At 56.6% G+C, this 52,931-nt stretch carries 36 protein-coding genes and 4 tRNA genes; 18 read left to right on the top strand and 22 right to left on the bottom strand.

Annotated elements, in window-relative coordinates; translation table 11 throughout:
- The first annotated feature begins 11 nt into the window (after positions 1-11).
- A complete protein-coding gene (locus tag K325_RS0109850; protein WP_211218146.1) occupies positions 12-8,498 on the top strand; it encodes a DUF5801 repeats-in-toxin domain-containing protein in 8,487 nt (2,828 codons plus the stop codon).
- 41 nt (positions 8,499-8,539) lie between these two features.
- Here K325_RS0109850 and K325_RS0109845 read toward each other — a convergent pair whose 3' ends face one another.
- The 7 genes from K325_RS0109845 to K325_RS0109815 form a co-directional block, all read right to left on the bottom strand.
- Positions 8,540-9,982, bottom strand: coding sequence for an HlyD family type I secretion periplasmic adaptor subunit (locus tag K325_RS0109845; RefSeq protein ID WP_029654095.1), 1,443 nt, complete (start codon positions 9,980-9,982; stop codon positions 8,540-8,542).
- Positions 9,979-12,084 (bottom strand): type I secretion system permease/ATPase, encoded by a 2,106-nt coding sequence (locus K325_RS0109840; protein ID WP_029654094.1) that lies wholly within the window; start codon positions 12,082-12,084, stop codon positions 9,979-9,981. The genes K325_RS0109845 and K325_RS0109840 overlap by 4 nt, the downstream gene beginning before the upstream one ends.
- 15 nt (positions 12,085-12,099) lie before the next feature.
- Positions 12,100-13,503 (bottom strand): TolC family outer membrane protein, encoded by a 1,404-nt coding sequence (locus K325_RS0109835; RefSeq protein WP_051146607.1) that lies wholly within the window; start codon positions 13,501-13,503, stop codon positions 12,100-12,102.
- Between the two features lie 118 nt (positions 13,504-13,621).
- Positions 13,622-15,625, bottom strand: coding sequence for an ATP-binding protein (locus K325_RS0109830; RefSeq protein WP_029654092.1), 2,004 nt, complete (start codon positions 15,623-15,625; stop codon positions 13,622-13,624).
- A gap of 20 nt (positions 15,626-15,645) precedes the next feature.
- Positions 15,646-16,443 carry a response regulator transcription factor gene (locus K325_RS0109825; RefSeq protein WP_029654091.1) on the bottom strand — a complete coding sequence of 266 codons (798 nt, stop codon included), beginning with the start codon at positions 16,441-16,443 and terminating at the stop codon, positions 15,646-15,648.
- A 363-nt stretch (positions 16,444-16,806) separates the two neighbouring features.
- Positions 16,807-16,883, bottom strand: a tRNA-Pro gene (locus tag K325_RS0109820).
- A gap of 110 nt (positions 16,884-16,993) precedes the next feature.
- Positions 16,994-18,637: an FMN-binding glutamate synthase family protein gene (locus K325_RS0109815; RefSeq protein ID WP_029654090.1), complete on the bottom strand. Its 1,644-nt coding sequence runs from the start codon at positions 18,635-18,637 to the stop codon at positions 16,994-16,996.
- Between the two features lie 276 nt (positions 18,638-18,913).
- Between K325_RS0109815 and K325_RS0109810 the strand changes: the two genes are divergently transcribed.
- Positions 18,914-20,506 (top strand): BCCT family transporter, encoded by a 1,593-nt coding sequence (locus tag K325_RS0109810; protein ID WP_029654089.1) that lies wholly within the window; start codon positions 18,914-18,916, stop codon positions 20,504-20,506.
- 76 nt (positions 20,507-20,582) lie between these two features.
- On the opposite strand, the gene K325_RS0109805 is transcribed toward K325_RS0109810, so the two are convergent.
- The 4 genes from K325_RS0109805 to K325_RS0109790 form a co-directional block, all read right to left on the bottom strand.
- Entirely contained in the window at positions 20,583-21,530 is a 948-nt protein-coding gene (locus tag K325_RS0109805; protein WP_029654088.1) for an alpha-L-glutamate ligase-like protein, read from the bottom strand.
- Position 21,531: 1 nt separating this feature from the next.
- A complete protein-coding gene (locus K325_RS0109800) occupies positions 21,532-23,049 on the bottom strand; it encodes an inactive transglutaminase family protein (RefSeq protein ID WP_029654087.1) in 1,518 nt (505 codons plus the stop codon).
- Positions 23,046-23,756: an ATP-dependent zinc protease family protein gene (locus tag K325_RS0109795; protein WP_228128426.1), complete on the bottom strand. Its 711-nt coding sequence runs from the start codon at positions 23,754-23,756 to the stop codon at positions 23,046-23,048. The genes K325_RS0109800 and K325_RS0109795 overlap by 4 nt, the downstream gene beginning before the upstream one ends.
- Positions 23,757-23,984: 228 nt before the next feature.
- Positions 23,985-24,368 (bottom strand): hypothetical protein, encoded by a 384-nt coding sequence (locus K325_RS0109790; RefSeq protein ID WP_029654085.1) that lies wholly within the window; start codon positions 24,366-24,368, stop codon positions 23,985-23,987.
- Between the two features lie 231 nt (positions 24,369-24,599).
- On the opposite strand from K325_RS0109790, the gene K325_RS0109785 reads away from it, so the two are divergent.
- Positions 24,600-26,249: a DNA recombination protein RmuC gene (locus K325_RS0109785; RefSeq protein ID WP_029654084.1), complete on the top strand. Its 1,650-nt coding sequence runs from the start codon at positions 24,600-24,602 to the stop codon at positions 26,247-26,249.
- A gap of 4 nt (positions 26,250-26,253) precedes the next feature.
- Positions 26,254-27,135: a hypothetical protein gene (locus K325_RS0109780; protein WP_029654083.1), complete on the top strand. Its 882-nt coding sequence runs from the start codon at positions 26,254-26,256 to the stop codon at positions 27,133-27,135.
- A gap of 3 nt (positions 27,136-27,138) precedes the next feature.
- Here the strand turns inward: K325_RS0109780 and K325_RS0109775 are convergent, their stop codons facing one another.
- Entirely contained in the window at positions 27,139-28,155 is a 1,017-nt protein-coding gene (locus K325_RS0109775) for an AraC family transcriptional regulator (RefSeq protein ID WP_029654082.1), read from the bottom strand.
- A gap of 186 nt (positions 28,156-28,341) precedes the next feature.
- On the opposite strand from K325_RS0109775, the gene K325_RS0109770 reads away from it, so the two are divergent.
- On the top strand, positions 28,342-29,403 hold the full coding sequence (locus K325_RS0109770) for a CaiB/BaiF CoA transferase family protein (RefSeq protein ID WP_029654081.1): 1,062 nt from the start codon (positions 28,342-28,344) through the stop codon (positions 29,401-29,403).
- 97 nt (positions 29,404-29,500) lie between these two features.
- On the opposite strand, the gene K325_RS0109765 is transcribed toward K325_RS0109770, so the two are convergent.
- Both K325_RS0109765 and K325_RS0109760 read right to left on the bottom strand, forming a co-directional pair.
- Positions 29,501-32,203: a hypothetical protein gene (locus K325_RS0109765; protein ID WP_029654080.1), complete on the bottom strand. Its 2,703-nt coding sequence runs from the start codon at positions 32,201-32,203 to the stop codon at positions 29,501-29,503.
- A gap of 287 nt (positions 32,204-32,490) precedes the next feature.
- Entirely contained in the window at positions 32,491-33,264 is a 774-nt protein-coding gene (locus K325_RS0109760) for an enoyl-CoA hydratase (protein ID WP_029654079.1), read from the bottom strand.
- A 174-nt stretch (positions 33,265-33,438) separates the two neighbouring features.
- Here K325_RS0109760 and K325_RS0109755 point away from each other — a divergent pair, with 174 nt between their 5' ends.
- Entirely contained in the window at positions 33,439-34,953 is a 1,515-nt protein-coding gene (locus tag K325_RS0109755; RefSeq protein ID WP_029654078.1) for a fumarate hydratase, read from the top strand.
- 52 nt (positions 34,954-35,005) lie between these two features.
- On the opposite strand, the gene K325_RS0109750 is transcribed toward K325_RS0109755, so the two are convergent.
- Together K325_RS0109750 and K325_RS0109745 are read right to left on the bottom strand one after the other, a co-directional pair.
- Entirely contained in the window at positions 35,006-35,329 is a 324-nt protein-coding gene (locus tag K325_RS0109750; protein WP_029654077.1) for an MGMT family protein, read from the bottom strand.
- Between the two features lie 23 nt (positions 35,330-35,352).
- The gene (locus K325_RS0109745; RefSeq protein WP_029654076.1) at positions 35,353-36,114 is read right to left on the bottom strand and encodes an SDR family oxidoreductase; all 762 of its coding nucleotides are present in this window, start codon (positions 36,112-36,114) and stop codon (positions 35,353-35,355) included.
- 72 nt (positions 36,115-36,186) lie between these two features.
- Here K325_RS0109745 and K325_RS0109740 point away from each other — a divergent pair, with 72 nt between their 5' ends.
- The 6 genes from K325_RS0109740 (at position 36,187) to gspD (ending at position 42,756) form a co-directional block, all read left to right on the top strand.
- Positions 36,187-36,744, top strand: a complete 558-nt coding sequence (locus K325_RS0109740) for an FxsA family protein (RefSeq protein WP_029654075.1) — start codon at positions 36,187-36,189, stop codon at positions 36,742-36,744.
- Positions 36,745-36,939: 195 nt separating this feature from the next.
- Positions 36,940-37,227, top strand: a complete 288-nt coding sequence (groES, locus tag K325_RS0109735; protein WP_029654074.1) for a co-chaperone GroES — start codon at positions 36,940-36,942, stop codon at positions 37,225-37,227.
- Positions 37,228-37,303: 76 nt separating this feature from the next.
- Entirely contained in the window at positions 37,304-38,956 is a 1,653-nt protein-coding gene (gene groL / locus K325_RS0109730; RefSeq protein ID WP_029654073.1) for a chaperonin GroEL, read from the top strand.
- A gap of 171 nt (positions 38,957-39,127) precedes the next feature.
- The gene (gene gspN / locus K325_RS0109725) at positions 39,128-39,919 is read left to right on the top strand and encodes a type II secretion system protein N (RefSeq protein WP_029654072.1); all 792 of its coding nucleotides are present in this window, start codon (positions 39,128-39,130) and stop codon (positions 39,917-39,919) included.
- Between the two features lies 1 nt (position 39,920).
- The gene (locus K325_RS0109720) at positions 39,921-40,769 is read left to right on the top strand and encodes a type II secretion system protein N (RefSeq protein WP_029654071.1); all 849 of its coding nucleotides are present in this window, start codon (positions 39,921-39,923) and stop codon (positions 40,767-40,769) included.
- A gap of 34 nt (positions 40,770-40,803) precedes the next feature.
- Positions 40,804-42,756 carry a type II secretion system secretin GspD gene (gene gspD / locus K325_RS0109715; RefSeq protein WP_029654070.1) on the top strand — a complete coding sequence of 651 codons (1,953 nt, stop codon included), beginning with the start codon at positions 40,804-40,806 and terminating at the stop codon, positions 42,754-42,756.
- A gap of 47 nt (positions 42,757-42,803) precedes the next feature.
- On the opposite strand, the gene K325_RS0109710 is transcribed toward gspD, so the two are convergent.
- From K325_RS0109710 to purE, 6 genes are all read right to left on the bottom strand, one after another.
- Positions 42,804-44,786 (bottom strand): M48 family metallopeptidase, encoded by a 1,983-nt coding sequence (locus K325_RS0109710; protein ID WP_029654069.1) that lies wholly within the window; start codon positions 44,784-44,786, stop codon positions 42,804-42,806.
- A gap of 10 nt (positions 44,787-44,796) precedes the next feature.
- The gene (locus tag K325_RS0109705; protein WP_029654068.1) at positions 44,797-45,384 is read right to left on the bottom strand and encodes a LemA family protein; all 588 of its coding nucleotides are present in this window, start codon (positions 45,382-45,384) and stop codon (positions 44,797-44,799) included.
- A 23-nt stretch (positions 45,385-45,407) separates the two neighbouring features.
- Positions 45,408-47,486, bottom strand: coding sequence for a putative bifunctional diguanylate cyclase/phosphodiesterase (locus K325_RS0109700; protein WP_211218145.1), 2,079 nt, complete (start codon positions 47,484-47,486; stop codon positions 45,408-45,410).
- 237 nt (positions 47,487-47,723) lie between these two features.
- The gene (gene sodB / locus K325_RS0109695) at positions 47,724-48,302 is read right to left on the bottom strand and encodes a superoxide dismutase [Fe] (RefSeq protein WP_029654066.1); all 579 of its coding nucleotides are present in this window, start codon (positions 48,300-48,302) and stop codon (positions 47,724-47,726) included.
- 73 nt (positions 48,303-48,375) lie between these two features.
- The gene (locus tag K325_RS0109690) at positions 48,376-49,494 is read right to left on the bottom strand and encodes a 5-(carboxyamino)imidazole ribonucleotide synthase (protein ID WP_029654065.1); all 1,119 of its coding nucleotides are present in this window, start codon (positions 49,492-49,494) and stop codon (positions 48,376-48,378) included.
- A 46-nt stretch (positions 49,495-49,540) separates the two neighbouring features.
- Entirely contained in the window at positions 49,541-50,032 is a 492-nt protein-coding gene (gene purE / locus K325_RS0109685; RefSeq protein ID WP_029654064.1) for a 5-(carboxyamino)imidazole ribonucleotide mutase, read from the bottom strand.
- A 186-nt stretch (positions 50,033-50,218) separates the two neighbouring features.
- On the opposite strand from purE, the gene K325_RS0109680 reads away from it, so the two are divergent.
- The 6 genes from K325_RS0109680 (at position 50,219) to K325_RS0109655 (ending at position 52,931) form a co-directional block, all read left to right on the top strand.
- Positions 50,219-51,172 carry a hypothetical protein gene (locus K325_RS0109680; protein WP_029654063.1) on the top strand — a complete coding sequence of 318 codons (954 nt, stop codon included), beginning with the start codon at positions 50,219-50,221 and terminating at the stop codon, positions 51,170-51,172.
- A 112-nt stretch (positions 51,173-51,284) separates the two neighbouring features.
- The gene (locus K325_RS0109675; protein ID WP_029654062.1) at positions 51,285-52,142 is read left to right on the top strand and encodes a DUF2846 domain-containing protein; all 858 of its coding nucleotides are present in this window, start codon (positions 51,285-51,287) and stop codon (positions 52,140-52,142) included.
- A complete protein-coding gene (locus K325_RS0109670) occupies positions 52,130-52,477 on the top strand; it encodes a hypothetical protein (protein ID WP_228128425.1) in 348 nt (115 codons plus the stop codon). Before K325_RS0109675 ends, K325_RS0109670 begins: the two co-directional genes overlap by 13 nt.
- Before the next feature lie 177 nt (positions 52,478-52,654).
- Positions 52,655-52,730, top strand: a tRNA-Val gene (locus K325_RS0109665).
- Positions 52,731-52,771: 41 nt separating this feature from the next.
- A tRNA-Asp gene (locus K325_RS0109660) sits at positions 52,772-52,848 on the top strand.
- Between the two features lie 7 nt (positions 52,849-52,855).
- A tRNA-Val gene (locus tag K325_RS0109655) sits at positions 52,856-52,931 on the top strand.

The raw sequence follows: 52,931 nt of genomic DNA, 5'->3' as shown, positions 1-52,931 counted from the left end.
TCACCGTGACCGTGACCGGGACCAACGAAGCCCCGAAAACCTCGGGCTCGATTCCGAATCAGGCCGACGTTGATGACGTGACCATCACCGACCTGGACGTCTCCGGGTACTTCACCGACGGCGACACCAGTGACACCCTGACCTACACCGCCAGCGGGCTGCCCGATGGCCTGACTCTGGATTCGGCTACCGGTCGGATCACCGGCACGCCGGCCCCTTCGGCGAGCCAGGGCGGTACCAACGGGGTGCATCAGGTCACGATCACAGCCACAGACAGCCAGGGCGCAACCGTCGACCAGACCTTCACATGGACGGTGACCAATCCGGCCCCGGTGGCGGCCGACGATGCGGGGAATGTCAGCGGCAACGACCCGCTGGTGAAAGGCGTGGTGGATGGACTGTTATCAAACGATCACGACCCGGATGGGGATGCGCTATCGGTGACGGGGGTTGCCAGTAACAACAGCCCTGGTAATACAGCGTCAGACGATGGATCGGGAACGTTAACGATTGTTGGCGAGTACGGTTCACTGGAGGTTAGACCGGACGGCAGCTATACCTATCAACGCTCACCGGGCTCTCCGGGCGGCGTGCAGGACGTTTTCACCTACACCATCGACGATGGGGAGGGTGGAACCGATACCGCGACCCTGACCATCGGACTTCCGGACGGCGTCCCCTCTGCTGAGATTCCTTCATCGGGTGGAGCTTCCACCACCGTGTACGAGTCGGGTCTGTCGGGTGGAACGGAAAGCGGCTCTGGCAAGGAAACTGCTTCGGGCACGATTCGCTTCACCTCGCCGGACGGCGTCGCTTCGATCAGTCTTGGTGGGCATAGCCTGACTGACGTGGACCAGTCATTTTCGGATGGTTTGACGGCTCGTTACAGCTACGACCCGGCGACCGGCGAAGGGATCGTGCATTACAGCTACACCCTGAGTGGCCCTACCACTGGTGACAACAATCAGGTCCGGTTTGATCTGGAAATTGAGGATCAGGACGGAGATGTGTTGCCGTCAGGCCAGCTGGTGATTGATATTGTGGACGACGCCCCTCAGGCCGTTAATGACACCGCCAGCGTGACAGAAGGCGACACCCTGAACGTGGGTCCCAGCACTGGCGTGCTCGCCAACGATCTGGCCGGAGCCGATGGCTGGGCTGGCGCCGGCAGCGTAGTGGGTGTGGCGTCCGGGGATACCGGAACCGCCAGCACCGGCGGCGTTGGAACGGTCATTACCGGCGCTTACGGTACCCTGACGCTCCAGCCGGATGGCAGCTACACCTACCAGGCGCATCCGGACAGCATCACGGCCGATGCCCAAGACGTCTTTACTTACACCGTCCGGGATGCTGATGGCGATGAAACCACGGCGACCCTGACCATCAACGTGGCGGACGTGACCGTCGACAGCGACGAGACCACCGGCGTGGTTTACGAAGCGGGCCTGTCGACCGGCACCGCCTCGGGGGACGGCACGGACACGATCTCCAGAGCGCCGCTGGAACTCCAGAACGGCTGGACCGTGGTCAGTGAGACCAGCGGGCCGGGTGAGAATGGCTTCGGACAGTTCACCATCCACGCGGACGGTACGTTCAGCTACACCCTGAACGGAGCCACCACCGACGTGGCCGGTGCGGACGAAACAGACCGCTTCACATACACCGTGACCGACGCCTACGGCAACACGGTGGAGAACACCGTGGTTGTCCAGATCGTGGATGATCGGCCCGTAATTACGGTGGATAACGGCCAGCTGGGTGCGCTGGAGGTGGATGAGTCTGGCCTGGACACCGGCCCGGTCTCTGCCAACGATCCTAACTTTGTTACCGGTGTCTTCGGTGTGAACTATGGTGCAGACGGTGACGCAGGGACAACGTATCTGTTGAAAGCGGGTAGCGAGGGTATCGACAGTGGGTTGGTCGACACCGCAACGGGGCAGTCGATTTACCTGTACACAGAAAACGGTGTGGTTGTGGGCCGCATTGGGGCTTCCGGCAGTGCAGACCCTGCTGGCACGAAGGCCCTCGATATCGCGATCAACGCGGTTACAGGTGAAGTTGAGCTGACGCAGCACCGGCCGGTTTCCCACCCGGTCGCCGGAGACACAGCCTCCGCACACGATGACTCAGTTCGGCTGACCAACGATTCGGTCAAGCTGGTCGCCAACGCCACCGACGGTGATGGTGACACCACCGCCAGTGATGAAGTGAGCGTTGGAGGGCAGTTCCAGTTCCGGGATGATGGCCCGGAAGTGAATGGAGAGCCCTCAGCGGCCACGGTTGCTGAGGAAGGCTTGCCGACGGGTAGTGTTGCGGACGGTAGCGGCCTGGTGGCAACAGGAACCTTGCCTGCAAGCTTCGGAGAGGATGGCGAAGGCTCTCTGGTATTTACCCAGAATCAAGGCTCGTTGCGTTCCTGGCTGGATGCGACCGGGAACAGCGACCTAACCATTACTGTTGTGGATGGGGTGCTGACGGCGTCGAGAGGTGCTGACGAGATTTTTGTCGTGACACTGGACCCGGCGGGGCCGTCCTATCATTTTGAGCTGAAAGGGGCGATGAATCACCCGGATTCTGCCCAGGATCATCAGCTGAGATTCGAGTATGAAGCTCAGGATGGTGATGGCGACACCGCCGAAGGGTATTTCCAGGTTAATGTGGTCGACGATACCCCGAGAACCGAGTACGAAATTGTAACGCCAGAAGATACGGCGTTTGGCCCGTTCACAACCTCGGCCGATGCCAGCCTGGATAAAATTGAAATTCAGGATGCCAGCGGTGCAACGGTGACCGGCACGGACAATGGCGATGGCACCAAAACCTTCGACGTTGGCCACGGCACACTGACGGTGGATCAGGACGGGAAGATCACCTATACGCCGGACCAAAACTACAGCAACCGTGGCAGTTCCGACGGCTTCAAAGTGGTGGTGGTCGATGACAGTGGAAACTCGACGACCACCGACGTATCGGTCACGGTCATCCCGGTGGCTGATGCGCCAACGGTTGTGGTCGATAGCCCGGATGTGCCGACGCTGGAAGATGAGCCTGCCACGCTAGGGCTTAAGGCTCCTGAGGTGACCGACAACAGCGATCAGAATACCGGTCTCGGGGATTCCCCGGAGCGGCTGGGAGAGATTACCCTGAGCGGCTTCCCGGAGGGGGCCCAGTTGTTGGCCAGTGACGGAACAACCGTGCTCCATACCTTTGGCCCGGGTGGCAGTGTAACGGTGGTACTTACGGACGGTAGTCATGTCACCGGGGCCGCCGGTGACCTGTCCATGACCCAGGCGGACTTTGAAGGCCTGCAGGTGTTGCCGCCGGAACATCGCCACGAAAACTTCGAGATTACTGTGTCGGCCACCAGTTATGAGGTGGATGAAAACGGTGATCGGCTGTATGAACTGGATGGGGGTGGCAACTCTACAGGGACGTTGATCCCGGGGGCATCTTCCTCCGCGAGCGTCAATGTCCAGGTTCAGGCTGTGACCGATGACGCCGCTCTGGTTTTTGATACCTCGAAGGATACCAGCGCTGTCACGGGCGTCGACGACATTGTCTACGGCGGTGCGAATGGCAATACCAAGGCAACCATAACGGTTGAGGAAGACAGCAGCTTTAACGTGAAGCAGGTGCTGGAAACCAGCTTCCAGGATCTTGATGGCTCGGAAGCGCGTTCCATCACCATTGAAAATACCACCGGTTCCAGCATTCTGGTGGACGGCACGGAACTGGCGCCTGGTGCCAGCACGACCATTCAGGCCACTGGCCAGACGGGAGGCATTGACAGCTTCCCCGACATCGAAATCGGCCCTGCTGCGGATTTCAGTGGTGACCTTGATGGAATTACCGTAACCATTAATGCTCAGGACAAAGATGGCGATGGTTTTGACGGAGGCGTGCCAGGCAGTGACGGGGTGGCTGAGGCCGATCTGACCAACAACAGCGTTGTGATTGACCTCAAGGTTAACCCCAAAGGCGGGGATGTGGCGGTCACCGATGTGGAAACACCGGAAGATACTGCGGTGGCGTTTCTGAGCGGCGTCCGTGTCACAGACACCGGCACCGGTGCGGAAGTGATCAACAGCATAGAGTTTGTTGTGCCTGCGGGATGGGAGGTGGTTGCACCGCCCGCTTCCGGCGGGTGGTCAGTTACCGGTGATGGCTCAGGGGGCAGCACCTACAGAATCGAGTTTGATGACAACCCCGGAACCGCGCTGTCAGAAGCTGATCGTGAGGCGATCCTTGATGGTTTCATGATTACACCGCCCCCTCACAGCAGTCTGGACGAAACCATCGACCTGAGCATCACGACCACAGATACCCAGACGGTGAATGGTGTAGCAGAAAAGTCGGACCCTGAGACAGTCTCACTCCCCGTGAAGGTGGTTGTTACCCCGGTGGCAGAGATCGTGGACTCCGGCGCTGCGGGTGATACGGATGGAGACGGTAATCCTGACCTCACCATGACGCCGGGCCATGACTACACAACCCCGGGAGAGGAAGACGTTCCCTTTAACCTCGGCCTTGAGAACGGCTTCAGTCTTGAGGCCGGCTGGGCGAATCAGGACGGTGATGAGGCCGTCTTTGCCCGGGTTACCCCAAAACTGATCGATGAAAACGGCCATGAAACGGATGGCTTGGGGTCCCGTTTCGAGTACACGGACGGAAGTGGTAAGACGGTGTCTCTGACGTTCACCGGTGATCCTCTGGATATCCCGGTGGAGTCTCTGGATTCCCTGACGTTCCTGGCACCGCCCAACGTTTCAGGCATGTTCAGAATACAGGTGGAAGCGGTTACTCAGGATACCGATCCCGATACTGGTGAGGTTGTGGAAGCGGTTTCCGGCGACGCGTTACTGACCAACGTGTTGATCAAGCCCAGTGCAGATACCGTCACCACCACGCTGACGGCCCGTGTGACGGGTAACGAAGATGAAGCGATGGATCTGTCGATCCGGCCAAAAAGCTCAGATCCGTCTGAAACGTTCAACGTTACCATCAGTGGGGTACCAGAGGGCGCGACGTTGACGTATGACGGGCAGGAGCTGTTCCCGGGATCAACCGGACTGCCTTCAGGTATTGTCATTGTGGACAACGGCGACGGTACCTGGCGCGCAGAGATTGAGGACTTCGATCCGAAGCTTGGCGAGGCGATGAAAGTGCAGCCGCCTGAGCATTCCAACGATCCGTTTACCCTGAACGTGAGCACCGTGTCGGTCGACTCGGTGACCTTGCCGGATGGATCGGTTGAGACCGATGTCTCGGATCCGTTTGATCTGACCATCGAGGTCACCCCCAAAGGGGTCGCGGATTCTGCTGACATTCAGGTTAAACCCGTGAGTGAACAGGCCTTTACCGAGGCAGGTGTTGAGTCTGCAGGCGGTGTTTTCCTTCGGGATTTGCTGAACAAGGCGGAACTGGTGGACCAGGATGGCTCCGAAGTTCTGAGCTTCCGGATCGGCAATCTCAACCCGGACTTCGGGATCGAGGGTGACGGGGTTGTTTATCTGGGAAATGGGGAATGGAGCTTCAGCAAGGCAGCCCTGGATAATCTGGGGCCCGACGGAATCCGGATAACGACACCGCCGAATTTCAGCGGCAGTACGGACTTCACCCTGTACAGTGTCACAACTGAGGATGATGGCGATTCTCTGACCGAAGAACACGCGGTGAAGGTAGAAATTGCGCCGTCTCCGGAAGCCGGGATGAACCTGTCGACCTCGGCGGCGGAGGACACGGCGACGCTTGTGGACTTCGGGATTCAGCACCAGAACGGTGACACAGATGAAGTCCTGGCCTCTGTGTGGATCAGCGCTGCAGATGTTGATAGCGCACTGAACTACTCACTGACCATCGATGGCCAATCCCTGGCTGACGCAGCGGCGGATGCGGGGATGCCGGGCATTATCCTTGAGGATGGCTGGTACAAGCTGGATGACAGCCTGCTGGGGAACGTTCATCTGCAGGGCGCGCCCAACTGGCACGGTACCGCCGACTTCGGAGTGCGGTACGAGGTGAAGGACCCGAGTACCGATGGCTCTGTCGCCGCGACGGTTGAGGAGTCACCGGATTACCGCTATGAGATTGAGGTTGTCCCGGTGACCGACCAGCCGGTTCTGGCGGTGGATGGCAGCAGTGATCTGACCATGACCGCCCCTGGCCTGCTCTCGTTTGACCTTGATATCGGCAACAAGGGTGGGGATTACGATGGCAGTGAACACCTGATTCGGGTGCTCCTTGATAACGTCCCACCGGGTGTGATGGTGGAAAACGCAGACTTTATTGGTAACGGCCAGTGGCTGCTTATTACCGATGCCAGCGTTGGCAGTAACGCCAGCCACACCGTCACGTTGCGAGTGCCTGGCGAAGCCGGAGGACTGGTGGATGCGCCGATTGGTGTGACCATCACCACCGAGGATGCCGGAAACGGTCAGCCGTTGACTGCCAGCACCAGTGTTACCCTGACCACGGATTTCACTGGTACTGGCGAGCCTGATCTGCCTGCGGAAATTCTGAACTGGGAGCAGACTAGCTTCAGCCCCACGGAAGACACGGAGTTTTCACTGCAGGACCTGATGAACGGCCAGATTGCCGATGGTGTACCGGGGAATGAATTTAATATTACCCTCAGTGGTTTGCCTGCAGGCACAGAAGTGACCGGGATGACCTCGACGGTGATTAACGGCCAGACCGTCTGGACCGTGTCGGGCCAGAGTAATAATGCGGACCTTCAGGATCTGCTCAATCAGATCCGGATAACGCCGCCGGAGCACTGGAACTCCAATAAAGGCGATTTCCGTTTTGACGCGAAACTGACCACCTACATTCCGGATGGTTACAGTCGTGAGGAAGAAACGCCCGTCATCAGCCAGGTCACTCCGGTGAGTGATCCGGTGGACATCACCATTAACGCGCCAGATGTTACGGAAGGCTCTGACCTGGAGTTCCGCATCCAGTTGGATAATGCCGCGGATAACCCGGATTGGGCTCTGGTAGATGGAAAGCTCTACCTGCAGCTGGATGAAGGGGGGATGCCCGCAACGGGTACGCTGACCGACGCGAATGGAAATCCGTTGGTGAAAACGACGGTATCCGGAGTGGCGGGCGTGCCGGATGGCGAGTACTACGTGATCGAGGGCGTGGATCCGAGTACCGGAGCGGTGATCCGTTATTCGCCCTCCGGCCCCTACGTCAGTGGGTCTGTGGACTTGTCTGCCTGGGCTCAGGGTCAGGAAAACGGGGCTGCCAACGTCGCGACCGGCAGTGTTACTGAAACCGGTCATGTGGTTCCTGTGAACAATGGCTACGATGTGCAGGTTGGTGATGTGTCCGGTCAGGAAAACCCGGATCAGCAAGCGGCGCCCGACAAGTCCAACGTGATTGCGTTGAACATTGGGGGAAGCGGATTGCAGGACACCGATGGCTCGGAGGACATTGGTACCGTACTCCTGAGGAATCTGCCAAAAGGTTTCCTGGTGTTTGTGGGGGACAGTGCGGCCGATGCGAGCCTGGCTGAGCTGTCGAATAACGCCGGTGGAGACGGTGTAACCAACACCTGGCTGCTTGGTGACGGTTCAGTGCCGGGTTATGTGGGGATCATGCCACCGAAAAACTGGAGCGGTACGTTGTCTGACCTGATTGTCCAGGTCCTGTCTGGCGAAGTCAGCCTGGATAACCAACTGGTCAGCGAGGACCGCTTTGATCTGGTGGTAACGCCCGTGGCGGATGGTGTCACCATTAACCCAACGCCGAGTTTTGGGGATGAGGGCGACATCATAGGGCTCAACCTCAACCATGAGCTGGTCGACCCTGTGTCGGTTGGAGCGACAGACCAGTCCACGGAAACCCTGACGCTGGAGTTGCGTGGTTTAGGGGAGCACGCAGCGTTCTATCTGGGCAATACGTTGCTGAACGATCCGGCCGCCGTGGCGTACGATGCAGCCACAGACACCTATACCATCCGTGGACTGACCAGCAAACAGGCGGAAGAGCTTGGGTTTGTGCAGGCGAAGAGCGACATGGGCAACCTTGAAGTTCGGGCTCAAACTGAGGAGTCGGCCAACGGTGCGACCTCAGACTGGACAAACTGGGAATCGGTTGTCACCGATATTACCAGCCAGTTTGGTACCACCGGCAATGACCAGTTGTTGTTCACCGGTGCCCTGGTGGATGGCCGGTCTGGCGATGACGTGGTGGCTCTGCGGTTGGGAGAAGACGTGGACGGTGCAACACTGGCGGGTACCCTGAAGAACATCGAGACCCTGGATCTGGGGATTGATGGTGCCAATGAGGTGAGTGCCCTGCGTCTGGAGGATGTCATCGCCATAACCGACGAGGACAATACGCTTAGTATCCTGGGTGATGCCGACGACTCGGTCACTCTGTCCGGCGGATGGACTAAAGGAACCACGACCGATGGTCTCGTGACTTACACCATGGCCGGCGAGAGTGCTGAGCTGAAGATCATGGAGTCGGTTTCGGTGATCATCGAGTAGGCCTTGGGCCGGGGGTCTCTCTTGTGAGGGGCGCCCGGCGCCTAGCGTTCGCTGAGCGCCTGGCTGGTTGCCCGGATCACTGGTTTCAGAAGGTATTCGAGAACCGTTTTCTGGCCGGTGGTAATGTCCACCTGGGCTGTCATGCCTGGAATAATGGCCAGTTTTTCGGTGTCAAAGCCTGATGAGAGGGTTTTCAGGCGAACAAGATAGTAGGTGTTGTCGCGGTCATCCGTCAGGGTGTCAGCACTGATGTGCTCGACGTGGGCTTTAAGCCCCCCGAAGACCGCGAAGTCGTAGGCGGTGAACTTGATCATGGCTTCCTGCCCGGGATGGATAAAGGCAATGTCCTGGGGAGGAATGCGGGCCTCGACGATGAGCTGGTCGTCCAGCGGGATAATCTCAACCACCTCTTTACCTGGGGTGACCACGCCGCCCACGGTGTTGGTAAGCAGGCGCTGGATGGTGCCGCGGACCGGTGCCCGAATTTCGGTCTGCTGAACCCGGTCCGCCAGTCCGCTTTCGGCTTCAATCAATGCGGTAAGCTGAGCGCTGGACTCCGCCAGTTGGCTGCGCCATCGGTTCAGCATTCGCACTTCCACTTCATCCATTTTGGCCTTTGCTTCCTCAATGGCCGCTGCAGACCGGGCAATGGCTGCCCGTGCCCTTTCCACCTCGCCCCGGGCATTGGAAACATCCCGCTCAAGCCGGATCACATCAACCTGTGACACCGCCCCCGAATCCAGAAGGGGACGAGTGACGGCCAGTTCACGGCTGCTGAGTTTCAGTACGTCGGTGTATTGCGACAGCGTCGCCTGGGCTTCTTCAAGATCTTGATGGCGCTGTTCCAGCTGACGCTGATGAATGGCGATCTGGCCCTCCAGCTCGTCCTGACTGGTTCGGAAGAGGGTGGTTTCCCGTTGGACCAGTTCCGGCGATTCGGCGAGCACATCTTTCCCGAAAACAAGGGCGCTTCCCTGGGTGAGCGCCTCCAGTCGGCTGACTTCAGCACTGACGGCCAGATACTTGGCCCGGCTTTCCCGGAAGCTGGATACAAACCGGGTTGAATCCAGACTGACCAGTAACTGCCCGGGCTCCACCACCTGGCCTTCCCGGACAGCAATGGTTTTCACAATGCCCCCGTCGATGGACTGTATCACCTGTAATTGCTGCGACGGGATCACCTTGCCATCGCCCCTCGCTACCTCATTGAGTGGGGCGTGTGCAGCCCAGATCAGCAGCAGGGCAATGGTGATGACAATGGCATAGAGCAGGCCCCTTGCCTGGGTGGGTTCTTGCTGAATCCGTGCCCACTCAGCATCCGTCACCCAGTCTTTCTGGTTGGGTGGGGACAGCCAGCGCCCGAACAGGCGGTCCAGCAGTGGGGCGCCTAACCGGCCCAACTGGCTTAGCCGGCCAACCTGCTCAAACTGTTTTTGTTCCGTGGTTTTGGGGATCTGCTCTGCCGGCCTGGAAGGGTCCGTCATCGGGCGGCTCCTATCTGGCCTTTCTGCAACGCCTGAACTACGGCGGATTTTTCCCCGTCGGCCACCACTTTGCCCTGGTCCATGACGATAATCCGGTCGACCAGGTCCAGCAGGGCACTGCGGTGAGTAACAAGAATCAGAGTCTTGTCTTGAGAGTAGCGGGTCAGGTTTTCCTTGATGATGGCTTCGCTATTCTGGTCCAGAGAGCCGGTGGGTTCATCAAGCAACAGCATTGCCCGTTCGCCAAGAACGCCCCGGGCCACGGCAACGGCCTGACGTTGCCCGCCTGACAACTGTTGCCCTCCTTCGCCAACCGGAAGGTTGAACCCCTCTGGGTGCTGGCTTACCAGAGGCTCGAGGGCGGCAATACGAGCGGCTTCGATGATCTGGGCATCGCTGGCTTGCGGGTTGCCCAATACGATGTTTTCTTTCAGGCTGCCAAAGAACAGATGAATGTCTTGCGGAACGTAGCCAATCTGCCGCCGCAGCTCGGCGGGGTCATACTGGCCAATGTCTACGCCATCAATGGACACTGTGCCCGCCTGTGGGGCAAACAGGCCCAGCATGAGCTTTTCCAGCGTGGACTTGCCTGAACCGTTGCGCCCGAGGATGGCGACACGCTCACCGGCGCGAATCCGAAAGCTGACGTCCCGGAGCGATTGCTGGTCACTGCCGGGATAGCTGAAGCTGACCCCTCTGAATTCAATGTCTCCCCTCAAAGGCGGATGGGTGATGCACGGCGCGTCGTCAGGTCGTTCGCCAGGCAGTGCCATGATGTCGTTTAGCGATGTCATGGCGGTGGCGGCGCTGTGGTACTGCCCCAACAGGCTCGCTGCCTGGCTGATCGGAGCCATGGCCCGCGACGACAGCATGTAAGCGGCGATGAGCCCGCCCTGGCTCAGATCGCCGGCGATCACCTGGTACACGCCAATCAGAATGATCAGAACCCCGACGGTATGCTGCACCCAGCCGGCCCCAGAACTGATGGATGACGCCAGCAGGCGGGTCTGGGCAGCCGTCCGCGTCAGGAAAATCGTCGTTTTTTCCCACACCAGCTGAATCCGGCTTTCGGACCCGAAACTCTTGACGGTTTCAAGGTTGCTCAGGCTTTCGACAAGTATGGCGTTCCGCATTGAGCCGGCTTGCATGGAGCGCTCTGACAATGAGTGCAGCTTGTGCTGGATCGCCAGCGCATAGAGCACGAGCAATAATCCTCCGGCCAGGATGGGGAGCACCAGTGGCCAGGCAATCAGAGTGATAATTCCGGTAAACAGAAGTACAAAGGGCAGGTCGACCAGTGCGACCACGGTAAGTGAACCCATAAAGGAGCGGACGGCTTCAAACGATTGAACGTTGTTCGCAAAAGAGCCGACCGACGTGGGACGATCCTTGAGGCCGAGCGACAGAAGGTGCTCCATGATCCGGGCTGAGAGCTGGATGTCAGCCCGGCTGGCTGCGAGATCTACAAACCAGCTGCGCATCAGGCGCAGAACGAGATCAGCGCAGAGAACGATGAGTACACCCGCGGCCAGAACCCAGAGTGTTTCAACGGCGTGGTTTGGAACCACCCGGTCGTACACGTTCATGACAAACAGCGGCATCGCCAGGGCAAAGACGTTGATTGCCAGAGCGGCCACCGCAACGTCGCGATACAGCCTTCGGTTTTCTTTGATGATGCTCCAGAACCAGTGCCCGGGCCGACGGGTTTTCACTTCAGGCGTACGCTGATCGAAACGGAACTCCGGTCGGGCATAGATCACGTAACCGGTATAGAGTTCGGCAAGTTCATCCAGCCCGAGCGTTTGTTCGCTGTCGGGGAGTTCTGGCCAGATAACGTTTGCTGTTTCGCCATTCGCATCCAGACTGGTGATGATGCAGGCGCGATCATCCTTCAGCAAAAGAATGGCGGGCAGAAGGTGGGGGTTAAGTGATTGGAGAGCAACCCGGGCAATGCGCGAACTCATGCCCGCCCGTTTTGCGGCGCGAGGGAACACTGAGGGGGTGAGTTTTCCCTGGTTCAGTGGCAGACCATCCATGGCTGCAGCAGGGTTCAGCGGCCGGTTGTGAAACCGGCACAGAACCCGAAGGCATTCCAGTAACATCAGCGACAACTCGCCTTAATCGGCGCGGGTCAGCACGATCTCGCTTGTCGGGCAGGCCGTATTCGGGTCTACCGCAATGGCGTCTGCGCCAAGCTCGGAGAGTGACGGCAGGTCATCACGCATGATGCCAAGAGTCTGGAGCAGGGTGCCCATAGCGTTTTGTGTGCGGGCCGTTGCCAGAGCATAATCCAGCTCTGCCTGAACCAGCGCCCGGCTGGCCTGGAAATACTCGTTCTCGGCATCCAGAACGTCGAGCAGTGAGCGACGGCCAATCAGGAACTGGTCCTTATACGCCTGCCGGACCCGGTTTGAGGCTTGTTTGTGTTGCTCTAGAACAGGAATCTGATCTTTGTAGGTGACGGTGTCCTGGTAGGCCACCTGAAGATTCTGTCGCACGGAGGTGCAGGCGCTGTCTCGTTGCGCCTTACTCTGATTGACCCGGTTGTAAGCGCTCTTGATGGCGGCTTTGTCCCGGCCCCCGTTATACAGGTTGTAGTGCAGCTCAATGGCAATCCGGCCGTCGGTACGGCTATTGTCCAGGCCGCGATCGTCATAATCCTGAGAGCCATAGCGCGCGGTCAGGTTGACTCTGGGGTGGTATCCGGACTTGCTGGCGTCAACGTCTGCCTCTGAAGCTTTGATGCGATACAGGCTGGAGAGAAACTGTGGGTTATCTCTGAGCGCCCTGGCGAAGGCCTGGCCGGCGGTATACGGTACAGGGCTTTCCTGTGGGGTGGAAAGCTCTGCCGGCGGCATGGCCCCGACAACCCGCATATAACGGCTTTCAATGGCGTTCAGATCCGACCGGGAGGTAATCAGGTTAGCATGTGCAAGAGACAGGCGGCCGGTTATCTGATCCAGATCGGCGTTATTCCCCACACCGGCATTACTGCTCATCTGAATCTGGCGAAAGACTTTCCGGTGCTCTTTCAGGTTCTGTTCAGCCAGCTCAACCAGTTGCCTGCCGCGGACCACGTCCAGGTGCGCAGCATAGGCATCCAGGGCAGTATTCTGGGTTTGCTGAACCAGTTGGAAATAGTTGGCAATCCGGCTTTGCTCAGCCGATGCCACGGAGCCGCTGGTCTGGAAGCCGTCATACAGCATCTGGACCAGAGACACTTCTGCGCGGCCGCCGTTAAAAGGGCTCTTGGTGCCGGCGCTCCAGCCAGAGCCGCTGCGGATTTCCCGGCCGTAATTGGCGTTCAGGTCAATCGTTGGTCTGTATCCGGCTCTTGCAGAGTCGAGATCATATTCTGAACCCTGGAAACGGTACCAGGTGTCCTGGACCTCCGGATTGTATTCAATAGCCTGTTTGGCCGTCTCAGACACAGTCTGGCTCGCCGCAAGCGGCAATGCGATGGACGCGCTTAGTACAAATGCGCTGAACGCAATGGTCTTGGATAGCAAAGTACGATGCATAATACAGCCTTACGTAAATCCCGGGAATGCAGGTTCGGGCGCCATGCTAGCACGGTGCCCGGAACCTCAGCGGCGAAGCTGTAAAATTATGCTGGCGAGCAAAAGAGATGGCGGGAAATCAAAGCTGTTCGCGGATTTCACCCAGGTCGCAAGGCAGAGTACAAGTGGCTGTTGTGCCTTCTCCGGGCTGGCTGTCGAGTTCAAGTTGACCGCCAAGACTTTTGGCCAGCTCAAAGGCAATGGGGAGACCCAGGCCTGCGCCTGGGTTGCTGTCGGATGTCATAAAAAACGGTACGTAGATCTTCTTCAGATCTTCCTCGGAAATACCGCAGCCGGTATCAATCACCCTGAACACCATGGACGGCGTATTGCCGGGGGTGACATTCATCGCGACCGAAAGAACGATGGAGCCGTTCTGGGTGTATTTCGCCGCGTTCTCAATCAGGTTCAGAAGAATGCGCTGAAGTTGCGTACTGTTGCTGCGAATCAGCGTTGGGATTTCAGTCTCTATGTCCAGCTGAAATGTGTTCTGGTTGCGATTGGCCAGAATGTGGCCCTGGTAAACCAGGTTGTCGATCAGCGTGGTCAGGTAAATGTCTCTGACCTCATCCTGGCTGGGTGCGATGTCTCTGGCGTAGTTAACAAGCCCGTCAATCAGGGTCAGCATGTAGGTGGCCCGGTCCTCTATGACTTGGTCGGCCATTGGCACGGCATCGGGTGTGGATTTTCTCAGGCGGGTGTAGCCGATGATGGTGGACAGCGGGGCCCGGAGGTCATGGGTGATCTGGGCCAGAAAATCGACCTTTGCCCGGTTTTCCTTCTTTGCGGTGTTCAGGGCGCGGTCGAGGGAGCGGGTGCGGTCTTTGACGGACATTTCCAGACGTTGCCGTTGGCTTTTGACGGCCTGCTGTGCCTCGGCGACCTGATGCTTCTGTTGCCAGGTGTAGGTGGCAATAAGGGCCAGGGCTATGGCGCTTTCGGCGTAAATTCGTGCCGCTGCAAACGCCGATGTGTAGTAGAAGTTAAAAGTGTAGCCCGCCAGCAGAAAGGCTGAGACGGCCCAGTAAGTGGCCAGCAGCGAAAGAACCACCTTCTGACCTTTTTGTGGGTTTGACAGTGCCTTGGGTACCAGCAACAGCCAGCTGATGGCAAAGCCTGCAGTCATGATCACGCCGAGATTCCGGATCTGGGCGCCATCGAGTACAAACGTGAGTAAGCTCATTAGGGCCGTAGCGCTTCCAGCCAGGATCAGATACCCCCGCCATGCCCGTGAAAGCGGGAGTTTCAGCAGTAAAACGGATGTGACAAGGAAAAGGTATTCGGTAAAGAACCAGGCGGATACCCGGAGGTTGGCGGAGTAGTCGCTGAGGCCGGGTAGCAGGAAGGTGCTGAAGAAGCCGTCTTTTTCTGACTCGAAAATAAACGCGACCAGGAGCCAGACGCCGGTGATGAGCAACGTTTTGTTGAGCTGAAGTGCGAGCACGAACAGGAGAATGGTAATTCCTGCCAGAAAAGCGATGTGCCGGCTCTCGTTAGCATCCAGTTGTCGGGTGTAGGCAACCGGGTTCTGATTTCTGATGCTCAGGAAAGGTAAGCTGTCGCTGTATACCCGGATCAGAAGACGTTGTTGCTCCCCCGGGGCCATTGCAACGGGGATAGCTGTCTTTCCATTATCGACGGATCGTTCCTGCTGGGGGATTTCAAGCCCTGTACTGTCTTTCCAGATGAGCTCGCCGCGTTCAGAAAACACATAGGCATCAAGGCGATTCAGTCGCCAGGGTTCAAAAACCAGCCATTGGGTCAATGCTCTCTGGCTGCTGTTCTGAAAGGTAGCCCGCAACCAGTAAACGCTGTGTTGGCGTGGCGCCTTCAAGGCGTTTGACGTTGCTTTTTGCCAGGGCTTGCCATTAAGTCCCTCTTCCAGGTTTTCTCCCGTGTGTGTCGCCTTGCGAACCTCCATGTAGGACAGCAGTTCCTGGCCATTTGCCAGCATAGCCAGATCAACGACCTGTGTGCCCCATGGTTGCTGGGGCGCGGTTTGGCCGGGCAGGGACGCCAGCAAGCCTATCAAGAGCATAAGAAAGGCCGCAGTGCGCTGCCCCGGGAAAGATCTGAGGTTCATGGTGTAAGTTCTGTATACGGTTAGTTGTTGGTGTTGCCTTGTTGCCTGCGAAGTTCACGAGGCGAGACACCGAATCGCTCCCGAAAGGCGGTGGCGAAGTTGGCTCCGCTGGAGAAGCCCGTCTGGTCGGCGATTTCCTGAATGGGCAGGCTCGTTTGCTGAAGTAGGACTCGAGCCTCTTTCATGCGCTCTTCCCGCAGATATTCGTATACCGTTGTTCCGGCACAAAGTTTGAAGGCCCGGTTCAGGTGCTTGCTGTTGGTTCCGGTCAGTTTTTCAAGTTCAGCCATGGGGGGGGGGGAGGCCAGGGATCGAAGCAGATGGATCCGGGCGGAGTGGAACAGGATGTTCTGGAGCGTGCTGGGGGCGTCAGCGCCTGAATCCAGTGATGGTGCTTTGGCCTGGATCGAGGGTGCGGAATCGGAAATGACGGGTTTTCTTCCTCTCAGATGTATGGCTAACCGCAGTTTGACTTCATTGAAGTCGTAAGGCTTGTCTATGTAGTCAACGGCACCGGCAAGCAATCCCCGGATGCGCTGCTCTGGCCAGTTAAGGGCCGACAGGAAAATAACAGGAATATCCCGGGTTTCCGGGTCGCTGACAATGACCTTGCACGCATCAAAACCATTACAGACGGGCATCTGAGCATCCAGCAGAATGAGATCGGGTCGGATTGCCCGGGCCTTGTTGACCCCGTCAAGGCCATTTTCGGCGTGGTACAGAATGCAATGGTGTTGTTTCAGGTAGGCCGCAAGCAGGGCGCGCTCGGCTTCTTCATCGTCAACAATTAAAATCCGTTTGTTACTCAGGTCGTCCATTGGTGGCCAGTTATCTGATTGGATCTGTAAGGATTAAGCGGTGTTATTCGTTATCCTGCATGATTTGGTTTAAGTAAACGTTACAGATCCACTAGGATACTAATAAACAAAGTCGCGGGACATGGTAAATGTTGCGTCTTTTGGCTAAGCGACTGTCGGCTGGCTGGATGCTACAAAGCGGGTTGGGCGTAGGCTGTTTTGGCTATAAAAAGGTTGGAAGAGAGGCTTCCCTGTCTTCGGCCGCGACATGCCCGGCGTGTTTGTGCCTGTCCGGCTTATTGTTGGAGTGAAGCCTGTTTAGTGAATTATCCTCTGACACAACAAAGCCCGGGCCTTTCGGCCCGGGCTTTGTGTAGGGAATTCTGGTCGGGACGGTAGGATTTGAACCTACGACCCCTTGCACCCCATGCAAGTGCGCTACCAAGCTGCGCTACGCCCCGTTTACTGCCAGCTACCGGGAAACAAGGTTTATCTCAGTGGCTTAGCGGGAGCGAAGTCTACACCAGCCTAATGTAAAAATAAACACCGGGCTGTCGAATTTCTTCCGCAATCAGCGAAGTTTGGTTTCCCGTAGGGCCCGGATAAACTCCGGTGGCTCGAAAGTGTCTGGTTGGGCGGCTTGCCAATACTTGTCAAAAACCCTCAGGCCGGTTTTTCCCTCCAGCAGGGCGCCGGGCTCCAGGAACGGGAACAGATCAAGGTAGCTGTGCACTTCCGCTTTTGAGACCCGTCGGACGATGTGCTCTGGCCCCAGCTCAGACGGATGGTTCAGCCCCGAAGCTTCCAGCAGGTTCTGCAGGGCGTCGAGTGTGTTTTTGTGATAGTTGTACACCCGCTCACTTTTGAGGGCTACATCCAGTTTCTGGCCGCGGCGTGGGTCCTGAGTTGCCACGCCACTCGGGCAGTGGCCCGTATGGCAACTCAGGGCTTGAATGCAACCCAGGGAGAACATGTACCCACGGGCGGAATTGCACCAGTCTGCCCCCAGTGCCAGCGTCCTGGCGATATTGAACGCCGATGTGATCTTACCGGCGGCTCCGATGGCGATGTCTTCACGAAGGTTGGTGCCCACCAGCGTGTTGTGAACCAACAGAAGCGCTTCGGTCATCGGCATGCCGAGGCGGTTGATGAATTCAATGGGGGCCGCGCCGGTACCGCCTTCACCGCCATCAACAACGATAAAGTCGGGCTTCCTGCCGGTGTCCAGCATCGCTTTGACGATGGCAAACCACTCCCAGGGGTGACCAATGGCGAGTTTGAAGCCCACCGGTTTGCCGCCGGAAAGTGTTCGTAATGTGTCAATAAACTCCAGCAACTCCACCGGATTAGAGAAGGCAGAATGGCTGGGGGGAGAGACGCAGTCTTCACCCACAGAGACGCCACGCGCTTCGGCAATCTCAGGGGTGACCTTGGCGCCCGGCAGGATGCCCCCATGTCCGGGTTTTGCGCCCTGAGATAGTTTGACCTCTATCATTTTGACCTGATCAAGCGTGGCATTTCTTTCAAACATTTCAGGATTGAAGGTTCCGTCGGGGTGCCGGCAGCCGAAATAACCTGAACCAATCTCCCACACAAGATCCCCGCCTGGTTGCCGGTGATACCTGGAAATAGAACCTTCCCCGGTGTCGTGATAGAAGCCGCCTTTCCGGGCGCCAGTGTTCAGGCTGAGGACGGCATTGGCCGAAAGTGCGCCAAAGCTCATCGCAGAAATGTTGAATACGCTGGCGTTGTAAGGTTTGTCGCAATTCTTGCCGATCAGAATCCGGAAATCGCTGGTGGCCAGTCGGGTGGGCGTGATGGAGTGGTTCATCCACTCAAAGCCTTCCTCGTACATGCCAATCTGGGAACCAAAGGGGCGTTTGTCGAGTACGTTTTTTGCCCTCTGGTAAACAATAGAGCGTTGTTCCCGGGAGAAGGGGCGCTCTTCTGTGTCGGACTGAATGAAGTACTGGCGGATCTCCGGGCCAATGGATTCAAACAGATAACGAAAGTTGGCCATGATCGGATAGTTGCGGCTGATCGTATGTTTTCGCTGTTTCAGGTCCCAGACGCCGAGCGCTGACAGGGCGCCAAATACCAGAGGAAACAGGTACCCGGAACCGAGCCAGATTGATAAGGGGAGTGACACTGCAAAGCCCGCCACGCTGATGGCGAAGGCGGTATAACGAAAAGGGAATGTGGTGGTTTTTTCCATGGATGCCTCGTCAGGTCAGTGTTGGCTGGCGCCGGAGTATAACGCACCCGGTCGGCGCATGGGGGCGGGGAGGTGTTTTCACTCAGCAAGCGGGTTGCCGTTGAGGTGTTAGAAACTGGACTATGCTTGTGTATGTACCGAAGGCATTTTTCAGTGTTTTGATGTTTTGAGTTCAAAGTAATAAAATGACCGGCTTGTAACGAATGAATGAGAATTCACTCAGTTACCCATTCACTCGGCATATTCAGTGATCACACCAGACCAGGAGGCGCCAACGTGGGCGAGGTAGTGAAAGACGAATATCAGACGGATTACGTCGCAGGCCAGGATAATATCAATCCGTTCGGCCTGGATCTTCATAACTGGGTTTTCCCGGTAGCCGCGATCATTGTGGTTCTGTTCGTTATTGGAACCCTGATGTTTCCGGCGGCTTCAAAAGAAATGCTGGATGGTGCCAAGTGGGACATCATCGCCAGCTTTGACTGGTTCTTCCTGCTAAGTGCCAACGTGTTCGTTGTGGTCAGCCTCGCGCTGATCTTCATGCCGGTTGGCAAGATCCGGCTGGGCGGGCAGGAAGCGAGGCCAGAGTTCTCGACACTCTCCTGGTTTGCGATGCTGTTTGCTGCGGGCATGGGCATTGGCCTGATGTTCTGGGCGGTGGCCGAACCTGTTGCCTATTACACCGGGTGGTATGAAACGCCGTTCAATGTGACTGCCAACTCACCCGAGGCCAGGGATCTTGCCATGGGGGCTACCATGTACCACTGGGGTCTGCATCCTTGGGCGATTTACGCGATTGTAGCGCTTTCTCTGGCGTTCTTTTCGTTCAATAAAAACATGCCGTTGACCATCCGGTCTGCGTTCTTCCCGTTGCTGAAAGACCGGGTCTGGGGATGGCCAGGGCATATCATCGACGTGCTCGCCGTGGTGGCAACCATCTTTGGTTTGGCGACGTCTCTTGGTTTTGGTGCCCAGCAAGCGGCCTCCGGCCTGGATTATCTGTTCCAGCTGGGTTCTGGTACCAACGTTCAGATGGCCATCATTGTCGGGGTAACGGCGGTGGCGCTGATCTCTGTGTTGCGTGGTCTGGATGGTGGTGTCAAAGTTCTCAGTAATATCAACATGATCACCGCAGGTGTCCTGCTGTTCTTTATTGTTTTTGCCGGGCCGACGATGACGATTCTGGAGACCATCTGGGTCACGTCGTCTAGCTATGTGGCGAATATTGTGCCGCTGAGTAATCCGTTTGGTCGTGAAGATGAAGCCTGGTTCCAGGGCTGGACAGTCTTCTACTGGGCTTGGTGGATTTCCTGGTCACCGTTCGTTGGTATGTTCATTGCGCGTGTTTCTAAAGGCCGCACTGTCCGGGAGTTCCTGACAGCCGTTCTGATTATTCCTACCGTGATCACCACCGTCTGGATGAGTGGTTTTGGTGGCGCTGCGCTGGAGCAGATTCAGCAGGGGGTTGGTGTTCTGGCCGAGAAAGGGCTGACCGAAGTACCGCTGGCGACCTTCCAGATGTTTGAGCAGCTGCCGCTAACCGGAATTGTCTCTTTTGTGGGTATTATTCTGGTGCTGGTGTTCTTCGTTACATCATCAGATTCTGGCTCTCTTGTTATCGACAGTATCACCGCAGGCGGCAAGACAGATGCGCCCACAGCTCAGCGCGTGTTCTGGGTGGTGATGGAAGGTGCTATTGCCGCGGCTTTGATCTTCGGGGGGGGCGATGATGCTCTGGGTGCGATCCAGGCTGTCGCGATCAGTGCGGGGCTGCCGTTTACAGCAATTCTTTTGCTGATGACCTGGGGGCTGCTGAAAGGCCTGACCCACGAGCGGAAATTGCTTTTGCAGCGAGGTGAGCTGACCTGACCTCTTGATGTAAAAGGGACTATAAAAAAACCGGAGCTGGCTCAGCTCCGGTTTTTTTTCTTCGGCGAATGGAAAACTACCGCCGGGCAAAGCTCTCCATAGCAAACTGGGCGCGCTCTCTCGGGCTGAAGTGGGGCCGTTTGAGGTCCTCAATGGCGTTCAGTCTTGGCAGCAGGCCGCATCCGTTTGCCATTTGGATGGCCAGTCCCGGGCGGGCGTTCAGTTCCAGCAGCAAAGGGCCTTCGTTGGCATCTACCACCAGATCAACGCCCATATAGCCCAGACCGGTCGCTTCATAGCAGCGCGCCGCCATCTCCAGCATGTTTTCCCAGTCGTCTATTCCGATGTTCTCCAGTGCAAGGCCGGTATCCGGATGGAGAGTGATCGGTCGGTTGAACTGGACGGCATTCAGACTCTTTCCTGAACCGATGTCCAGCCCGACCCCGACGGCGCCCTGGTGCAGGTTGGCCTTGCCATCAGAGGCTGTCGTGGCCAGGCGGAGCATGGCCATGACCGGGTAGCCCTGGAAAACGACGATCCGGATATCCGGCACGCCCTGAAATGAGTATCGGGCCAGAGCAGGAGATGACTGAACCAGGTTCTCGACGATGGCGACATCGGGAGTTCCCGCCAGTGAGTACAGACCGGCCAGAATATTGGTGAGGTGTCGTTCAAGCATGGCGGCGGGGATGCGGGCACCGGATGCTTTGACAAAGTCGTCACCATCCCGCCCCGTAATGACGGTAATGCCTTTGCCGCCGGAGCCCTTTGCAGGCTTGATGGCAAAACCTTTCAGGTCGGCTGCCATGTCCCGAAAATGGGAGATTTCATGCTGTTGACGAACGACCTGCAGCAGTTTGGGCGTTTTCACACCGTATTCACTGACCGCCAGCTTTGTCTTCAGCTTGTTGTCGACCAAGGGGTAAGACGAGCGGTCATTGTACCGGGCAATGTAATCAACATTGCGGCGGTTCATGTTCAGCATCCCGAGCTTCTTCAGTCTGCGCGGTGAGATCCAATCCATGTTAATCGTAGACCTTCATCGGGGTGAACCGTTTCAGCTCGCTGAGCTTGTAGCCTGTGTATTGACCCATCAACAGGATCAGCCCCAGGACGACCAGGTGCAGTTCCGGGAAATTGAAGGTGAGATGGCCTGCCAGAGGGGTGCTCATGGCAAGATAGGCGCAGATTGCGACAAACAGGCTTCCCGATCCCTGAACCAGGACTTCGCGGGCCCCCTCTTCTTCCCAGAGGATGGACATGCGTTCAATGGTCCAGGCGATAATAACCATTGGGAAAAAGGTGACGGTCATCCCTGTGTTGAACCCCATCTGGTAGCCGATGATACTCAGGCCAGCCGTGATAAAGATCACCAGAATGATCAGCGCTGAAATCCGGGAGACCAGCAGAAGATTCAGGCTGGATAGGTAACCTCGCAGCACCAACCCGATGGATACAACCGACAGGAAGGCGATCAGGCCCGGCACCAGTGTTGTTTGTACGAACGCGACCGCGATCAGAACGGGCATAAACGTTCCGGAGGTCCGGATACCGATGACAATGCGCATAAAGGCAACAATCAGAGCGCCGATCGGGAGCAGTAGCAGCATCCGGAACATGCTTTGCTCTTCAATCGGTAACTGGTAGAAACCGAGAACGCTCAGGCCGTTGGCATTGGATTCAAGGGTTGCAAGCTGGAGTGCCGGTACGGTCTGTCGCAGCATGGAGAAGCTGACCTGGGAGTCGTCTCCACCCACCACATCGAGCAGTGACTCCGAACCCTGGCGCCAGAGTAACAGATTCTCGGGTACTCCTTGTTCGGCTGTTCTTGGGTCGAAGGTCAGCCAGCGCTCGCCATTATAGATCTGAAGGAAAGGCACCAGTTGCTGGCGTCTTCGGGCATCCTCCAGTTTCAGTGCATCGGCGGTGCGGGCCGCGATTCCGGCATGGTTGAGCATCCGGACCAGTAACTGCAGGTAATTCTCGTCGGAAACCAGAAGCGTGGTGTTCTGGGTGCGGTTATCCGGTTGCATCAGGCGGATCAGCTCGCGGGTCATGCTTTCAGGTGAGCTGGACCGCTCGGAAGCCTGGCTGAGAAGTTCTCTGACCGCCGTTGCCTGAGGTTCTTCCCAGAAGACCGGCTGGGCGCGGGGTATGCGGCCAGGGGGCGCCTGCAGGGTATCTTCGTCGGGTACAAACTGTGCCTTGAAATACAGGGTCTGAGGGCCGGACACCTCCCGCTTGGTCCATTCTGCCCGGCGCCCGGCATTGCTATCGAGAATTGAAAACCCGTATCCGGGAGAGGCCGCCTGTTCGGTGAGGATACGGAAGCCGGGTGGCTGCTCTGGTATGTGCAGGCTGACTTCGGCCGGTGCGCCCTGGCCCTCGAAGTCGACCCTGGCTTCGATCATCCAGACCGGGCGCTGTTCGCCGGTCATCCAGGGAATGCCCAGTTCAAGGTGTCGCCAGGTTGCGACGGCAATGCCTGCGGCAATCAGGAGAAAGACAAACACATAAAAGGGAACCCGTGAGCGGACGGTCATTTTTCACCTCCGTTTCCGGATTGTTCAAGGTAAGATTTCGGGAGCTCTGTGGCGAATTCTTTGCCTACATCAATCAGCATGACATCCCGCAGAACGTTGCGGCCAATCAGCACTTCGTAGGTCAGGTTCTTTCGGTCTGCTAGGGTAAATTCGGCAACCTGCTGATGGTCGCCAATAGCGAACTGCAATTCGACAACCACCCGACGTTCAGATTCGTCTGCGCTGGACTGGACGATCTTTACCCGCCTGGAAATCTCTTTCTCCATTGAGACCCACTTTGTGTCTTCTGTCCCGGGTACCGGTACCTCGAAGCGCACCCAGTTACTGCCGTCCCGTTCGAAACGTTGTATGTTCCTGGCGTGAATGGAGGAGGTTTCTGCGCCGCTGTCTATGCGGGCTGTGTAAACCAGCCCCGGTTCGGCGAGGAAGAACTTTTCAACTTCACCAACCACCACCTTCCCTTTCAGCCGGTCTGCCTGGCCTGCGTTTTTGCTTGGGGCAGGGCAGGAAGGGGCTGCTTTGGGGGGGGGGCACGACGGTTTTTCAACCTGCGTGGCAATGGCATCGAGAATGCTTTGGGTGGATTCCCGGTTTTCCTGCAGAAGCTGTTCGTGCCTGACCCCGGCATTCTGTTCCATGGTGACCAGCGTCGCCCGTTGGCTGTGTACGGATGAGCGAACGTCTTCAACGTTCTCTTTCTTCACCATAAAATAGTGATCCGAGGCGCACCCGGAAAGCGTGAGAGCGAGCCCCGAAAAGGCAAGTGTCAAGAATGGACGGGTTTGCAAGAACCTGTACCCCATGAATATCCCCTGAACCGGCTGTGTTGGTTGTTCGGCCTGGATGCCTCAGCCACTGGATGTGTTGTTGATCAGGCGGGTGAGTATACTACAAGCCACCTGTGTGATGACTTTACAGATGGTTAAGGCGGAGGGTCAGCCGCCCATGAGAGGGCCATTACCCAAAGGGGTCTCGGCTCTCAGGTATTCCTGAATCACGGGTGAGCAATTCAGATAAAACAGTAAAAGCTCTCGCTGGATGTCCTGATCCTGAATGCGGGCGGCAAAACCGATGACCTCTTTAAGCGCCTGATCACTCTCGGGGCGGTCACTGGGTATGTGAAAGCTCTTGCCGTAACGGTTTTTGAGCAACTGACTCAGGCGTTCGAGGTGAAACTCACCAGTGTGGGTGATGTGCGGCAACGCGCGGGCCTGCAGGGCATTTTCCCGATCGTTGGCCGACAGCAAAGCCTGATGATCTTCCCCGCAGGAAGTCTGTAGAAATTCAGAACCCAGTTTTCTCCATAACTCCTTGAACATGCTCTGGCCTGCCAGTCGGTGTTTTGCCCACGCCGTCAGCACCTTGTTGGGGTGCTAAAGCTCCGTTTTAGAGGAATTTACGCCCGGCGTCCATAGGCGGATTGGCGTAATGTTGATAATTGCCAATCAGTCGATGCCGGTGTGGAAGCTCCATTTTATCGGGCAGGAAAAAGGAAAGGGCATTGCGGTAGACTGTCGGGCTTTGGGGTTGAATTGTAATGCAAGGAGAACCTGCTGGTGTTGAATGCACTGACTCTAACCATGGCAGACCGGCCGGAATGGATGGCTGGATGGTTTGCTGCCCTGCTGGCCAGTTCCGCGCTGCTGATGGTTGCGCTTGGGTGGCTGCTTTGGCACCGTCGCAAAGACCGGCTCAGGGCCAGTCGCCTGAGTGAGGAGTTTGGTGAGTGTCTTCGCCTTGTTCAGGAAGGAGAGCATACACAGGCCTTGCATCATCAGGAAAAAGCGCACCTGAAAGCCGAACTTGAGGAGGTGAAGTTTGAGCGCGGCAAGTTTGAGCAGGGTGCGGAGCACTGGCGGCAGAAAGCGACGGTTCTGGAAAGTCGTCTGTCAGCCATGGGTAGCGAGCTGGCCGCAAATCAAGACAGGCTCACTCAGGTGGTGGATGAGAGAGAGCGTTATCAGCTGCGGGCAGAGTCACTGTCGGAACAGCTTTCGGAGCTCAGAATCAGGCTGAAAGAACAACAGGTGACGCTGGAAGAGGAGCGCCGCAATGCGGCAGAGAAACTGCAACTGCTGGAGCAGAACCGGGAGGCCCTCAAGCAGGAATTTGAAAATCTCGCTAACCGGATTTTTGAACAGAAAAGTGAGCGTTTCAGTCAGCAGACCCGGACCAGCCTGGACTCCTTGCTGAACCCGTTTCGGGACCAGTTGCAGGATTTCCGGAAACGGGTGGAAGACGTTTATACCACGGAGACCCGTGACCGGCAGGCGCTTCGAAGCGAAATCAAGTCTCTGCAGGAGCTGAATCAGCAGATCACGGAGGAAGCGGCTAATCTGACGCGGGCTCTGAAAGGCGATAAGAAAGTTCAGGGTAACTGGGGTGAGTTGATTCTTGAGCGTGTGCTTGAGCGGTCCGGCCTTCGAAAAGGCGTGGAATACGAAACCCAGGGAAGTTACCGAGACGATGACAACCAGTTGTTGCGACCGGATGTCATTGTTCATCTGCCAGACCAGAGAAACCTGGTGGTTGACTCCAAGGTCTCTCTGGTGGCTTATCAGCAATGGGTGGTTGCCGATGATGAGAGCGAACGGGCCGCTGCCCTGAAACAGCATGTGGAGGCCGTTCGCACTCACATCAAGACGTTGAGTGAAAAAGATTACAGCCAGCTTAACGGGCTTCATTCTCCCGATTTCGTGCTGTTGTTCATGCCCATTGAGCCGGCATTTGTGGCAGCATTCCAGCAGGATGACAACCTGTTCGCCGAGGCGTTTGAGCGCAAGATCATCGTGGTTACGCCCACGACGTTGCTCGCCACGTTGCGAACCATTGAAAACATCTGGCGGTACGAGCGCCAGAGTCAGAATGCCCGCCGTATCGCAGACAGAGCAAGCGCGGTTTATGACAAACTTCGGGTATTCGTAGAGGCCATGGAGCGATTGGGCAGCCAGTTACACACTGCCCAGGGCACCTATGACAATGCCATGAATACCCTGACCCGGGGTCGTGGTAACCTTATTTCCCAGGCCAACCGATTTGTGGAACTGGGCGTTCGCGTTAAGAAAGAACTGCCGAAGTCGATTGTGGAGCAGGCCGAAGTGGACTCTGACGACGCCGTTTTGTCAGAAGAACCGGTTGTCACGCATAAAGAAGAGCCCAATAAGGCCGGAGAAGCCCGGGCAGAGGATCAGCAGGAGTAGCAGTATGTTGTCACTGATGAAAACGCGGTGTTTGCCCGGCCGCAGAATGTCTCTGGGGCTGATGTTGTCTTGTGTGCTGACCCTGCAAGCAGGGACCGCGCAGGCGTTGGCGCCGGAACATGAGATCCGGCGCCTGATGCTGGCAACCGAAGAAGCGGTGGTGTCTGAAAACTGGAATGAGGCAGGGGAATACCTGAACCGCCTCCGGGCGATGGAAGGCGAAAAGCCCCCCGAATATTTCTACTACCGTGGCAGGGCCATGTTGCAGGCGAATCACCTGAATGAAGCTCGGTCTGCTCTGGAGCAGTACATAACGCTGGCGGGTGCAGAGGGTGCTTATTACCAGCAGAGTCTGAAACTCATTACCGATATCGAGAAGGCCAATCGGGCGAGTGTGCGGGCTCTTGCAGAGGGAGGGGGCGGTACCCAGGAGCCGGTGGCGGTTATTGAGCCGGCTGGCGGTCATGACCTGAAAGCATTACGACAGCTTTATCTTGCGGATACCGATCGTGAGGCGCTGGTTATTCATTTGAACACCTTGCTGGATACGGTGGGCTGGCGCCGGGACAAAACGGTTGTCCGGCTAGACCGGCCTGCTGATAATCAGTACGAGTTGGCGCTGGATAGCGGCAATATCAGCATTCTCGAAATCAACCGAAATCCTGATGGCACGACGGTTCGGACAACAAGATCGCTGCCCGTATTCGGCGTGAATCCACAACTCCGTTGGGACTGTGAACCTGTGGTCGGGGCCTGTTGGGTTTACGATCCAAGAGACGGTTCAAGGCTTTTCCAGTTGGCGGAAAATCGTGAGCAGGCTCAGGAAATTGCCCGCGCTCTGGGGCAGTTGATCAGGAATCTGCAGCAGGGCGGAGGCAAGCGCTGAGCCTCAGGCCAGGTCGCCCCTTTCGCCGTCTCTCCAGGCGCCAGGGGTGACACCGGTCCATTTCTTGAACGCCCGGTGGAAGGTTGAGGGTTCGGTGAACCCCACGCGTTCAGCGATGTCGTTGATGGCAATCTCGGGGTGAGAGAGATAATAGATCGCCATATCCCGCCGAAGCAGATCCTTTATCTCCTGAAACGATGTGTTTTCCTGCTTTAGCCGCCGCCTCAGGGTTTGTGGACTGGTATGCAGCTCTTGGGCAATCCAGTCAAAGTCCGGCATGGGCTTGGAAAAATCCCGCCCGATCAATCCACGAATGCGCCCTGTCCAGGTATTACTTTCATCCGGCCGTGACAACAGATCAGCGGGTGATGTTTTCAGGAACTGCCGCATTTCCGGTTTATCGCGAATAACCGGTGCTGACAGAAAGCGTTTACTGAACGTCAGCGCAATACAGTCTGATTCAAACACGAGCGGGCAGTGGAATATGTGCCGGTATTCATCGCCATGGTCTGGCCGTGGGTAGTCGAATTCCGCGTTCTCCAGCTCGACGGGCTGGCCAATCAGCCAACTGCCGAGTCGGTGCCAGATCACCAGTAGACTCTCTCTCAGAAAGTAGTCCGGGTCGTGAATGGTGCCTTCAATGCGTGCTACCAGCCGTACCCGCTCGTTCCGGGTATCAAGCTCCATGGTTACCATCGGGTCAAACAGCCGTGAAAACCGAAAGGCCTGTTGGTAAACCTCTTCCAGAGTCTGACACCCGATCACCAGAGCACACATCGTGGCAAAAGTACCGTAGCGGGCCCGCCGGGGGCCCATGCCCATGAACTCGTCGTCGGTGCGTTGCCAGATGATCTGCATCAGCTTGCTGAACTGGTCGCTGCTGACTCGCGCCATTTCGATCCGGAGAAGGTCGGGGGAGATGCCGGCCTCCTGAAGAAGGTCGCGGGTGTCCAGCCCCATGCGCCTGGCTCCGGAGAGTGAGGCTTCAACAAAATGTCGTGAGACGGTCAGGGTCGACATAAAAGGAACCAGAAAAACAAACGAACTTCATCATAAGTACCCGACAGAACAATGCAACCTTCTGATTTATTAACAGATGGAAGAAACGGTCAATCGGAATGACGAAACCGGCAGTTGGCCCGCCCGGCAAAACCCGGCAGCATGAGCCAACGTTCTTGCCGCCGACCAAAAACAAGGAGACGCTTTATGGCAGCCCCGCTCGCCAACCTGAAAATTCTGGATTTCAGTACCCTGCTGCCCGGCCCCTACGCCACCATGATGCTCGCCGATATGGGCGCGGAGGTCTTGCGCATCGAAGCGCCGGACAGAGTGGATCTGACCAAGGTAATGCCGCCCTACGATGGTAAGTTCAGCACAACTTTCTCCTACCTCACGCGTGGCAAGCAAACCTTGCAGCTAAACCTGAAACAGCCCGAGAGTGTTGAAAAGGTCAAGCAGCTGGTTCAGGGCTACGACATTGTGGTGGAGCAGTTTCGCCCGGGCGTGATGGATCGCCTTGGGATAGGCTATGAGGTACTCAAAGCCATCAATCCCAAACTGATTTACTGCGCCATTACCGGTTATGGTCAGACCGGCCCCTATAAAGACAGAGCCGGCCACGACATCAACTACCTGGCTATTTCCGGTGTTGCCAGCCATTGCGGCCGCGCCGACAGCGGTCCACCACCCATGGGCATTCAGATTGCCGATGTGGCCGGTGGCTCACATTATGCCGTGATGGGCATCCTGGCTGCTGTCATCAAGCGCCAGGATACCGGTGAGGGCGCCTTTATCGACATCAGCATGACCGATGCGGCTTTCGCCCTGAACGCCATGGCCGGTGCCGCTGCGTTGGCAGGTGGGCAATCCCAGAAGCGGGAGGGTGGCATGCTTAACGGCGGCACCTTCTATGATTATTACCAGACCAGCGATGGACGTTGGTTGTCTGTTGGCAGTCTTGAACCCCAATTTTCGTCACGCTTGTGCGACGCCCTTGGGCTGGGGGAGCTAAAAAGCCTCGCCTTGAGCCAAAAGTCCCGGCATCAGCATGAACTGAAAGCCGCCCTCAAAAATAAGATTGCGGAGCGCTCACTGGCTAAGTGGCAGGAGGTCTTTGCGGAAGTAGATGCGTGTGTGGAACCTGTCCTGACGATTGAAGAGGCGGCTGAGCATCCTCAGTTGAAAGCCAGAGGGATGGTGATTGAGCAGGATCGGGGGGATGGGGTTACTCAGAGGCAGTTGGGAATGCCGTTGAAGTTTGTGTTGTAACGGAGGGGAACTTTAAAAGTTTGAAAGCCGCCGATAACTCTTGGCTGGCGGCTTTCAGGGAACAAGCGCTATGGGCCATAGCGCTTGTATTTGAGGTTTAAGGGACTGGAGAGAAAACCGAATCAGTGCCTAGAACCATTTCAGCGAAGGCTTGTGCCGGCTGTGCTGAGACTGGCGTTCCATGTCCCAGGTTCCCCTCTTCGTCTTGATAGCCCTCGATGCTGAAGAAGAATGGGGAGCTTTCGATGCCCGCTGCGTCCAATCCTTCTCCCAGGCCCACTAATGGGTAAGACCCGGCGAGAGGCGCTGGGAAACTGTCAACATCGACCATAACCTGCTGTCCGGCCAGTTCTCCGGGAAGTGTTCCCTCCAGAGGCTCAATTCCCCAGCGCTTTTCATCCGCAGCGTTTGGTATGACGAGGTCACCTTGCACAATGGCATTGTAAACTCCGGCATTTCCGGCTCTGAGGTTGTCAATAAAGTTGATAGGATCCGCGCTGTCCATTGCTGCCTGGAAGACGTTCAGGAAGGTTGAATAGTTCGGCGTGTTTTGAGGAACCGGAGTAGACGCATTTGCCAAGCCTGCAATGATACTGGGGGCAAACGCAGGCGAGTTCTCAAGCATGCGAACAATACCGGCTCCCGGAGTTAGCAGGCTTATGCCGCTGATGTCGTTGTCGGTGACACCTGGGGCGGGAACCTGGTTGGCGTTGACGCTGGCGGCAAATGGAGTGCCTGTGATGGTGCCTAGTGAATGCCCTGCCAGATAGAAGTTGCTGCCATTAAGGCTGGCACCTCCCAGTTGAGACAGATCCAGGTCATTTAGACTCATGCGGAGGTTCATCTGATCAACTGCGCTCTGACGAACATTGTCGCGGGTGTTTGTGAAGTTGAGCAAGTTGATAAAGAGTTCGCCGGATTCGCTTAACCCGAAATGCCTTTCTTTATCATCAGAAGCGGCGATGCCTGGAATGGTACTGCCAGCATACTTGACTGTATTTATCAGAGACGTTGCCGTGTTTGGGTCACCAACCTGGGCTGCCAGCGTTGCTTGGTCCTCCGCAAGAATCAGCGCGGTCAAACCAGCAATTTCAGTGTCTGTGAAACTTGGGTTTGCTGCCAGTAATAGGGTTCTCGCCAGCAGCTCCTGGTCTTCCTGAGTAAAGCTGTCTACGCCGTGCAAGGGTTGGTCAATAGCGACGACAGTATAGCCCAGGGCAGCGAGGGCGGTGCCAAAGGTCAGGGCTGCGCTTCGGTCTGTTGTGATGCCGTGCTGGAATTGGACTACCCCTCTGGTGTTTGGTATTTGCGGGTAGATAATTAGTACTGGTACATCAACATCCGTTTCCTTTGCCGGGAATGGGAAAATGGTGTTTACGACTTCAGAAAGGAACTGTCCTCCCTCACCCTTGACCCCTTGAGGGATTTTCAGATTGATGGACTCGAACTTTGAGTTGAGGGAGGTCGCCAGATTGTTATCTGCTTTCCAGGCCTTCGCTCCTACGGTCTCTGCGGTGGCTCCAAGGTAGTAAGGAAGTGAGACTGTGCCCTGAACCGCGAGAACGGTAGGTGCATTGCCACCCAGTAATGTATTAACTTCTTTATACACCTTGTTGGCGACAGCGGAGACTAAGCCAACTCCAGTGGGGGCGCCCAGTGTAAAGTCGTCAGCGCCGCGGTTAGACGTGGTAGGTGTTGGTAGTAATGGTGAAAGGCTCGTGGCCAATGCAACAGAAACACAGGAAACCGCAACCTGACCCGTTGTTCCCTGACATCCCAAAGGCGGCGGAGCGTCAAATGCAGGTGCCAATGCAGTTTTAATGCTGTCACTCGGGAACCCGGCGATTGTACCATTAACTGTTGACTTGATAGATGCGTAGTCCGAGGCTCCAGCTTCAATAGCGCTCTTGGCTGCAGAGACAGACAAGAATCCCGTCAGTTGATCCTCAAACCAAGAGGCAGGCTCTGCAATATATTGTAGAACTTTCTCATCTTTTGATGTTGTGAAGCTGTAGCTAAGGGCAATCTGCTCCTCTGTAAGAGGCTGGCCAATTGCTTTTGCATAATTGATTGCGATTGGTTCCCAGAGTTTGTTTATCAAAGTGCGCACTGGCAGAAGGTCTTGGCTTGGAAGCTCCGCACCCGGGTTATCTTTTGTGCCTTCAGCTGTGAGGTTGGAATAGGATGGATCCTGAATGATCGGCTCACCGTTGATGTCCTTTACGCCGTTGGTAACGACAACGACATAGCGCTTACCGGGTTTCAGAGGCTCAAGCGGCAAAATCCGAATGGCCGAAGTGCCGCCGAGAGTTTCGACTTCAGCCCGTACCTTGGGCATGTTAGCCGGGCCCGACAGGGTGATTTCAAGCGTTGGAGACTCTCCGGCGCCAAGGCCTTGCACTGGATCACCGCTCGCATACGCCAGTTCGATCAGGTGAACATTTTTTCCAATTTGGACGTTGCCTGCGCTTTCATCCAGCTGTCCGCTGGTGAGAATGACAATAGGGGCAACCGTTGAAGCTCCGCTCAGTTGATTAAGGGCAACCTCGGGAGGGGTGGATTTGTCATCAACGTCAAGGTTGAAGGTGCCGTCGACAGTACCTGAGTACAAAAGATCATTTGGCACAGGAAGTCGGGAGGCCCCTGGAGCAAAAAACGGATAGGTTTTTCCTGAAAGAGAGTCGGTATCTGCGTACTCTGGTTTAGGATTTTCGTTCCTGGAATCGCTTCCATTGTCGAAACAGCCCGTCAACCCAAGGGAAGAAGCCACGGCAAGACTTATTAGAGTTTTCTTGAACATGGGGGGAACCTTTTCCTGTTGTTGTGTCGTTATATCCGGCGTGGACGGAACCGGTCGGCCCCAGGGTTCCGCGCTTTGCCTGTTCTGTTTTATTGGTTGTCTGAAATTTTCACCAGCACTTGAACGCTAATTCTGTAGCTTTGACTATAACGACAGAGTAGCAAGTGTTGATCAGCCGAAAGTGTGATTCTGACCTTTCTGGCTACTCTGTACTAAAGGGTGCTGCACACCCCTAAAATAGTTGCGATAAAAAAGTTTGTCGAGGTTGTCTCATCCTCGTTGTCGGTTCAGCGGAAGGATGAAAAATCCGGTTTCCGTTTCTCCATAAACGCCCGGAAGGCTTCGGCGGCTTCGGGTGTTTTCAGTCGTTCAGAAAACAGGGCGCCTTCGGTCATCATGGTGCGTTTAATCTGTTCCTGAGTTGGCTCGGTCAGCAACGCTTTGGTGGCCCGGATGGCAGAGGGCGCCTTTTCGGCAAGCTTCTGGCAGGTTTCGAGCGCCAGTTGTTCGGTTTCGTCGGGGGAACAGGTCCGGTTGATCAGTCCCAGGCGCAGGGCGTCATCGGCGCTGAAGGCTTCCCCTAACATCAGGAGTTCTGACGCCCTGGCTCGCCCGAGCCAGCTTGGCAACAGCAGGCTTGAGGCCCCCTCCGGGCACAGCCCCAGACTGGCAAAAGGCATCTGGAACCTGGCGTTGTCACCCGCGTATACCATGTCGCAATGCAGGAGCATGGTGGTGCCAATGCCAACGGCGGGTCCGTTTACCGCGGCGACCACGGGTTTTGTGGCGGTGGCCAGCAATACGAGAAAACGCCCGACGGGGGTATCCGCGAAATCGCCGGGGAGGCCTTTCAGGAAATCGGCAAGGTCGTTCCCCGCGGTGAAGCAGTCACGGTCGCCTGTGAACAGGACGCAGCGTATGTCATCGTCATGACTGGCGAGCTCCAGAGCATCGCCCAGAGCGGTGTACATGGCGTGTGTCAGCGCATTTTTTCGGTCGGGGCGGTTAAACCGGACGCGTAGAATCCGGTCCTGGCGCTCTACGTGGATATGGTTTGTCATGGGGGCTCCTATTGCTCCTCATTTTTGTTGGCGGGCCCTGGCTGGCGCGCAGTGTTTTAGGGTTGTAGCGCGAAAGCAGGATAGGTTCCATCACTCGTTTGGAGTATTTTCTGGTAAACTCTGCGGCTCTGTTACACGACCCTATTCGATAATCAGAAAGCTGATGAGGCGACTATGACCACCGTAATCCGCCAGGATGACTTGATCGAAAGCGTAGCCGACGCGCTGCAGTTTATTTCCTATTACCACCCGAAAGATTTCATTCAGGCCGTTTACGAAGCCTACCAGAAGGAAGAGTCCCAGGCGGCCAAGGATGCGATGGCCCAGATTCTGATTAACTCCCGTATGTGCGCACAGGGGCATCGTCCGATCTGTCAGGACACTGGCATTGTGACCGTGTTCGTGAACGTGGGTATGGACGTGAAGTTTGAATGTGACATGGCGCTGGATGATGTCATCAATGAAGGTGTTCGCCGTGCCTATACCCATCCGGACAACGTGCTGCGGGCATCGGTTCTGGCTGACCCGGATGGCAAACGCCAGAACACCAAAGACAACACGCCCGCGATTATTCATTACAAGATGGTTCCGGGTAATACCGTAGAGGTCCACGTGGCGGCCAAGGGCGGTGGCTCGGAGGCCAAGTCCAAGTTTGCTATGTTGAATCCGTCTGACTCGGTCGTTGACTGGGTTTTGAAAATGATTCCGCAAATGGGGGCGGGCTGGTGTCCGCCTGGCATGCTGGGCATTGGTATTGGCGGTACCGCCGAGAAGGCGATGGAGCTGGCGAAGGAGTCCCTGCTGGACCCGATCGATATTCACGATCTGCAGGCCCGCGGTGCATCCAACCGTTCCGAAGAGCTGCGCCTGGAATTGTTCGAGAAAGTGAACGAGTTGGGTATCGGCGCGCAGGGCCTGGGGGGGCTGACCACCGTTCTGGACGTGAAGGTTAAAGATTACCCCACTCATGCGGCCAACAAGCCAGTGGCAATCATCCCGAACTGTGCCGCAACCCGTCACGCACACTTTGTGCTGGATGGCTCAGGCCCGTCGCTGCAAACCCCGCCGAGCCTGGACGACTGGCCGGAAATTACCTGGGAAGTGGGTGAGAACGTTCGCCGGGTGAATCTGGATACCGTAACGCCGGAAGACGTGAAAGACTGGCAGCCGGGTGAAACCGTTTTGCTGTCCGGCAAGATGTTGACCGGCCGTGACGCCGCCCATAAGAAGATGGTGGATATGATTGAGCGGGGCGAAGAGCTGCCGGTGGATCTGAAAGGGCGGTTCATTTATTACGTTGGGCCGGTTGATCCGGTACGCGAAGAGGTGGTTGGCCCGGCAGGCCCAACCACAGCGACGCGTATGGACAAGTTCACTGACACCATGCTGGAGAAAACCGGCCTGACCGGCATGATCGGTAAAGCTGAGCGTGGCCAGGTTGCTATTGACGCCATCAAGAAGCACGGCGCGGTCTATCTGATGGCCGTGGGCGGTGCTGCTTACCTGGTCTCCAAGGCTATCAAGGGTGCCAAGGTTGTGGCTTTTGAAGAGCTGGGTATGGAAGCCATCTATGAGTTCGAGGTGGAAGACATGCCGGTGACGGTCGCGGTGGATTCCCGCGGCAGCTCTGTGCACCAGACCGGTCCGGTTGAGTGGCACGACAAGATCATTGCTGCGAAAGCGGTTTGATAACAGTCGATTTGACTCTACGGTAGTCTCAGTGCAGCTCTGGGTGTTCTACTCAGGGCTGCCACTGAAAGTCCTTCATTTTCACTCTTCCTTTATACACGTTTACCCCTTCCAGTCTGAGTTTCTCGGTTTGAAACTGGCGGGTTTCCGTGCCTTCGGGAAAAGCGATCTGGCCGTTGCTCCGGATAACCCGGTGCCAGGGAATGCTGTGTCCGGCAGGCAGTTTACCCAGTGCCCGGCCGACAAAGCGCGCCTGGCGGCCGAGGCCCGCCATGGCGGCTATCTGGCCGTAGCTGGCCACCTTCCCCTGAGGAATGGCGGCCACTACTTGCCAGATTTTCTGCTCTTTTGTCGGTTCTTGTTCGAACTCGTCCATTCAGAGCACCGGAGGTAACCGGATCACAGGCGCAGGGCGCCGTCTACTTCGATCATGCGGCCAGACAGATAGTCATTCTCACAAATGAATGCGACCGCAGAAGCGATCTCTTCCGGTTTGCCCATGCGCTTGAGGGGGATGCCGGCTGTCATTTTCTCCAGAGCTTCGGGTTTCATGGAAGCGGTCATTTCGGTTTCGATAAAGCCTGGTGCAATGCCCATGCAGCGAATTCCGTAACGAGCGAGTTCTTTGGCCCACACCGGGACCAGGGCTGAAACACCGGCCTTGGCGGCAGAGTAGTTGCTTTGTCCCATGTTGCCGGCTCGGGAGATGGAGGCAATGTTGATGATCACGCCCTGATCGCCATTTTCAATCATCCGGGTGGCAGCCTCGCGGCCGCAGAGGAAAACGCCGGTAAGATTGACGTCGATGACGGATTGCCACTGGCTCAGCTCCATACGTTTCTCGAGCTTGCCGTCCTTGAACTTGATCATCAGGCCATCACGCAGGATGCCTGCGTTGTTGACCAGGCCGTTCAGATGACCAAAGTCGCTGATAATGGCTTTGAAGGTAGTTTCTACATCGTCTTCCCTGGCAACGTTGCAGACGTAAGCTTTGGCATCGCCGCCGGCCTGCTTGCATGCTTCTACGGTTTCGGCAAGCTTGTCTTCCATCAGGTCAATAAGGGCGAGCCTGGCGCCTTTCGCTGCCAGATACTCTGCCATGGCGCGGCCGAGGCCCTGGCCGCCACCGGTGATTGCAATAACGGAATCTTGAAGTTTCATGGTTTGCCCTAATTAAGTTCAGAGGTGTTTTACGTTCTCTGTGTGTCTGCATCGTTTTTATAGGGAGGCATTTTGCCCGTTTTCTTTTTTCTTTTCATCGTTATGCCCATTGCTGAGCTGACAGTGTTGATTCAGGTAGGCAGTATTATTGGTGTTCTGAATACTGTTGGGCTGGTGTTTCTGACTGCAGTGATTGGCGCCTGGTTGCTTCGCCAGCAGGGTTTGGCAACGCTGTTGCGGGCGAACGAACGCCTGAACAGTGGCGAACTGCCTGCCAGAGAAGTGGCTGAAGGGCTGATTCTGGCTGTGGGGGGCGCCATGTTGCTGACCCCGGGGTTTATCACCGATGCTTTCGGGTTTCTGTGTTTGTTGCCAGGCACCCGTCACTGGCTGGCGGCTCAGGCTCTGAAGAGAATGACTGTGGTGGGGCAGAGCCAGAGCCGAAGCTTCTTTTTTCGGGCCGGAGGCGGTTCCGGGCCCTTTGGGCACGGGCCATTTGGTTCGCAGCGCCCGTTTGATCGTGATGCCAACGGTGACATTATTGAGGGTGAGTATCAGGATCAGACCCAGCGAGATCAGGGCCGGATTGAAGATGCCGGGCGTGGTCAGGGCGGCCGTGAAAAAAAGTAAATTTTTTTTGATTGGGGTGTTGAAAATGCGTACCTCAACCCCATTAACTCAGCACAGATTCGCCTCAGGCTGAAAACCTCTGTCAATCAGGGGATTGGAGGCAGAGGCAATTTGTCGGGTCCGGGTTTCCGGCCAGACATTTTTAACAAGCAATTGTCATTGCCACATTAATCTGACTATTGGAGAAACAGAGCAATGAAGATTCGTCCGCTACACGATCGTGTTGTCGTACGCCGTAAGGAAGAAGAAGAGAAAACTGCGGGTGGCATCGTTCTGCCAGGTAACGCCAAAGAAAAGCCGTCCCAGGGCGAAGTAATCGCTGTGGGTAATGGCCGCATTCTGGACAGTGGCGAAACCCGCGCACTGGCGGTCAAGGTGGGAGACACCGTGGTTTTCGGTCAGTACGCCGGTAACACCGTAAAGGTTGACGGTGAAGAGTTGCTCATCATGAGCGAAAACGACATCTACGGCGTGCTTGAGTGATCGCATCAGCGACAGGCACGAACGCTCATTAATCCGATGGATTCAATTTTCGGTTTAACGAACAGGAATAAATGACATGGCAGCAAAAGACGTTAAATTCGGTGATAGCGCCCGTAAGCGCATGGTCGCAGGTGTTAACATCCTGGCGGATGCAGTTAAGGTAACTCTTGGCCCTAAAGGCCGTAACGTGGTTCTGGAGAAGTCATTTGGCGCTCCGAACGTCACCAAAGACGGTGTTTCTGTCGCCAAGGAAATCGAACTGAAAGACAAGTTCGAAAACATGGGCGCGCAGATGGTGAAAGAAGTCGCTTCCCAGGCTAACGAAACCGCAGGTGACGGCACCACTACCGCAACCGTTCTGGCTCAGTCCATTGTGAATGAGGGTATCAAGGCCGTTACTGCTGGCATGAACCCGATGGACCTGAAGCGTGGTATCGACAAAGGTACCGCCGAAGCCGTCAAAGCCATCCGTGATATGGCCAAGCCGTGCGATGACAGCCGCATGATTGCGCAGGTTGGTACCATCTCCGCCAACGGTGATGAGACGATCGGTAAGATCATTGCCGACGCCATGGAGCGTGTAGGTAAAGAAGGTGTGATCACCGTTGAGGAAGGCCGTGGTCTGGAAGACGAGCTGGACGTGGTTGAAGGTATGCAGTTCGACCGTGGTTACCTGAGCCCGTACTTCATCAACAACCAGGACAACATGTCTGCCGAGCTGGAAGACCCGTACATCCTGCTGGTAGACAAGAAAATCTCCAACATTCGCGAACTGCTGCCGGTACTGGAAGCTGTTGCCAAGGCTGGCAAGCCGCTGCAGATCATCGCTGAAGACATCGAAGGCGAAGCGTTGGCGACTCTGGTCGTTAACAACATGCGTGGCATCGTGAAAGTCAATGCGGTGAAGGCACCTGGTTTCGGTGATCGTCGTAAGGAAATGCTGCAGGATATCGCTATCCTGACCGGTGGTACCGTGATTTCCGAAGAAGTCGGCCTGACTCTGGAGAACACCACTCTGGATGACCTGGGTACGGCCAAGCGTGTAAACGTGACCAAGGAAAACACCACGATCATCGGTGGCGCCGGTGCCGAAGCGGACATCAATGCCCGCGTAGAGCAGATCCGCAAGCAGATCGAGGACAGCACCTCCGATTACGATAAGGAAAAGCTGCAAGAGCGTGTAGCCAAGCTGGCTGGCGGTGTTGCCGTCATCAAAGTGGGTGCTGGCTCTGAAGTTGAAATGAAAGAGAAGAAAGCCCGCGTTGAAGATGCGCTGCATTCTACCCGTGCTGCTGTTGAAGAGGGCATTGTGCCGGGCGGTGGTGTAACCCTGATCCGTGCGATTGCGGCTCTGGACAGCGTTGATGCCATCAACGAAGAGCAGGCAGCGGGTGTTAACATCCTGCGTCGCGCCATGGAAGCGCCGCTGCGTCAGATCGTATTCAACGCAGGTGGCGAGTCTTCTGTTGTTGTTGCCAAGGTTAAGGAAGGTGAAGGTTCCTTCGGCTTCAACGCGGCAACTGAGCAGTACGGCGATATGCTGGAAATGGGTATCCTGGATCCTGCCAAGGTCACCCGTTCTTCCCTGCAGGCTGCGGCTTCTGTGGCTTCTCTGATCATCACTACCGAAGCGATGGTTGCGGATGAGCCGGAAGACGAGAAAGCCGGCGGCGGTATGCCGGACATGGGTGGTATGGGCGGAATGGGAGGCATGGGCGGCATGATGTAATGCCGGTCAGGTCCCGGCCAGGTCTCAGATTCTGAGCTCTGGCCCGATTACCCCCTGAAAAACCCCGCGCTGGTTCACACTGGTGCGGGGTTTTTCGTTTTTTTGTCATGAACTTGACCAATGGCTTTGCTAGACTCGGCTACCGGTTTTTAATTGTGCAAATCATTGATAATGACAGAATCCCGACCAACATCGTTTTTCGGCCCAGGCAAGCTGCTACTTTTACTGCTGCTTGGCGCTCTGGTTTATGGGATCACGCTGGTGGTTCTCGTTCCCGCAGGCTGGCTCTGGCAGCAAGCCTCGGCTCATGTGCCATTGCCGGAGCAGGTGAGGGTGCAGCAGGTGTCGGGCACGCTCTGGCAGGGTGCTGCCGGCGTGGTGGTGGCGGGTTTCCCCGCCAGATTGCAATGGCAGTTGGAATGGCCCTCTTTGTCAGGAGGGATGCTGCCGGTGTCGTTCTCTGTGTCTTCGTCGCAATCTCGTGTGGAAGGGGTTGCCCGTGCCGGTTTGTCAGGTAATTTAGAGCTTAGAGCCAATGGAGTGGTTACCGTTGCGGAGTTTGAGCCACTTATCCGGCGGAGTGGTGGCGCGATGATTGAAGGGGCGGTAACGGTTGATCGTCTCAATATGATGTGGTCAAACGGTCGGCTGAAGGCGGCTGACGGTTTGGGCCGCTGGGGCGGTGGAGCGGTTTCCTGGCCCATGGGCAGTCAGACGGGGCAGGCAGTGTTTCCTCCGATGGAGGCAGAGCTGGAAACGACTGAAGGCGGTGTTGCCCTGGTGGTGGCAGAACAGGGAAGTGACGGCCCGGCGGCAGAAACCAGTATTCTGTGGGATGGCATGATGGAGGTCCGGGTATACAAACGGATGGTGGATCTTGCTCAACAGCCTTGGCCGGACACTGCAAGCCCTGATGACGTTGTCTTCCGGGTTCGTCAACCGCTTCTGCCGGGGGGGCTGTAGTATGGCCCGGTTCCCGGTTCATTTGCAGGAACGCACGTCCCGTTCCGTGGCCAATATTCTTCTGATTGGCCTTGTCTTTTATGTGGCCGTTGAGCTTGCTCGGGTAACCTGGTTGTTCACCTGGGCAGATCGCCCGGTACCGCAAATTTTTGGTCAGGTGTCCGGGGGCAAGGAGTTTCATCGCAACCTGTCGGGAGCGCCCATCGCCGGCTACGAATTTTTTGGCCGACCTGAAAGTCAGGGTGGGGTGGCCGATGTGGTGCGGCGCTCCGCTCCTGAAACCGGATTGCGCCTGAAGCTGGAAGGTGTCCTTGTTGGGCAGCGCCCCGAGGACTCCGGTGCTATAGTTGCCGGAAGTAATGGAGAAACTGAATATTACCGGGTGGGTGATCAACTGCCGGGTAATGCCGAGCTGGCTGAAGTTGAAGCGGGGCGAATATTGCTTCGCAGGGGCGGCCGGTATGAATCCCTTGCCTTTGAGGAAGAGGCAGAGGTTGGCGCTCTGGTGACGGAAGAAACATCCCCGTCGTCAGAATCGCCAGACGCGTATCTGGAGAATGCCAGAGAGCGGCTGGACACTCAGGGCGTGGCTGCCCTGACACCCTATGGCCTGCAACCTGCCGAGGGTCGTGGTGGTTATGTGTACGATGGCTCCAACGCCATGCTGAATGCTGTCAATCTGCGGCCAGGTGACATCATCACCGCAGTCAATGGCCAGTCATTGGGAGACATCGAGCAGGATAAAATGCTGCTGGACAGCTGGCGTAGCCAGCCTCAGCTGGATATAGAAATTGAACGTGACGGAACCGTGATGACCGTCAGCTACGCTATCCCTCAGCAGTGGCGCTGACAAGGTACTCAAAAAAACAGGACGATATCGCCAGATGTATAACCACAGAATCAACCTTCTCCGGACAATTCTATTTGCGCTGCTATTGCCGCTGATGTCGATGGCGCAGGCGCAGGAAGAAACCTGGAGGTTGAACCTCAAGGACGCGGACATTCGGGCTTTTGTGACCCAGGTGGCTGACATCACTGGCTACAGCTTTGTTGTCGACCCCAGGGTTAAGGGTAAGGTGACGGTTTTGTCCAGTGCGCCGATGAACAAGGATGAGATCTACGACTTGTTCCTCGCAGTGTTGAATGTGCATGGGTTCACGGCCATTCCGGGTGAGGAAGTTGTTAAGATTGTTCAGCAGGTGGATGCCAAGCAGTCTGCAGAAATTCTGGACAGGTTTCCGAAAACCCCCTCTGAGCAGCTGATTACCCGGGTAATCCAGATTGATAATGCCAATGCACTGGAATTGGTGCCCATCCTTCGTCCGCTGGTTGCCAAGTACGGTCACCTTGCCGGTGTGGCTGCAGCGAATGCGCTGATTGTCAGCGATCACTCATCCAACATCGCCCGGATTGAACAGATTGTCCGGGAGCTGGACAGTCCCTCCAAGTATGAGGTGGAAGTCATCCAGCTTGAGGAAGCCTGGGTGGGGGATATGGTCACCTTGCTGCAGGAACTGGCCCCCGAAGAGCTGGGTAGAACGGGCGGCGAGAATGCGGCGCGCAAGTACAGTGTGACGGCGGACGAGCGCAGCAATCGTCTGATCCTGAGAGGCGATGAAACCTTCAGAGACAAAATGCGGGGGTTGATACGCCAGCTCGACCAGCCCTCTGCATCTGGTGGTACCACGAAGGTGATTCGTCTCCGGCACGCAGATGCCAAGACCCTGACCGAAATTCTCAAAGGGGTGATGGGCGAGGTCGTTAAGGAAGGGGGCTCTGGTTCCGGTGGTAGCAGTGGGGCCGTCGGAAAACCCAACAACAATTTCTCAGTATTTGCGGACGAAGGGCTTAATGCGCTGGTGGTGCGGGGCGATCCCTCGCTGATGCAGGAAGCTGAACAGATTGTGGCACAGCTCGACGTGCGTCGTGCTCAGGTGATGATTGAGGCGGCCATCGTAGAGATCAGTGACGAGCTGGGTGACCAGTTGGGTGTTCAGTTGGCAGCGGGCGATGAGTCGGCGGGTGCGTTTCCTGTTCTTGGCACAAACCTGACCAGTAGTCAGGGTATGGTGGGCCTTAACTCCGTGATTGGCGCCCTGGTGGGCGATACGATTCCTCAGTTGGCTGGTGGTTTGACGGTTGGTGCGGGTCAGCGGGATGAAAATGGCATCACCTGGGGCGTCCTGATTCAGGCGCTTTCCTCCTCGGCGGCGGCGAATCTGTTGTCGACCCCAAGCATCATTACTCTGGATAATCAGGAATCCGAAATTATTGTGGGCCAGAATGTGCCCTTCCGTACCGGGCAGTCGACCGTCACCGGCGATGGCACCACCAACCCGTTTACCACGATCGAACGGCGTGACGTGGGGCTGAGCCTGAAGGTTACTCCGACCATTAGCGCGGATGGGCTGGTGCGCCTTGTGGTTGAACAGACCACTGAAGATATTTCCACAACCGCCATCGACAATGCTTCCGACCTGATTACCAATAAGAGGGAGATCAAGACGACGGTATTGGCGGATGATGGCGAAACCGTTGTGCTGGGTGGTTTGATCAAAGACGATTACCAGGTAAACAAGAGCAAGGTGCCCCTTCTGGGGGACATACCTGTACTGGGCCGCCTGTTTTCCTCGGAGTCTGAGACTCGCATCAAACGTAACCTGCTGGTGTTCTTACGCCCCACCATTATGCTGGGCAAGGCGGAAGCCGTGGCTGCGACTCAGGAAAAGTTCAACCGCCTCTGGGAAGTCAATCTGGAAGTGCGTGAGAAGCTGGGCTTGCCGCAGGAGCAGACAGAAGCAACGGTCGAGATGCTGTTTGAGGGGCGCAGACAGTAATAGATACGGGCAGGCAGTCGCTACATCACTGCCTGCCCGATACCGGTTCAGAGTGGTGGCATCGGGCAGTCAAGCTGATCGGCTACCAGCCTCATCAGTTCGTATTCCCGGACCTCAACCTTTCCGTCGTGGCTGATACAATGCCCGCACGCATCAATGATGGCGGGTTTAAGTAGCGGTGACAGCTGGTTCAGTGTCATCAAGGCTTCTTTCAGGTTCTGCATCGTGATCTTAGACTGCAGAATCTCAGTGTTTCCTTTCCCGAACCCGGACATTGCCTCCCGGAAGAGCTTTTCTGCTTCGTCCTGAGCGTCGGTACCCGCCCGGGCGAACAGGCTCAGAACCTGTTGAATGGCCGGCATGACCTGCCTGAAACTCCGGTATCTGATGGGCACGGCCTGTCCGGCACTCTGAGCAAGATGGCGCCAGAGAAAGGTTGTCAGAGCCAGCTCAAACAACGTTACCCGGTTGTCGGCCTGAACAAGCTTCCGCACGTTTTCCTGCAGGGTCGCGCGTTCATCCGGGTCCAGCTTCCGCAAGGCTGGCATCGCGAGTTCCAGCACCGGAAAGCTGGCGCGTTCCCCGGCTGATTGCAGCGCAGGGAGCAATTTCGTGAGTAAATCCTGCTGAACGCCCAGAACCGGGTGTGCCGGAATCAGGCCGAGCCGTTTCGTCTGCTGTTCGGTGGGCAGCTCGTAGATAACCAGGCTGTAGCACAGCTGAACCGCACCTGCCCGGGTGTAGAGCAGGTTACGAAATGTGGATGGCAGGTTCTCAAGTAAAGCGCAGGCAAAACGCTCACTGTCTGCTGAGACGGTCCCGACACGGCTGGAAAGGGGAGTGGCTGTTGGCGCAGGGTCGGAGGAATGGGATGTCGCCAAGGGTGATAGACGGTGCTTTCCCGGGGGCTGTGCCTGCTCCGCTACCTGGCTGACCAGGTCGGCGATACGGGTCTTGCCAGGAGTGGAAGGTTTCCCCTGTAACCGGCTTCCGGGTTGGGTGTCTCTGAGCCGGCTGCGCAAGCGGGCCATGAGTCCTGGCTGGATCGCATTAATGCGAGCCTCGATGGGAGGGTGGGAGGCCAGCAGCGAGGTGAACTTCATGCGAGCGGATTCACCAAAGCACATGTGATTCATGTCACTGGCATGGCTGGTGGTGTCTAGGTATCCCCCTTTCATGCCGATCTTGAACAGGGCTGCACCAATGCCTTCCGGGTTGCGGGTGAATTGCACGGATGAGGCGTCTGCGAGCATTTCTCGTTGGCGGGAAACGGCGGATTGAATCAGGCGACCAAAGAAGACTCCAACGTAGCCTATGATCAGCAATGCCAACCCGATCAGGGCCATGGCTGCCTGGGCTCTGCCATCCCGGTCCCGGCTGTTGCTCCTGCTGCTGTAGATACCAGCCCGGAGCAGGAAATGGCCAATCTGGCCGATCATTAGGATGCCGGCGAGGAGTGCGATCAGGCGCACGTTGATGCGCATATCTCCGTTCAGAATGTGGCTGAATTCGTGCCCTACCACACCCTGGAGTTCGTCGCGGTTCAACCGGGTCAGGGCGCCGTGGGTAACAACCATGACGGCTTCGCCAGGTGAATAGCCGGCCACGAAGGCATTGATCCCGGTTTCGTTGTTCATCACATAGAGGTCTGGCACCGGAACGCCGCTGGCGATCGACATTTCCTCAACAATGTTGCGGAGTTTCCGTTCATCGGGGTCCCTCGTGTCGGGGTCGATGGAGCGTGCGCCAACCATCTTCGCCACCCGGGTACCTCCACCGGCAAGATCAACCCAGCGCACGAGAGAACCAAGGGTAATCAGTGCGATAACCGCGCCCGCGGTGGTTAGTCCGTGGCTGGACAGCAACCAGTAATGGAAGGGCAAGGCCGAGGTCTCGCTCCGTGTCACCAGATAGCCGACCAGGCAAACGGCCAGGGTGATCAGGCTAACGGCGGTCAGGAAGAGTAGGATCAACAGGCCGGTGTTGCGCCGGGCATTTGCCTGGCGCTGGAAAAAGCCGGAGCTCGCCATGGATCAGGCCTCAGAAGCTGACTTTGGGAGCCTGGCGGGCCTCTGGAGATTCCAGTTGCAACTGGGCAGTTTCCTTGAAGGCAAACAGGCCAGCGATAAGGTTGTTCGGGAATTTCTCACGGAAGATATTGTAGTTCATCACACCATCGTTATAGGCCTGGCGTGCGAAGGCTACCCGGTTTTCCGTGCTGGACAGCTCTTCCATCAATTGCTGGATAGTTTCGTTGGCTTTGAGCTCCGGGTAGTTCTCCGCAACAGCATAGAAGTTGGCCAGAGCTTTAGTGAGCAGGTTTTCGGCGCTGCCGAGGCGCTGGATTTTTGTGCTGTCGCCGGGATCCCGGGCGGCGTCTTTCTGGGCGCTGACTGCGTTGTTGCGAGCTTCCATGACCTGGGTCAGAGTTGATTTTTCGTGATCCAGGTAGGCCTTGGCTGATTCCACGAGGTTGGGGATCAGGTCGTGACGGCGTTGAAGCTGTACGTCAATCTGCGCAAAACCATTTTTGAACTGGTTGCGCAGTGAGACAAGCTGGTTATAGATAAATACCAGATAGAGGATGACAACCGCGATAACAGCGAGACCGATAACCGTCGTTCCCATGACTACTCCTAAGGGCTAAAGTTTCAGGCGTTATTTTCCACGATTCGCTCGTGGAAAGTCTGTACGAAATTCTCAAAATCCCGGGGTGGCAGTGGTCGGGAGAAATAATACCCTTGAGCCAGGGCGCAACCCCGCTGGCTGAGATAGTATTCCTGTTCTGCTGTTTCCACTCCCTCAGCAACCACGGTCAGATTCAGGCTCTTGCCAAGGTCAATGATGGTGTTGGCGATCCGGGTGTCTTCTTCGTTGACGAGCAGATCGTGTATAAACTGCTTATCGATCTTCAGGTGTTGGACCGGCATCTGTTTCAGGTATGTCAGAGAAGAATAGCCAGTGCCAAAGTCATCGACTGCAATGCTGATGCCTGCCCGGTGCAGGGTGTGCAGTTTTGCCACCGCATCGGCCAGGTTTGTCATGAAGCTGGTTTCGGTGACTTCAAGCTCCAGGCGGCCGGCTGGAATCCGGTGCCGTTTCAGCGTGTTGAGAATATCATCTACGATGGATTCCTGGCGTAACTGAACCGCAGACAGGTTCACGGCGATCCTCAGGTGCAGGCCGTCACTGGCCCAGCGAGCGGCTTGCCAGCAGGCCTGGTCCAGAACCCACTGGCCAATTCCGACGATGGAGCCGTTGGCTTCGGCGACCGGGATGAAGTCATCTGGAGGAATCATGCCGCGTTCCGGGTGCTCCCAGCGCAATAGCGCCTCAGCTCCGATCACGCGCTGAGTCTCCAGATTGATCTGAGGCTGGTACACGAGATGGAACTCATGATTGGCGAGCGCCTGGGCCAGATCTTTCTCCATTTGTTTTCGTTCCCGTATAGCCTGATCGATGCTGGCAACGTAGAACTGAAAATGATTGTGGCCAGACTGCTTGGCCAGGGCCATTGTCTGCTCAGCACTCTGGAGCAGCCGGTCAGCCTGATCTGCGTCCGATGGGAAGAGGGCGATGCCGAGGGTGGCGGTCATTGAAATTCGGTGATTGCCGGCGTTGATGGGAGAGCCAACGGTTGCCAGCACTTTCTCTGCGGTTTCTGCTGCCTGGAAACCGTCCCGGAGGTATTTTTCCACGATTACGAACTGATCGCTCCCCAGCCTTGCAACACTGAAACGCTCCGATGAGAGATTGGCGTTCAGCCGGCTGGCCACTGTTTGCAGAATAGTGTCCCCAGTCCGGAAGCCGCACTGCTCATTGACCGATTTGAAATCGTCAATGCCGCACACCGTCAGTGCGAGAGCGCCGTGTTTTTTCCGCGCCTGTTCGATGGCGCCCTGCAGCTCTTCGATGAAAGCGTCCCGGCTGGGCAGGCCTGTCAGGGTGTCGTAGCGGGCGAGTTGTGTGACCCGGTCTTCGGCTTCCCGGTGCTTCTTCTGGGTATCACCAATGGCAATGAGGAGGTTGTTGGTGGCATTGACCCAGAGACCCAGCTCATCTGCCCGATGGCCTTCCGGGATTGAGACCAGGCGATCGTCAGGGTGGGCCGGGTCCACTTTTTTGACAGAGTGCACAATGCGCAACAGCGGGCGGGTGAGTAGCAGGTGGAACACCACGAACAGGACGATGCCGAGAATCAATGCCAGCGCGATGCCGGAGCCAAAGGTTACCAGCGCCCGGTTGAGCCAGGTTCTGGCGAAAGGGGCTGTGTCGTAGTGAACGTCAAGGTAGCCGTAGAGCAGATCGGGGTTGGCGTTGCGGGTCAGCCGTTCGCGGTACTCACGCACCTGACCAAAAAATGGGTCTGTGATGGGGCGAAACACATCATCCTGCAGTGGACGCATTCTGCTGCCCAGTTCGTCTCCATCCGGGTGGGTAATTCTGGCCATCTGGATGGGCTCCAGAGCAAACAGGCCGTCGACCACCTGTTGTGCGAGGGTATCATCGATGCTGAAAACAGCCTGAGTAGCGGAGTCCTTGACCATGGCGACAGTTTGAGCGGCCACACGCTCCAATTCCGCTGAGACTCGTCTGGCATCCAGTACCACCTGAACGCTGCTTACCAGAACGCCGCTCAGCAAGGCGACGACCAGCACCCATCGGAGAATCCGGTACCCCAGGTGATTTTCTACTTCAAAGGCGTTCTGCATCCGCTGTTTTTGGCTCATCTGTCGTATTGGTTCTGTCGGACCTCGCGGCGGGAAGGATTACACACCGCATGACAGTATGGTTCAGATCCCTTTTTACTTCATGGAGTATGGCTGATTTTCACAGAGAATTTCGCGGGGGCGTGTATCGATTTGTTTCCGCTTCTTGGTGTTCAGATACAGAAACGCCCGCAGGGAATCCCATGCGGGCGTTCGCGTAGCGTTAATGGTGTTTACCAAGACCACTAACGCACGGGATCAGGCCAGGTTTTCGTTGACGAAGTCCCAGTTGATCAGGTTCCAGAATGCTTCCAGGTAGTTCGGGCGGCTGTTCCGGTAGTCGATGTAGTATGCGTGTTCCCATACGTCGACGGTCAGTACCGGCTTATCGGCACCTGTCAGCGGTGTTTCAGCATTGCTGGTGTTGGCGATTGCAACGCTGCCGTCGTCTTTCTTAACCAGCCAGGTCCAGCCAGAACCGAAGTTGTTGGCGGCCTTGTCGTTGAATTCCTTCTTGAAGTTTTCGAAAGAGCCAAAGGCTTTTTCGATCGCTTCTTTGGCCGCGCCGGTCGGCTCGCCGCCACCGTTCGGGCTCAGGCAGTGCCAGTAGAACGTGTGGTTCCACACCTGGGCTGCGTTGTTGAACAGAGGGCCGCTGGCGCTCTTGATGATGTCTTCCAGAGACTTGTTGGCATTCTCGGTGCCCTCAACCAGGCCGTTCAGCTTGGTGACGTAAGTCTGGTGATGCTTACCGTAATGGTACTCCAGGGTTTCCTGAGAGATATGCGGTTCCAGTGCGTTTTTTTCGTAAGGCAGTGCGGGAAGTTCAAATGCCATGAGGTCGTTCTCCCTGGTTCTCTCTGTTTATGTGAGTTGACACTCTCGCAATATAAGGGCGGATTGAGTTAAATCAACCCCTTGTTGCGAGAGAGCTCTTAAACTCGGGGCTGCCGGGCAGGAATTGAGCACAGTTCCTGACACGCCAGATCAGTTCTTCATAGCTGTCAGCCAGAACGTTGATGTGTCCCAGTTTGCGTCCCGGGCGTTCGCCTTTGTCGTAAAGGTGAAGATGAGCGTAGGGCAGTTCCAGAATCCGTTCAATGTCACCGTGTTCACCGATGATGTTGATCATGCAGCTTATACCGCGGGCTGCCACATTACCCAGGGCGTGGCCGCTGACGGCACGGATGTGGTTCTCGAACTGGCTGGTCATGGCGCCTTCGATGGTCCAGTGCCCGGAGTTGTGCACTCTGGGGGCCATTTCGTTTGCCATCAGGCCATTTTCGGTTTCGAACAGTTCCAGGGTAAGCACGCCTACGTAGTTCAGTTCATTCAGCAGTGCCTTGATGTATTTCTCGGCGTCTTTCTGAATGGCTGGCTGAAGCCCCGGGGCCGGCGCGATGGAGTAGCGCAGGATGCCCTCGTGGTGGGTGTTTTCGGCCATGGGGTAGAAGGCCACGTCACCGTCTTCGCTCCGAACTGCGATGATGGAGACTTCTCGCTGGAAATGAATAAACTTTTCTACGATAACCTTGGGGTGCCCGATGGCGGCCCAGGCTGCTTCGGCCTGGCTGGGATCTTTCAGAACAGCCTGGCCTTTGCCATCGTAGCCTTCGGTGACGGACTTTGCGACGACGGGGCACCCAAGGGCTTCTGCGGCGGCCCTGAGTGACTCGGCGCTGTCAGCCATTTTCCATTCAGGTGTGGGGATGCCAAGCTGACCAAACAGAGTCTTCTCGGCTTCCCGGTTCTGGCAAACCTGAAGTGCCCTGGGGCAGGGGTGTACGATTTTCTGCCGGGCCAGTTTTTCAGCCACGTCGACAGGCAGGTGCTCGAATTCGTAGGTCACCCGGTCCACCCGGGACAGGAAATCGTCGAGGTATTTACCTTCGCGGTCTACGATAACCTCACCCAGTCCCACACTTGGGCTACCAGACATGTCGTAGAAAACGAATTCCTTGGCGAGCGGGTATCCGGCAAGCGCCAGCATGCGTCCTAGTTGGCCGGCTCCGAGTACACCAATTCTCATTCGGGTTCTCCTGCTATCTAACTGCTCGCCTGTCGTTGGCGTGGGGTTATTGATCCCTGGGGTCAGGGTTATCCAGAATGGTCTGGGTCTGGTTTTGCCTGAACGCGTCCACAGCCTGGCGAATCTGATCGTCGAAGGTGCCGACAATCTGTGCCGCCAAAAGGCCCGCATTAGTTGCGCCCGCCTTGCCGATGGCAAGAGTGCCTACGGCGATGCCACCAGGCATCTGGACAATGGATAACAGGGAATCAAGCCCGTTCAGTGCCTTTGATTGTACGGGGACGCCCAGTACCGGCAAAGAAGTTTGTGACGCTACCATGCCTGGGAGGTGCGCAGCACCACCTGCGCCGCCAATAATCACCTTTAGTCCACGGTCGGCGGCGGTCTTTGCGTAATCAAACAGCAGATCCGGGGTTCGGTGGGCTGAGACAACACGCGTTTCATACGGTACACCGAGCTTGTCGAGCATGTCGGCTGCGTGTTCCATGGTGGGCCAGTCCGATTTGGAGCCCATGATGAGTCCAACAAGCGGCTGCATAAGCAACAGTCCTGTGATAATTGGAAAGCCGGCCATTGTATGTTCTGGCCAGTTGCCGTGCAACACAACAGGCCTCGGCTGCACGACCGGCTCTGCATTCTTTATAAGCCTTCATTTTAACCGGTCGATAACTGCAGGTATTATTCCTGTTTGATCCGATTCAACCACGCATTCTCAGGAGCTTTAATGGAACCCATTCGTCCGGACAATGATGAGCTGAGAGCTGAGGGCCCGATTGGTGGTGCCGAGGCGAAGCCGGCCAGGGCTCGCAAGGACCAGGCGCGGGAGTATCCGGCGTCAAAGCAGGCTGGCACAACTTCCGGAGGAGGCGCGGGCTCTCGCAAGGGTGGGAGACTGATGGGCTGGCTTGTCGCTATTGCGTTTGCCGGGGCCGCCGGTGCGGGGTGGTATGCCCAGGGGCAGAGGATCTCCGCGCTTGAGGGGCAATTGGAAGAGGCGGATTACTGGGCCCGGCAAAGTAAGCTGGCACTGGCGCGTTTTGAGGGGGAGCTTTCTGAAACGGGCGAATCTCTGCAGGAGAGGGGAGCCTCACTTGAAGAAATGATTGCCGCCAATGCCGATCAGATGAAAACTGCTAACAGCGAAATCCGTAAACTCTGGGTCGTCGCCAACGAGCGGAACCGTAAGCAGCTTGAGGAACAGGGCCAGAAGCTTTCGGCTCTGGATCAGCGGCTGGCTGAGGCTGGAAAATCGGTTTCAGAACTGGGCGTGACAATAGAAAAAGTGAGAGCGGGTGTTTCGGGTGACGTGGCGCAACTGACGCAGAAGCTGGACAGTTCTGTCGCAGCCCTGGAGCAAGCCAGCCAAGAGGCTGATGCTCAGTTAACCCGGCTTAGTCAGCAGATTGGTAGTGTCGATCAGGTTGTGGAGAGTCGCATTCGCCGCTTCGAGCAGGAGCAGAAGCTTGGAATTGACGGGATCGAAAGTCGGCTGTCGGCCATAGAATCCCGGGCTGAGGGCTTGGCGGGGGCAAAGGACATGCAGGCCATGCGCAACCGGGTGGCCGAGTTGGCCCGAACCGTTGAGGCAATTGATGCCTCCCGGGCTCAGCTCACTTCCCGGCTGGTTCGACTGTCCGATGAGGTTAACGAGTTAAGGGCTTCTGTGGGTAAGCCATGAGAGTCCGGGGGAATGTAACGGTTTGTAGTCATCCCTTGCGGTAGCTCTCATTTCTTCCGGGAGGCAGTTGTTATGATCGCCCTTACTCGTTAGGGGCGAAGAGTGCATAACAATGAGAATCCTGGAATCTTTCCTGAAAAATACCGTCGTTCTGTTGTCCTTTCTGGCGTTGTCCGGGTGTACTGTCTATCAGTCTATCGGGAAGAGTGTGGGCGCGTTCCTGCATCCGGTGTCGGGTCATGACTTTGTCCACATTGATACGGGACAGTGGGATCAGAGCAATGCGTTGCTGTACTTCTACCGTACCCACTCACAGTGGGCGGCGGATGAGATTGAGTCGCCAAGTGTTTACATCGACGACAAACATTACTTCAACTTCCGCAATAACAGCTTTACCTGGCTGGAGGTAAGTCCCGGTGAGCGGCATATAGCCATGCGTCGCCCGCTGTTGGGATTGGAAGGGTTGAATTCCTTCAGCCTCAGCCTGATTGCCGACGCTACCCTGAAGGTAGAGCCCGGAAAAATTTATTACCTGCGTTATAACGAAGTGGCGGAGCCGTCACGCCCGCACCCGGATCTGGACCCCGAACATCCGCTGGCCTCGGGAGAGCTTCAGCTGGTGACTCGTGAATATGCCATGCAGTCGGGGGAAATTGTCTCCACCCTCTTCCTGAACAGTGACCTGCTGGCGCCGAATCATGCGGCAACGTCGATTGTTGAAGTGAATGAAGACACCGATTATGAGAAGCGAAGGCTGGCGCTGGAGCAGGAGCGGGAACTTGAAATCGAGCGGCTTCAGCAAGAGGGACAGTATGAGGAATCATCCTGGTTCTGGCCGTTTGGCGGAGGCCCTACGGTGCCTCTGGAGGCTGATCGAAAACTTGATGCGCTTGAGCTTGAGTACGCACAGCTTGAGCGGGAAAGAGAGCGTCGCGAAGAGACCAGGTCAGGAGGCTGGTGGATTTTCTGACGGTGCTCTCTACCCGTTGCGTGATGTACTACACTGAGTGTGGTTCAGTGGCTGAGATAAAAACAATGACCTTGAAGAAGCAATTTCTGCTGCGGATTGAAGCGTGGGCGGGGCAGTTGGGGCCCGTGCTGGAAGAAACCTGGCGCGATGCCCGGCAGCGTCTGGATGAGCTCAACCGTTCACTGGCCAGTCACGCTGTGCCGGGGGAGCGTCGAAAGCAGGTCAGCGAGTTGGCGTTGCGCAGCAAGGGGCAGCAAGCTGGCCAGACGTCTGCGGATATCCGCCCGCTCCCTGAGTATGAGAAAGCCAGACAACGCTCTGATTTTGATCAGTAAATGCCCACGTTTGAAGGTTTCTTAAAAAAGTTGGATTAATTTCTGAAAAACATTTGACACAGTGAGCGAAATGCTTAAAATGCGCGTCTCACTTGGTTGAGACAGCAACGCTGAGTCAACAAGCGCAACGCGCAGCAAGTGACTGCTTGGGGCCTGAAAAAGAGTAAGGCGCGAAGTGGGTGGTTAGCTCAGCTGGGAGAGCATCGCCCTTACAAGGCGAGGGTCGCAGGTTCGATCCCTGCACCACCCACCAATTTCAAGCAGAGTTTAGGTTCAGTATGTCTGAGCCGATGTGGAGCGGTAGTTCAGTTGGTTAGAATACCGGCCTGTCACGCCGGGGGTCGCGGGTTCGAGTCCCGTCCGCTCCGCCACTATTCTGGGTGGTTAGCTCAGCTGGGAGAGCATCGCCCTTACAAGGCGAGGGTCGCAGGTTCGATCCCTGCACCACCCACCA

The sequence above is a fragment of the Marinobacter daepoensis DSM 16072 genome (assembly GCF_000421165.1).
Lineage (GTDB): Bacteria > Pseudomonadota > Gammaproteobacteria > Pseudomonadales > Oleiphilaceae > Marinobacter > Marinobacter daepoensis.
Note: the sequence above shows the minus strand (reverse complement) of the source record. Positions and strands in the feature narration are given on the sequence as shown.

Excerpts from the sequence above, each read along its gene's own strand:
- gspN (WP_029654072.1), top strand. The coding sequence starts at position 39,128 with ATGACAGAATCCCGACCAACATCGTTTTTCGGCCCAGGCAAGCTGCTA.
- K325_RS0109690 (WP_029654065.1), bottom strand. The coding sequence starts at position 49,494 with ATGAGAATTGGTGTACTCGGAGCCGGCCAACTAGGACGCATGCTGGCG.
- groES (WP_029654074.1), top strand. The coding sequence starts at position 36,940 with ATGAAGATTCGTCCGCTACACGATCGTGTTGTCGTACGCCGTAAGGAA.
- K325_RS0109835 (WP_051146607.1), bottom strand. The coding sequence starts at position 13,503 with ATGCATCGTACTTTGCTATCCAAGACCATTGCGTTCAGCGCATTTGTA.
- K325_RS0109805 (WP_029654088.1), bottom strand. The coding sequence starts at position 21,530 with ATGGATTGGATCTCACCGCGCAGACTGAAGAAGCTCGGGATGCTGAAC.
- K325_RS0109675 (WP_029654062.1), top strand. The coding sequence starts at position 51,285 with ATGAGAATCCTGGAATCTTTCCTGAAAAATACCGTCGTTCTGTTGTCC.
- K325_RS0109825 (WP_029654091.1), bottom strand. The coding sequence starts at position 16,443 with ATGGACGACCTGAGTAACAAACGGATTTTAATTGTTGACGATGAAGAA.
- K325_RS0109750 (WP_029654077.1), bottom strand. The coding sequence starts at position 35,329 with ATGGACGAGTTCGAACAAGAACCGACAAAAGAGCAGAAAATCTGGCAA.
- K325_RS0109795 (WP_228128426.1), bottom strand. The coding sequence starts at position 23,756 with ATGGTGAAGAAAGAGAACGTTGAAGACGTTCGCTCATCCGTACACAGC.
- K325_RS0109845 (WP_029654095.1), bottom strand. The coding sequence starts at position 9,982 with ATGACGGACCCTTCCAGGCCGGCAGAGCAGATCCCCAAAACCACGGAA.
- K325_RS0109705 (WP_029654068.1), bottom strand. The coding sequence starts at position 45,384 with ATGGGAACGACGGTTATCGGTCTCGCTGTTATCGCGGTTGTCATCCTC.
- groL (WP_029654073.1), top strand. The coding sequence starts at position 37,304 with ATGGCAGCAAAAGACGTTAAATTCGGTGATAGCGCCCGTAAGCGCATG.
- K325_RS0109840 (WP_029654094.1), bottom strand. The coding sequence starts at position 12,084 with ATGTTACTGGAATGCCTTCGGGTTCTGTGCCGGTTTCACAACCGGCCG.
- purE (WP_029654064.1), bottom strand. The coding sequence starts at position 50,032 with ATGCAGCCGCTTGTTGGACTCATCATGGGCTCCAAATCGGACTGGCCC.
- K325_RS0109800 (WP_029654087.1), bottom strand. The coding sequence starts at position 23,049 with ATGACCGTCCGCTCACGGGTTCCCTTTTATGTGTTTGTCTTTCTCCTG.
- K325_RS0109775 (WP_029654082.1), bottom strand. The coding sequence starts at position 28,155 with ATGTCGACCCTGACCGTCTCACGACATTTTGTTGAAGCCTCACTCTCC.
- K325_RS0109765 (WP_029654080.1), bottom strand. The coding sequence starts at position 32,203 with ATGTTCAAGAAAACTCTAATAAGTCTTGCCGTGGCTTCTTCCCTTGGG.
- K325_RS0109745 (WP_029654076.1), bottom strand. The coding sequence starts at position 36,114 with ATGAAACTTCAAGATTCCGTTATTGCAATCACCGGTGGCGGCCAGGGC.
- K325_RS0109770 (WP_029654081.1), top strand. The coding sequence starts at position 28,342 with ATGGCAGCCCCGCTCGCCAACCTGAAAATTCTGGATTTCAGTACCCTG.
- K325_RS0109700 (WP_211218145.1), bottom strand. The coding sequence starts at position 47,486 with ATGAGCCAAAAACAGCGGATGCAGAACGCCTTTGAAGTAGAAAATCAC.
- K325_RS0109790 (WP_029654085.1), bottom strand. The coding sequence starts at position 24,368 with ATGTTCAAGGAGTTATGGAGAAAACTGGGTTCTGAATTTCTACAGACT.
- K325_RS0109680 (WP_029654063.1), top strand. The coding sequence starts at position 50,219 with ATGGAACCCATTCGTCCGGACAATGATGAGCTGAGAGCTGAGGGCCCG.
- gspD (WP_029654070.1), top strand. The coding sequence starts at position 40,804 with ATGTATAACCACAGAATCAACCTTCTCCGGACAATTCTATTTGCGCTG.
- K325_RS0109720 (WP_029654071.1), top strand. The coding sequence starts at position 39,921 with ATGGCCCGGTTCCCGGTTCATTTGCAGGAACGCACGTCCCGTTCCGTG.
- K325_RS0109755 (WP_029654078.1), top strand. The coding sequence starts at position 33,439 with ATGACCACCGTAATCCGCCAGGATGACTTGATCGAAAGCGTAGCCGAC.
- K325_RS0109830 (WP_029654092.1), bottom strand. The coding sequence starts at position 15,625 with ATGAACCTCAGATCTTTCCCGGGGCAGCGCACTGCGGCCTTTCTTATG.
- K325_RS0109815 (WP_029654090.1), bottom strand. The coding sequence starts at position 18,637 with ATGGAAAAAACCACCACATTCCCTTTTCGTTATACCGCCTTCGCCATC.
- K325_RS0109710 (WP_029654069.1), bottom strand. The coding sequence starts at position 44,786 with ATGGCGAGCTCCGGCTTTTTCCAGCGCCAGGCAAATGCCCGGCGCAAC.
- K325_RS0109760 (WP_029654079.1), bottom strand. The coding sequence starts at position 33,264 with ATGACAAACCATATCCACGTAGAGCGCCAGGACCGGATTCTACGCGTC.
- sodB (WP_029654066.1), bottom strand. The coding sequence starts at position 48,302 with ATGGCATTTGAACTTCCCGCACTGCCTTACGAAAAAAACGCACTGGAA.
- K325_RS0109780 (WP_029654083.1), top strand. The coding sequence starts at position 26,254 with ATGTTGTCACTGATGAAAACGCGGTGTTTGCCCGGCCGCAGAATGTCT.